Source organism: Acidimicrobiales bacterium (assembly GCA_035533095.1).
GTDB lineage: Bacteria > Actinomycetota > Acidimicrobiia > Acidimicrobiales > Palsa-688 > DATLUM01.
Genome location: DATLUM010000092.1, coordinates 1 through 55,505 on the forward strand (window position 1 = coordinate 1; position 55,505 = coordinate 55,505).

48 protein-coding genes are annotated in these 55,505 nt (G+C 67.2%); 27 read left to right on the top strand and 21 right to left on the bottom strand.

Features of this window, described 5'->3' with window-relative positions; all coding sequences use genetic code 11:
* Positions 1-480, top strand: a 480-nt coding sequence (locus tag VNF71_11225) for a DUF559 domain-containing protein (GenBank protein ID HVA75121.1), incomplete at its 5' end; no start/stop codon positions are given.
* A 4-nt stretch (positions 481-484) separates the two neighbouring features.
* On the opposite strand, the gene VNF71_11230 is transcribed toward VNF71_11225, so the two are convergent.
* Both VNF71_11230 and uvrC read right to left on the bottom strand, forming a co-directional pair.
* Positions 485-1,216: a class I SAM-dependent methyltransferase gene (locus VNF71_11230; protein ID HVA75122.1), complete on the bottom strand. Its 732-nt coding sequence runs from the start codon at positions 1,214-1,216 to the stop codon at positions 485-487.
* A complete protein-coding gene (gene uvrC / locus VNF71_11235) occupies positions 1,213-3,300 on the bottom strand; it encodes an excinuclease ABC subunit UvrC (protein HVA75123.1) in 2,088 nt (695 codons plus the stop codon). Before uvrC ends, VNF71_11230 begins: the two co-directional genes overlap by 4 nt.
* A 194-nt stretch (positions 3,301-3,494) precedes the next feature.
* On the opposite strand from uvrC, the gene nadA reads away from it, so the two are divergent.
* From nadA to VNF71_11250, 3 genes are all read left to right on the top strand, one after another.
* Positions 3,495-4,607, top strand: a complete 1,113-nt coding sequence (gene nadA, locus VNF71_11240) for a quinolinate synthase NadA (protein ID HVA75124.1) — start codon at positions 3,495-3,497, stop codon at positions 4,605-4,607.
* Positions 4,608-4,725: 118 nt separating this feature from the next.
* Positions 4,726-4,959, top strand: a complete 234-nt coding sequence (locus tag VNF71_11245) for a hypothetical protein (GenBank protein HVA75125.1) — start codon at positions 4,726-4,728, stop codon at positions 4,957-4,959.
* Between the two features lie 10 nt (positions 4,960-4,969).
* Complete coding sequence (locus VNF71_11250) at positions 4,970-5,158, top strand: hypothetical protein (protein ID HVA75126.1); 189 nt, start codon at positions 4,970-4,972, stop codon at positions 5,156-5,158.
* A gap of 4 nt (positions 5,159-5,162) precedes the next feature.
* On the opposite strand, the gene uvrA is transcribed toward VNF71_11250, so the two are convergent.
* Positions 5,163-8,009, bottom strand: coding sequence for an excinuclease ABC subunit UvrA (uvrA, locus tag VNF71_11255; protein HVA75127.1), 2,847 nt, complete (start codon positions 8,007-8,009; stop codon positions 5,163-5,165).
* A gap of 83 nt (positions 8,010-8,092) precedes the next feature.
* Positions 8,093-10,123: an excinuclease ABC subunit UvrB gene (uvrB, locus tag VNF71_11260; GenBank protein ID HVA75128.1), complete on the bottom strand. Its 2,031-nt coding sequence runs from the start codon at positions 10,121-10,123 to the stop codon at positions 8,093-8,095.
* A gap of 164 nt (positions 10,124-10,287) precedes the next feature.
* On the opposite strand from uvrB, the gene VNF71_11265 reads away from it, so the two are divergent.
* The 3 genes from VNF71_11265 to VNF71_11275 all read left to right on the top strand — a co-directional run bounded on the left by VNF71_11265 (position 10,288) and on the right by VNF71_11275 (position 12,870).
* Complete coding sequence (locus tag VNF71_11265) at positions 10,288-11,589, top strand: MFS transporter (protein ID HVA75129.1); 1,302 nt, start codon at positions 10,288-10,290, stop codon at positions 11,587-11,589.
* Between the two features lie 269 nt (positions 11,590-11,858).
* On the top strand, positions 11,859-12,476 hold the full coding sequence (gene coaE / locus VNF71_11270; GenBank protein ID HVA75130.1) for a dephospho-CoA kinase: 618 nt from the start codon (positions 11,859-11,861) through the stop codon (positions 12,474-12,476).
* Positions 12,477-12,597: 121 nt separating this feature from the next.
* Positions 12,598-12,870 carry a helix-turn-helix domain-containing protein gene (locus VNF71_11275; GenBank protein HVA75131.1) on the top strand — a complete coding sequence of 91 codons (273 nt, stop codon included), beginning with the start codon at positions 12,598-12,600 and terminating at the stop codon, positions 12,868-12,870.
* An 8-nt stretch (positions 12,871-12,878) separates the two neighbouring features.
* On the opposite strand, the gene ald is transcribed toward VNF71_11275, so the two are convergent.
* A complete protein-coding gene (gene ald, locus VNF71_11280) occupies positions 12,879-13,994 on the bottom strand; it encodes an alanine dehydrogenase (GenBank protein HVA75132.1) in 1,116 nt (371 codons plus the stop codon).
* Positions 13,995-14,012: 18 nt separating this feature from the next.
* Positions 14,013-15,440: a gamma-aminobutyraldehyde dehydrogenase gene (locus tag VNF71_11285; GenBank protein HVA75133.1), complete on the bottom strand. Its 1,428-nt coding sequence runs from the start codon at positions 15,438-15,440 to the stop codon at positions 14,013-14,015.
* Between the two features lie 106 nt (positions 15,441-15,546).
* Between VNF71_11285 and VNF71_11290 the strand changes: the two genes are divergently transcribed.
* Complete coding sequence (locus VNF71_11290) at positions 15,547-16,029, top strand: Lrp/AsnC family transcriptional regulator (protein HVA75134.1); 483 nt, start codon at positions 15,547-15,549, stop codon at positions 16,027-16,029.
* On the top strand, positions 16,014-17,417 hold the full coding sequence (locus tag VNF71_11295; GenBank protein ID HVA75135.1) for an aspartate aminotransferase family protein: 1,404 nt from the start codon (positions 16,014-16,016) through the stop codon (positions 17,415-17,417). The genes VNF71_11290 and VNF71_11295 overlap by 16 nt, the downstream gene beginning before the upstream one ends.
* A gap of 30 nt (positions 17,418-17,447) precedes the next feature.
* Here VNF71_11295 and rpsA read toward each other — a convergent pair whose 3' ends face one another.
* Positions 17,448-18,875: a 30S ribosomal protein S1 gene (gene rpsA, locus VNF71_11300; GenBank protein HVA75136.1), complete on the bottom strand. Its 1,428-nt coding sequence runs from the start codon at positions 18,873-18,875 to the stop codon at positions 17,448-17,450.
* 94 nt (positions 18,876-18,969) lie between these two features.
* Positions 18,970-19,668 carry a class I SAM-dependent methyltransferase gene (locus VNF71_11305; protein HVA75137.1) on the bottom strand — a complete coding sequence of 233 codons (699 nt, stop codon included), beginning with the start codon at positions 19,666-19,668 and terminating at the stop codon, positions 18,970-18,972.
* 51 nt (positions 19,669-19,719) lie between these two features.
* Between VNF71_11305 and VNF71_11310 the strand changes: the two genes are divergently transcribed.
* The 5 genes from VNF71_11310 (at position 19,720) to VNF71_11330 (ending at position 23,226) form a co-directional block, all read left to right on the top strand.
* The gene (locus VNF71_11310; GenBank protein ID HVA75138.1) at positions 19,720-20,637 is read left to right on the top strand and encodes a YihY/virulence factor BrkB family protein; all 918 of its coding nucleotides are present in this window, start codon (positions 19,720-19,722) and stop codon (positions 20,635-20,637) included.
* Between the two features lie 47 nt (positions 20,638-20,684).
* Positions 20,685-20,918 carry a hypothetical protein gene (locus VNF71_11315; GenBank protein HVA75139.1) on the top strand — a complete coding sequence of 78 codons (234 nt, stop codon included), beginning with the start codon at positions 20,685-20,687 and terminating at the stop codon, positions 20,916-20,918.
* 48 nt (positions 20,919-20,966) lie between these two features.
* The gene (locus tag VNF71_11320) at positions 20,967-22,106 is read left to right on the top strand and encodes an SPFH domain-containing protein (GenBank protein ID HVA75140.1); all 1,140 of its coding nucleotides are present in this window, start codon (positions 20,967-20,969) and stop codon (positions 22,104-22,106) included.
* Positions 22,103-22,516: a CoA-binding protein gene (locus tag VNF71_11325; GenBank protein ID HVA75141.1), complete on the top strand. Its 414-nt coding sequence runs from the start codon at positions 22,103-22,105 to the stop codon at positions 22,514-22,516. Before VNF71_11320 ends, VNF71_11325 begins: the two co-directional genes overlap by 4 nt.
* Before the next feature lie 83 nt (positions 22,517-22,599).
* Complete coding sequence (locus VNF71_11330; GenBank protein ID HVA75142.1) at positions 22,600-23,226, top strand: hypothetical protein; 627 nt, start codon at positions 22,600-22,602, stop codon at positions 23,224-23,226.
* Here VNF71_11330 and VNF71_11335 read toward each other — a convergent pair.
* The 3 genes from VNF71_11335 to VNF71_11345 form a co-directional block, all read right to left on the bottom strand.
* Positions 23,223-24,437, bottom strand: a complete 1,215-nt coding sequence (locus tag VNF71_11335) for a hypothetical protein (GenBank protein ID HVA75143.1) — start codon at positions 24,435-24,437, stop codon at positions 23,223-23,225. The genes VNF71_11330 and VNF71_11335 overlap by 4 nt on opposite strands.
* A 79-nt stretch (positions 24,438-24,516) precedes the next feature.
* Positions 24,517-32,925 (bottom strand): RHS repeat-associated core domain-containing protein, encoded by an 8,409-nt coding sequence (locus tag VNF71_11340; protein ID HVA75144.1) that lies wholly within the window; start codon positions 32,923-32,925, stop codon positions 24,517-24,519.
* A gap of 381 nt (positions 32,926-33,306) precedes the next feature.
* Entirely contained in the window at positions 33,307-35,442 is a 2,136-nt protein-coding gene (locus tag VNF71_11345; GenBank protein ID HVA75145.1) for an Ig-like domain-containing protein, read from the bottom strand.
* A 276-nt stretch (positions 35,443-35,718) separates the two neighbouring features.
* Between VNF71_11345 and VNF71_11350 the strand changes: the two genes are divergently transcribed.
* From VNF71_11350 to VNF71_11360, 3 genes are all read left to right on the top strand, one after another.
* Positions 35,719-36,297, top strand: coding sequence for a hypothetical protein (locus VNF71_11350; protein ID HVA75146.1), 579 nt, complete (start codon positions 35,719-35,721; stop codon positions 36,295-36,297).
* Between the two features lie 67 nt (positions 36,298-36,364).
* Positions 36,365-37,732, top strand: a complete 1,368-nt coding sequence (locus VNF71_11355; GenBank protein HVA75147.1) for a hypothetical protein — start codon at positions 36,365-36,367, stop codon at positions 37,730-37,732.
* Between the two features lie 193 nt (positions 37,733-37,925).
* Positions 37,926-38,210 (top strand): hypothetical protein, encoded by a 285-nt coding sequence (locus VNF71_11360; protein HVA75148.1) that lies wholly within the window; start codon positions 37,926-37,928, stop codon positions 38,208-38,210.
* Positions 38,211-38,798: 588 nt separating this feature from the next.
* Here VNF71_11360 and VNF71_11365 read toward each other — a convergent pair.
* Complete coding sequence (locus VNF71_11365) at positions 38,799-40,142, bottom strand: EAL domain-containing protein (protein HVA75149.1); 1,344 nt, start codon at positions 40,140-40,142, stop codon at positions 38,799-38,801.
* 284 nt (positions 40,143-40,426) lie between these two features.
* The gene (locus VNF71_11370; GenBank protein HVA75150.1) at positions 40,427-40,840 is read right to left on the bottom strand and encodes a nuclear transport factor 2 family protein; all 414 of its coding nucleotides are present in this window, start codon (positions 40,838-40,840) and stop codon (positions 40,427-40,429) included.
* Between the two features lie 59 nt (positions 40,841-40,899).
* On the opposite strand from VNF71_11370, the gene VNF71_11375 reads away from it, so the two are divergent.
* Positions 40,900-41,574, top strand: coding sequence for a TetR/AcrR family transcriptional regulator (locus VNF71_11375; protein HVA75151.1), 675 nt, complete (start codon positions 40,900-40,902; stop codon positions 41,572-41,574).
* 68 nt (positions 41,575-41,642) lie between these two features.
* Here the strand turns inward: VNF71_11375 and VNF71_11380 are convergent, their stop codons facing one another.
* Together VNF71_11380 and VNF71_11385 are read right to left on the bottom strand one after the other, a co-directional pair.
* The gene (locus tag VNF71_11380) at positions 41,643-42,824 is read right to left on the bottom strand and encodes an MFS transporter (protein HVA75152.1); all 1,182 of its coding nucleotides are present in this window, start codon (positions 42,822-42,824) and stop codon (positions 41,643-41,645) included.
* A 47-nt stretch (positions 42,825-42,871) separates the two neighbouring features.
* Positions 42,872-43,531, bottom strand: a complete 660-nt coding sequence (locus VNF71_11385) for a class I SAM-dependent methyltransferase (protein HVA75153.1) — start codon at positions 43,529-43,531, stop codon at positions 42,872-42,874.
* 484 nt (positions 43,532-44,015) lie between these two features.
* Between VNF71_11385 and VNF71_11390 the strand changes: the two genes are divergently transcribed.
* The gene (locus VNF71_11390) at positions 44,016-44,924 is read left to right on the top strand and encodes a DMT family transporter (GenBank protein ID HVA75154.1); all 909 of its coding nucleotides are present in this window, start codon (positions 44,016-44,018) and stop codon (positions 44,922-44,924) included.
* A gap of 51 nt (positions 44,925-44,975) precedes the next feature.
* Here the strand turns inward: VNF71_11390 and VNF71_11395 are convergent, their stop codons facing one another.
* The gene (locus VNF71_11395) at positions 44,976-46,298 is read right to left on the bottom strand and encodes a hypothetical protein (protein HVA75155.1); all 1,323 of its coding nucleotides are present in this window, start codon (positions 46,296-46,298) and stop codon (positions 44,976-44,978) included.
* 487 nt (positions 46,299-46,785) lie between these two features.
* On the bottom strand, positions 46,786-47,262 hold the full coding sequence (locus VNF71_11400; protein HVA75156.1) for a hypothetical protein: 477 nt from the start codon (positions 47,260-47,262) through the stop codon (positions 46,786-46,788).
* Between the two features lie 127 nt (positions 47,263-47,389).
* On the opposite strand from VNF71_11400, the gene VNF71_11405 reads away from it, so the two are divergent.
* The 3 genes from VNF71_11405 to VNF71_11415 all read left to right on the top strand — a co-directional run bounded on the left by VNF71_11405 (position 47,390) and on the right by VNF71_11415 (position 48,704).
* Positions 47,390-47,626, top strand: coding sequence for a ribbon-helix-helix protein, CopG family (locus tag VNF71_11405; protein HVA75157.1), 237 nt, complete (start codon positions 47,390-47,392; stop codon positions 47,624-47,626).
* Entirely contained in the window at positions 47,623-48,060 is a 438-nt protein-coding gene (locus VNF71_11410; GenBank protein ID HVA75158.1) for a PIN domain-containing protein, read from the top strand. The genes VNF71_11405 and VNF71_11410 overlap by 4 nt, the downstream gene beginning before the upstream one ends.
* Positions 48,061-48,176: 116 nt before the next feature.
* The gene (locus VNF71_11415; GenBank protein ID HVA75159.1) at positions 48,177-48,704 is read left to right on the top strand and encodes a ferritin-like domain-containing protein; all 528 of its coding nucleotides are present in this window, start codon (positions 48,177-48,179) and stop codon (positions 48,702-48,704) included.
* A gap of 161 nt (positions 48,705-48,865) precedes the next feature.
* On the opposite strand, the gene VNF71_11420 is transcribed toward VNF71_11415, so the two are convergent.
* A complete protein-coding gene (locus tag VNF71_11420; protein ID HVA75160.1) occupies positions 48,866-50,047 on the bottom strand; it encodes an ATP-binding protein in 1,182 nt (393 codons plus the stop codon).
* Positions 50,048-50,222: 175 nt separating this feature from the next.
* Here VNF71_11420 and VNF71_11425 point away from each other — a divergent pair, with 175 nt between their 5' ends.
* The 5 genes from VNF71_11425 (at position 50,223) to VNF71_11445 (ending at position 52,867) form a co-directional block, all read left to right on the top strand.
* Positions 50,223-50,699, top strand: coding sequence for a nitroreductase family deazaflavin-dependent oxidoreductase (locus tag VNF71_11425; protein ID HVA75161.1), 477 nt, complete (start codon positions 50,223-50,225; stop codon positions 50,697-50,699).
* 193 nt (positions 50,700-50,892) lie between these two features.
* A complete protein-coding gene (locus tag VNF71_11430) occupies positions 50,893-51,393 on the top strand; it encodes a hypothetical protein (protein ID HVA75162.1) in 501 nt (166 codons plus the stop codon).
* Positions 51,394-51,503: 110 nt separating this feature from the next.
* Positions 51,504-51,833: a helix-turn-helix transcriptional regulator gene (locus tag VNF71_11435; GenBank protein ID HVA75163.1), complete on the top strand. Its 330-nt coding sequence runs from the start codon at positions 51,504-51,506 to the stop codon at positions 51,831-51,833.
* Positions 51,830-52,378 carry a hypothetical protein gene (locus VNF71_11440; GenBank protein HVA75164.1) on the top strand — a complete coding sequence of 183 codons (549 nt, stop codon included), beginning with the start codon at positions 51,830-51,832 and terminating at the stop codon, positions 52,376-52,378. Before VNF71_11435 ends, VNF71_11440 begins: the two co-directional genes overlap by 4 nt.
* A 123-nt stretch (positions 52,379-52,501) precedes the next feature.
* On the top strand, positions 52,502-52,867 hold the full coding sequence (locus tag VNF71_11445; GenBank protein ID HVA75165.1) for a DUF427 domain-containing protein: 366 nt from the start codon (positions 52,502-52,504) through the stop codon (positions 52,865-52,867).
* A gap of 301 nt (positions 52,868-53,168) precedes the next feature.
* On the opposite strand, the gene VNF71_11450 is transcribed toward VNF71_11445, so the two are convergent.
* The 3 genes from VNF71_11450 to VNF71_11460 all read right to left on the bottom strand — a co-directional run bounded on the left by VNF71_11450 (position 53,169) and on the right by VNF71_11460 (position 55,209).
* The gene (locus VNF71_11450) at positions 53,169-53,624 is read right to left on the bottom strand and encodes a hypothetical protein (protein ID HVA75166.1); all 456 of its coding nucleotides are present in this window, start codon (positions 53,622-53,624) and stop codon (positions 53,169-53,171) included.
* Between the two features lie 94 nt (positions 53,625-53,718).
* Positions 53,719-54,720 (bottom strand): AIR synthase-related protein, encoded by a 1,002-nt coding sequence (locus VNF71_11455; GenBank protein ID HVA75167.1) that lies wholly within the window; start codon positions 54,718-54,720, stop codon positions 53,719-53,721.
* 96 nt (positions 54,721-54,816) lie between these two features.
* Positions 54,817-55,209, bottom strand: a complete 393-nt coding sequence (locus tag VNF71_11460; GenBank protein HVA75168.1) for a hypothetical protein — start codon at positions 55,207-55,209, stop codon at positions 54,817-54,819.
* Between the last annotated feature and the right edge of the window lie 296 nt (positions 55,210-55,505).

A 55,505-nucleotide genomic window follows, 5' to 3' on the forward strand; every position in this document is an offset into this window, starting at 1 on the left:
CCGCACGAGATCGACGACCTGGTCGACCGGGCGCTCGCCCGCCGCCTCGCACGCGTCGACGACCTCGTCCACGCCGTGGAGCGATCAGCGGAGTTCCGGCGGCACCCCGGCCGGGTGACGCTCGCTGCACGCCTAGCCCGCCGCGGGGTCACGGGCGCGCCGGCACCGAGCGTGCTCGAGAGCAGGATGGCACGCCTGCTCGCCGGCGAGGGCCTGCCTGCGCCGAAGGCGGAGTTGGTGTGGGGGCCGCAGCGCCGCTACCGGCTCGACTTCGCCTACCCGGCGCTGAGGCTGGCAATCGAGGTGGACGGCTTCGCGTTCCATTTCACCCCCGAGCAGATGCGTGCGGACAACCACCGTTCCAACACCCTGACCGCGGCAGGGTGGATGATCCTCCGCTACAACTGGTGGGACGTCACCTACGAACCCGAACGCGTGGCCGGGCAGATCGCCGCCGCGTACAGAATGCTGGCCGCCTGACGCCCTACCTCAGCTTCTCGGCCCGCAGCGCGAGCAACCGGGGGATGGTCGCGGCGTCCTGGTACTCCGCGGCGCGGGCGAGGAACCCCGGCGGCGGAGGCGGCTCGTCCATCCGCGTTACCAGCAGCCCGCAGTCGGACAAGGCGTTGACGTAACGGGAGAGCGGGCGATGGATGAACGGGATCCACACGTCCTTCTCCACTTCTTCAAGCGAATCGTCCTCGACCAGATACGGCCCGATCCGCCAGTACTGCTCACCGAGGATGGTGTCGTCGATCCAGCCGGAGCCGGGTGTCTGCAGCAGCGGATGGTTCAGCAGGAACAGGAAGCGACCGCCGTCGCACAGGACGCGGGCCACCTCCGACAGGGCCGCGTCGACGTCGGTGATGTGCTCGAACACCAGGCATGCCACCGCGACGTCGAAGGCACCGTCACGGAAGGGAAGAGCGTCCGCGGACGCCCGACCGACGGCAACCCCTCCCCCCCGCCGGGCGGCCTCGACCACCTGAGCCCATGTCGGGTCCACGCCGGCGACGACCTCGACCCCCGGTAGACGCGACGCGAGCCGCCCGACCTGCCCCTCCCCGCACCCGACGTCCAGCACCCGCCGGGCCCCGGCCAGCTCCGACGCGATCCACGGCTTTATCTGTTCCTCGTACTCGGCGTCCGCGCCCTCGGTGAAGCCTTCCTGCCACCAGCCGGCGTTGGCCTCCCACAGCTCGGCGTCGTCGCTCACGAGCGGGCGCCCGAGCGGGCCGCCGGCGCCGCCGGCGCTGCCGGCCGGTGCAGTTTGTCGTACACGGCGTCGGCCACGGTCGCCGGCAGCCATGAGACGTCGTGCAGCGCCTCGAGTGAAGCTGCCTTGACGGCGCCCACCCCGCCGAACTCCTTCACCAACCTCTTCTTGCGCGCCGGGCCGAGTCCCGCGATGCCGTCGAGGACCGAGGCGGTCATTCTTTTACCCCGGAGGTTCCGGTGGTAGGTGATAGCGAAGCGGTGCGCCTCGTCGCGGATCCGCTGCAGGATGTAGAGAGCCTCCGAGGTGCGCGGGATCCGGACCGGATCGGCCTGGCCGGGCAGGTAGACCTCCTCGAACTGCTTCGCCAGGGCGGCCACCGGGATCTCCTCGTCGAGCCCGAGGTCCTCGAGGACCCGGACCGCCACGCCAAGCTGACCCTTCCCCCCGTCGACGAGCAGCAGCTGCGGCGGGTACGCGAAGCGCCGGCGGCGGTCCTCGACGGGGCGGTCCCGCTCTATCAGGTACGCGCGCAACCTTCGTTCGAGGACCTCGCCCATCGCGGCGAAGTCGTCGTTTTGCTCGACGGTGCGGATCTTGAATCGGCGGTACTCCTGCGGGCGCGGCAGGCCGTCCTCCATCACGACCATGCTGCCGACGTAGTCCGTGCCCTGCAGGTGGCTCATGTCGTAGCACTCGATCCGCAACGGGGCCACGGGAAGGTCCAGCGCGTCCTGGAGGGCGTTCAACGCCTTGGCGCGAGCATTGTGGTCGGACGCTCGCTTCAGCCGGTGCTGGGTGAACTGCTCGCCCGCGTTGCGGGTGACCATCTCCACGAGCGCCTTCTTGTCGCCGCGCTGGGGGACGCGGATCACGACCCGAGCGCTCGACCCGCGAGCCTCCGGGTTGACGCTGCGCTCCACCCGGTAGCGCTGCGAGGCGGCCCACCACTCGCCGGCGCCGACCGCACCCACCGCACCCACCGCACCCACCGCGCCCACCGCACCCACCGCACCCACTGCTCCCACCGCTCCCACCGCTCCCCCAGCGCTCACGCCGGCATCCGCACCGCCGGACCGCAACCTGCCGAGCCACGCCTCCAACGTGTCGCACTCCTCGGGCAGACACGGAACCACGACCAACGGCGGCACACCCAGAGGCGGGTCGTCGTAGTGCTGCTCGATCACCTGCGAGACCAACTGAGCCGGCGAGAGGTCGTCGACCTTGTCGACGATGAAACCTTTGCGCCCGACGACACGACCGCGCCTTACGTAGAAGACCTGTATCGCCGCCTCGAGCTCGTCCTCGACGAAACCGAAGCAGTCCAGGTCCTCGGCCCGCTCGGTCACCATCTGCTGCTTCTCGACCGCCTTGCGCACCGCCGTCAACCTGTCGCGCACGCGCGCTGCGCGCTCGTACTCGAGCGCCGCCGAGGCCTCGCGCATCTCGGACTCCAGCCGCTTGATCACGGGCTGGGTGTCACCGTCGAGGAAGTTCACCAACTCCCCCACCAGCCCGGCGTAGTGCTCCGGCTCCACCGCCTTCACGCACGGGCCGCAGCATTTCTCGATGTGGTAGAGCAGGCACGGGCGACCGAGACGCTCGTGACGGGCGAACTTGTTGTCGCTGCACGTCCGGATCGGGAACGTTCGCAGCAACGAGTCGAGCGTCTCCCGGATCGCATACGCGTGCGCGTACGGCCCGAAGTAGAGGGTGCCCTTCTGCCTCGCCCCGCGACGGACCACGGCGCGGGGCCACTCGTCCGACACGGTGACCGCCAGGAACGGGTAGCTCTTGTCGTCGCGGAGCCGGACGTTGAACCGCGGCTTGTGCTGCTTGATGAGGCTGTACTCGAGCATGAGAGCCTCGACGTCGTTGCGGACCTGGATCCACTCGACGCTCTCCGCCTGCGCCACCATCTGAGCGGTGCGGGGAGGCAGGTTGGCGGGGCTCTGGAAGTAATTGGAGAGGCGGCTTCGCAGCGACTTGGCCTTGCCGACGTAGATGACGCGGCCGTCCCGGTCCCGGAACTGGTACGAACCGGGCGAATCGGGGATGGATCCGGACTGCGGGCGCTGCAGCACTCCAAGAAGTCTGGCCCAGGAACCCTGACCCGCGGGGAGGGTTCAGCGAAGCATTCGTGCGGCCACCGCCGTATGCTGTGTACACGCCGGCCCGGTATCCGGCGACATATCAACCTCGAGGCCGACACCCCCGCGGACGGGCGACCGGGCTGTCCCCGCCGGCCACATCGAGGTTCTCCGCCAGGAGGTCCCCAATGTTTCGGCTCCAGACCCCCCTCCCCGAGGGTTACAGCAACTCGACAGACGACGATCTGGCGCGGCGAATCGCGGCCGCCAAACAGACCCTAGGGCGCCGGCTCATCATCCTCGGCCACCACTACCAGCGTGACGAGGTGATGAGATGGGCGGACGCGAGGGGCGACTCGTTTGGCCTGTCGAGAACCGCGGCAGCGACGACAGAGGCCGAGTACGTGGTGTTCTGCGGCGTCCACTTCATGGCCGAGTCTGCGGACGTGCTCACCTCATCGGCACAGCAGGTGATCCTCCCCGACCTGAACGCCGGCTGCTCCATGGCGGACATGGCGGATCTGGATTCGGTCGAGGAGGCGTGGGACGCGATCGGCTCGATCACCGACATCGAGACCGTCGTGCCGATCACCTACATGAACTCGTCGGCCGCGCTGAAGGCTTTCGTCGGCCGCAACGGCGGAGCGGTGTGCACCTCCTCCAACGCCCGCAAGGTCGTGTCGTGGGCGTTGGACAAGCACGGCGGCCCCGGTGGGCACACGAAGCTGCTCTTCTTCCCGGACCAGCATCTGGGACGGAACACCGCGTTCCAGCTCGGGTTCGAAGCACGCGACATGGCGGTGTGGGATCCGCGCCGCGAGCTGGGTGGCCTCGACGAGGTCACGGTCAAAGAGTCACGCTTCCTTCTCTGGAAGGGCCACTGTTCCGTCCACCAGAGGTTCCGGCCCGAGCAGGTGGCAGCGTTTCGAGCGGAGCACCCTCAGGGGCGCGTGGTCGTGCATCCGGAGTGCGCCCACGAGGTGGTCGAGGTCGCCGACGAAGTCGGCAGCACCGACTACATAATCGCCGCGGTCGACCGCGCCCCCGCTGGAAGCGTCATCGCTGTGGGAACGGAGATCCATCTGGTACAGCGGCTGGCGGCCGAGCATCCGGAGCTGACAGTCGTGTCGCTGGACCCGCTCGTGTGCCCGTGCTCCACGATGTTCCGCATCGACGCGGCGCACCTGTGCTGGGTGCTCGAGGAACTCGTCGCCGGACGGGTCGTGAACCAGATCACGGTCGACGAGGACGTCGCCGCATCGGCGCGCGTGGCGCTTCAGCGGATGCTCGATATCGCCTGACCGGTTCCGGGGCGGGTAGCGCCCCGCCAATTCAAATAGGTGAGGACTGGGGGGTTCCCGGGTAGAAGCCTCTTTGCCGGCGTTGCCGCTGGCGGAGCGGAGAACTCGGAGGACCACCATGATCGCAATCGTGGCAGTGCTGGGCGTGGCGACCTTGGCCTTGCTCGTCGCCTGGGGGCTCAGGGTCATCCACGACATCGAAGATCTCGAGGACCTGTCCGCCCGCGCGGTCGGGCCCGCCCGGGAGATCCGACACGAATGGTTGTCAGCGGGCGACGAGCCCCCGGTCACGGCAGCGCGCAACGTTCGACTTCATCCTGCTGACTCGTCCGTAATCACCAAGGCTTCGTGAGGTCAGATTCATGTCACTCGTGAACCTCATCCTCCTGTCGAGCACACCTATCGTCGGTCTGGGTGTCCTGCTGGGCATCGGCCGGTTCGAGAAGTACGTCCTCGACGAGTCCCCCGCGCACGATGCCAGCGCTCTTGTCGACGGGGACCTGTCAACCGCCCAGGTGCAGGCGGAGCCGGTGCACCGGGCCGCGGCATGACCTTCTAGCGGAGCAGCGGCTCCAGGAACCGGCCGGTGTAGCTCTCGCGGGTCTTGGCGACGGTTTCCGGGGTCCCCTCCACCACCACGGTCCCGCCGCGGTGGCCACCCTCGGGGCCGAGGTCGACGATCCAGTCAGCGGTCTTGATCACGTCGAGGTTGTGCTCGATGACGAGAACCGTGTTGCCCTGATCGACGAGCCGTGACAGCACCGCCAACAGCTTGCGGATGTCCTCGAAGTGCAGCCCGGTGGTCGGCTCGTCGAGGAGATAGATCGTGTGCCCGGTCGACCGCTTCGACAGCTCGCTCGCGAGCTTGATCCGCTGCGCCTCACCACCGGAGAGCGTCGGCGCCGGCTGACCCAGTCGCACGTATCCGAGACCGACGTCGACGAGCGTCTGCATGTGGCGCGCGATGGGAGGCTGGTTCGCGAAGAACTCGAGAGCCTCCTCGCAGGGCATGTCCAGGACGTCGGAGATGTTTTTGCCCTTGAAGGTGATGTCGAGCGTGTCCCGGTTGTAGCGGGCTCCCTTGCACACCTCGCACGGAACGTAGACGTCCGGCAGGAAGTGCATCTCGATCTTGATCGTCCCGTCGCCGGCGCAAGCCTCGCAACGACCGCCCTTGACGTTGAACGAGAACCTTCCCGGAAGGTACCCCCTCACCTTCGCTTCGGTCGTCGCGCTGAACAACCGGCGGATGTGGTCGAACACCCCGGTGTAGGTCGCGGGGTTGGACCTGGGCGTACGGCCGATAGGCGACTGGTCGATGCTGATCACCTTGTCGAGCTGATCGACACCCTCGACCCGGGTGTGCTTACCGGGCACCTCCTTGGACCGGTAGATCTGCTGCATGAGGGCGCGGAGAAGGATGTCGTTGACCAGGGTCGACTTGCCCGAACCCGACACCCCCGTGATCGACACCATGCACCCGAGGGGGAAGTCGACGTCGATGCCCTTGAGGTTGTGCTCCCGCGCGCCCCGGACGGTGAGCATGCCCTTGGGCTCGCGGCGCATCGACGGCACAGGGATCGACCTCTTGCGGGTCAGGTACTGGCCGGTGATCGATTGCTTGGACTTCAGCAGCGCGGGCACGGGTCCGGACACGACGATGGTGCCTCCGTGCTCCCCCGCTCCCGGCCCGATGTCGACTACGTGGTCGGAGACCCTGATGGTGTCCTCGTCGTGTTCGACGACGATCACCGTGTTCCCGAGGTCCCGCAGGCGCAGCAGCGTCTCGATGAGCTTGTGGTTGTCCCGCTGGTGCAGGCCGATCGACGGCTCGTCGAGCACGTACAGCACGCCGACGAGCCCGCTGCCGATCTGCGACGCGAGCCGGATGCGTTGCGCCTCGCCGCCGGCGAGCGTCGCTGCGGAGCGGTTGAGGCTCAGGTAGTCGAGGCCCACGTCGAGGAGGAACTGCATACGCGCCCGGATCTCCTTGAGCACCCGGTCGGCAATGAGGTGGTCGCGCTCGGACAACTCGAGGTCCGCCATGATCGCGGTGGCGTCGCCGAGCGACAGGTCGCAAAGCTCGAAGAGGTTGCGGCCGGCGACGGTCACGGCGAGGCTCTCGGGCTTGAGGCGCGCACCGCCGCAGTCGGGGCAGGGCACCTCGCGCATGTAGCCCTCGACGGTCTCGCGCGCGTAGTCCGACTCCGCCTCGGAGTGCCGGCGGCTCAGCCAGGGCACGACCCCTTCGTAGTGGGTGTCGTAAGCGCGGACCCGTCCGTAGCGGTTGCGGTACTGCACGTGAACCTTGCGGGTGCCGGAGCCGAACAGGATGACCTTCTGCTCCGACTTCTTGAGCTTCTTCCACGGGGTCTTCACGGAAAAAGACCAGGCGTCGGCGACTGCCTCGAGAACGCGGCCGAAGTACTCGCCGCGCGCTCCGGCCCAGGGGGCGATCGCGCCGTCGTCGATCGACAGGTCGGGGTCACGCACGACGAGCTCGGGGTCGACCTCGAAGCGCGTGCCGAGGCCGTCGCACTTCGGGCACGCCCCGTAAGGGGAGTTGAAGCTGAAGCTCCGCGGCGCCAGCTCGTCGAACGACAACCCGCACGTCGGGCACGCCAGGTGCTGGCTGAAGGTCAGCGTCTCCTCCAGCTCCTCCCCCTCGCGCGGGACGAGCTGCACCTCCGCCACGCCCTCCGCCAGCCGCAGCGCGGTCTCGAGGGAGTCGGTCAGCCGGCGCTCGATCCCCTCACGCTTCACCAGGCGGTCGACGACGACCTCGATGGTGTGGATCTCGTAGCGGGCGAGCTTGGGCGGATCGGACAGCTCGTGCACCTCGCCGTCGATGCGTGCACGTGCGAAGCCCTGGCCGGCGAGCTCCTCGAGCAGGCTCTGGTACTCACCCTTGCGGCCCCGCACGACCGGGGCGAGCACCTGGAACCGGGTGCCGTCCGGCAGCTCAAGGATCCGGTCGACGATCTGCTGCGGGGTCTGGCGCTGGACGACCGTCCCGTCGCGGGGGCAGTGAGGGACGCCGACCCGGGCGTACAGAAGCCTCAGGTAGTCGTAGATCTCGGTGATGGTCCCGACGGTCGAGCGCGGGTTCCTGGAAGCGGACTTCTGGTCGATCGAGATCGCCGGGGAGAGCCCCTCGATGAAGTCCACGTCGGGCTTGTCCATCTGGCCGAGGAACTGGCGGGCGTAGCTCGACAGCGACTCGACGTACCTGCGCTGGCCCTCCGCGTAGATCGTGTCGAATGCGAGGGAGCTCTTGCCCGACCCGGACAGGCCGGTGAAGACGATCAGCTTGTCGCGGGGCAGCTCCACTGAGACGTTGCGCAGGTTGTGCTCCCGCGCGCCGCGGACGACGAGCTTTCCGCTGTCCCCTGCTCCGGCCACCCAGCCAGGGTACCAGCGAACAGGTGTTCGTGGCGCGGATGACGTGGCGCTCTCCACCCCTGCCGGGGTCGCGGTCACGGAGCTCAGCGGGGCGCCAGCTCGCGGAGCTCGGCTCGAAGGTCGGCGATCTCGTCGCGGAGCTTGGCGGCGTACTCGAAGCGCAGGTCTGCGGCGGCGTCGCGCATCTCCTCCTCGAGGGTGGAGATGAGGCGTGCCAGCTCCGACGGAGGCAGCTCGGCCAGCTCGCTCCGGGCGCGGTCGCGCCGGCGGCTGCGGCGGTCCTGGCCGGGCACGGGACTGGTCGTGGTCCCGTCGCGCGAGCCGAGAAGGACCAGGATGTCGGTGATCGCCTTGCGGACGGTCTGGGGGTCGATGCCGTGCTCTTCGTTGTACGCCTGCTGGACCGCGCGCCGGCGGTGCGTCTCGGAGATCGCACGCTGCATCGAGTCGGTCATGCGGTCGGCGTACATGATCACCTGGCCGTCGACGTTGCGGGCGGCACGGCCGATGGTCTGGATGAGGGAGGTCTCGCCGCGGAGGAAGCCTTCCTTGTCGGCGTCGAGGATCGCGACGAGCGACACCTCGGGCAGGTCGAGGCCCTCGCGCAGAAGGTTGATGCCTACGAGCACGTCGAACTCGCCCAGGCGGAGGTCTCGGATGATCTCGATGCGCTGGATGGTGTCGATGTTCGAATGCAGGTAGCGGACCTTGAGCCCCATCTCGAGCAGGTAGTCGGTGAGATCCTCCGCCATCTTCTTCGTGAGAGTGGTGACGAGCACCCGGTCGCCGCGTGCGGTGCGGTCCTGGATCTGGCCTATGAGGTCGTCGATCTGGCCCTTCGTCGGCTTGACGATCACCTCCGGGTCGATGAGGCCGGTGGGCCGGACGATCTGCTCGACGACCTGGCTGGACTGCTGGATCTCGTATCGCGACGGCGTGGCGGACAGGAAGATGCACTGGTTGACCCGCTCGTAGAACTCGTCGAAACGCAACGGCCGGTTGTCGGCCGCCGACGGAAGCCGGAAGCCGTGCTCGATCAGTGTCTCCTTGCGGGACCGGTCCCCCTCGTACTGGCCGTGCAGCTGGGGGACGGTCTGGTGCGACTCGTCGATGACCAGCAGGTAGTCCTTGGGGAAGAAGTCGAGGAGCGTGTGCGGCGGCTCGCCGGGCCGGCGCCCGTCGATGTGGCGGCTGTAGTTCTCGATCCCGGAACAGACCCCCACCTCGGCAAGCATCTCGAGGTCGTACGACGTGCGCATGCGGAGACGCTGCGCTTCGAGGAGCTTCCCCTCTTTTTCGAAATAGGCCAACCGCTCCTGCAACTCGGCCTCGATGCCCTTGAGGGCCCCCTGCATCCGCTCGTCGCCGGCGACGTAGTGGGTCGCGGGGAAGATGACGAGCTCGTCCGGCTCGCCTAGCTGCTCGCCGGTGAGCGTGTCGACGGTGGTGATCCGCTCGATCTCGTCGCCGAACAGCTCGATGCGCACCGCGTTCTCCTCGTAGGCGGGGTGCACCTCGATGGTGTCGCCCCGGACGCGGAACTTGCCGCGGACGAGGTTGGCGTCGTTGCGCTCGTACTGCATGTCGACGAGCCGGCGCAGGATGGCCCGCTGGTCGTACTCGGCGCCCCGCTTGATGTGGAGGATCCGCTCGGCGTACTCCTCCGGCGAGCCGAGGCCGTAGATGCAGCTCACCGAGGCGACGACGATCGTGTCCCTCCGCGTCAGGAGGGCCGAGGTGGCGGAGTGGCGGAGCCGGTCGATCTCGTCGTTGATCGAGCTGTCCTTCTCGATGTAGGTGTCGCTCGACGGTAGGTACGCCTCGGGCTGGTAGTAGTCGTAGTAGCTGACGAAGTACTCCACCCGGTTGTTGGGGAAGAACTCGCGCATCTCGTTGGCCAGCTGCGCGGCGAGCGATTTGTTGGGCGCCATGATGAGGGTGGGCCGCTGCACCGCCTCGATGGTCCACGCGATGGTCGCGCTCTTGCCGCTGCCGGTGATGCCGAGGAGGGTCTGGAACCGGTCGCCGCGCGTGACGCCCTCCGTGAGCTGGGCGATGGCGGCGGGCTGGTCGCCGGCCGGGGCGAACTCGGAGACGACCTTGAAGTCCGGCACGGGATCGATGGTACCGGTGGGGTGGGACGGCCCCGGCCCTGTCACCCCCGCGTCGGCTCGGGGGGACATCGGGGTGCCTATGATCCGAGCGTGGGCTCAGGCTGGCCAGGCGGGAGCGTGCGCAGCGGGGTCGCGCGCAGCGGGGTCGTGCGCAGCCCGGTCGCATGACGAGCGACCCGCATCACAACCGCGGTTCCGTCCCGACGATCCACGACGTCGAGCAGGAACCTGGAGCATTTGCGGCGTTTCGGGTACCAGGCTTCTCACGCATCTGGATCAGCCTGTTGAGCGGGAATGCCGGTCGCTTCTCCGTCCTCGTTGTCGCGGCCTGGGAAGCATTTCGCCTCACCCGGTCGGCGTTCTGGCCCAGCGTGATCGCTTTCTGCATCCTCATCCCGGTCGCCCTGGTGGGTCCTGTGGCCGGGACCGTGGCAGACCGTGTCAACCTGGCCAAGCAGATGGCCGTAGGGCAGGGACTCGCCGCGACCTCTGCACTCGTCGCCACCGTTTTCTCCCTGGCTCACGCGCTGACGCTTCCGGTAATCGCCGGCTCCACGATCGGTGTCGGGATCGGCAACGCGATACAGAACCCCGCATGGTCGTCGTTGGTCCCGTCCGTGATCGGCGTCCAGCGGATGGTCAACGGCAGCGCGATGGTCCGCATCGCCCAGCAAGGCGCTGAGTTCGTCGGACCGGTCTTCGCCACGCCCCTCCTTGCGCTCGCCGGCCCATCTGCCGTCTACCTGCTCTGCACGGCCTTGTACCTCACGGGCGCCGGGGTGGCCATCAGCATCGGGCGGTTCGCCCCGCCTCCGCAACCCACCCGTCGAAGGGTCCTGGACTCGCTTGCCGACGCAGTGCGCTACGTGGTCTCGGAACAGCGCAGCGCCGGCATCCTTCTGCTGCTCGTCGGTCTCCATTGCGGGCTCACCATGGCCTATACGGGAATCATCCCGAAGGTCGCGACGGTAAACCTGCACGGCGACAGCGGCGTATACGGCTCGATCCTCACCGCGGTCGGGCTGGGCGCGATCGGCGGAGCCATTGCGGTGATATTGCTGGCCCGCCGCCTGGAGCTCCGATTCCTACTCGTCGTGACCGCTTTCGGAAGTGGTCTCTCGCTAGCCGTTCTCGGGTTCGGTCACGAGATCGCCGTAACCATGACCGGGGCCGTCCTGGTCGGCATGACACAGTCGGCTTTCATGGCGCTGTACCTCGCACTGCTCCAGGGTTCTGTCGCTCCGGAGATGCGCGGCCGGGTTGCGGCCTTCTCGAACATCCTCGTGGGTTCGACGATGTCGTCTGCCGCGCTCGTCTGGGGAGCGCTCGTGCGCTGGATCTCGCCGGACTGGGTGACGGCAGCGCCCGGGCTTCTCTTCGTGATGGCGACCCTTGTCGCGCTGACTCTGTCGGCGTGGTTGCGTCCGCCGAGCGTCGTTCGACTGCAATCGGTTGCTGCGAGCTGACCCGATCGCCACCGGGTTGGGGGCCCACCCCGCTTGGCAGCGCGGCATTGCGGGGCCTCCCGGGGACGGAGAACGAAGGAAGCTCGTGCTCAGCCGTAAACCGTGGCCAAACCGTGGCCACTTACGGCTCAACCGGGGTGTCCTCCGGGGACAGGGAATCGACCGGGACGGCGCCGTGATGCCAACCATGTCCACTTGAGACACACACATACCGGCGTCCGGACGGCGACGGGGCGCCCGGCTGACCACAGGGGCTACCGTGATCCGCCATGCTCGTGGGGCTCACCGGAGGGATCGGTTCTGGGAAGTCGACGGTCGCGGCGGCGCTGGCCGGCCGGGGCGCTGCCGTGGTCGACGCCGACCAGATCGCCCGGGAGGTGGTCGAGCCCGGCGGTGCCGCGTACGCGCAGCTCGTGGAGCGGTTCGGCCCGGGTGTGTTGCGCGCCGACGGGACCCTGGATCGCCAGGCTCTCGCAGACGTCGCCTTCAACGACCCGGCCGCGCTGGAGGATCTCAACGGCATAACCCATCCGGCGATCGGGGCCGTCGTTGCGGAGCGGATCGGCGCGGCGGCGCAGACCCACGACATCGTTGTGCTCGACATACCGCTGCTGTCGATCACCACGAAGGCACGGATCGGATTCGACTTCGTGGTGGTGGTGGACGCACCGGAGGAGGTAGCGGTGCAACGCCTCGTCGAGCAGCGCGGGTTCAAAGAATCCGACGCGCGCGCTCGCATCGCCGCGCAGACCAGCCGGGACGAACGACGCGCCCTCGCCGACTTCGTCGTCGACAACTCAGGCGACCGCTCCGCGCTCGACGCGGAGATCGAACGCCTGTGGAAGTGGCTCCGCGAGAAGAAAACGGGTCGAACCACCCAGGCCTAGTCCGGATGGACGTGAAGATGGCCCGTTCGGGTCATTGCCGCGCAATGCCGCGGCGTGGAGGCTTCACTCCGACGGCGCATCGCCCAATGAGCCACAAAGCCGAGGTAGCGAGGGGACCCTAGTGACCAGCGACGCGCAGCACGATCAGCGCCACCGCCTCCTCGGCGTCTTGTTTGGCAGCGATGTCCCATCCGCGCTCGACGGTCAGCTCCTGCGCACCTCCGACGTGGCATCGCTGTTCCAGGTCTCGGAACGGACCGTTTCCGAATGGGCGAAGCGGGGGCAGATCCCCTGCGTGCGTACACCCGGCGGGCACCGGCGCTACCCGGCCGACGAGATCAAAGCCTTGCTCGAGCGCGACGGCCGCTCGGTCGGCGGCCGGGCGGGGGCCTAGCTGAGGATTTAATCGAGCACCGACGCCAGGGTCACGGCTGACATGCCGTGCGCCTCGGCGACGGACGGGTACACCACGTCGCCGTTGTGGGTGTTGAGGCCGAGCGCGAGCACGGGGTCGGAGCGCAGGGCGTCCCGCCAGCCGCGGTCGGCGATCTCGAGGGCGTAGGGAAGCGTCACGTTGGTGAGCGCGTACGTGGACGTGTGCGGCACCGCGCCGGGCATGTTCGCGACGCAGTAAAAGACCGACCCGTGCACGATGTACACCGGGTCCGTATGTGTGGTCGGGCGCGAATCCTCGAAACAACCACCCTGGTCGATCGCGATGTCGACGAGGACGGAGCCGGGCTTCATGCGCGAGACCAGGTCGTTGCTGACCAGTGTCGGGGCTTTGGCGCCCGGCACCAGTACCGCGCCTATGACGAGGTCGGCGTCGATCACTGCACGCTCGACCTCGTATGCGTTCGACGCGATCGTCTGGCAGTGGCCCTGGTAGATGCGGTCGGCTTCGCGCAGGCGGGCGACGTTCTTGTCGAGCAGGAGGACCTCGGCCTGCATGCCGAGCGCGATGGCCGCTGCGTTCATGCCGGCGACTCCGGCGCCGATGACGACGACCTTGGCCGCGTACACGCCGGAGACACCGCCCATGAGGACGCCGCGGCCGCCGCCGTCTCTTTGGAGGTGGTGGGCGCCCGCCTGAGGCGCCATGCGCCCCGCCACTTCCGACATGGGGGCGAGGAGCGGCAGCGACCCGTCGGGCAGCTGGACCGTCTCGTAGGCGATGGCGGTGGTGCCGGCGTCGAGGAGCGCTCTCGTGCACGGCAGCGACGCGGCGAGGTGGAGGTAGGTGAAGAGGATCAGGTCCTTGCGCAGCCGGTGATGCTCGTCCTCGACCGGCTCCTTGACCTTGAGCACCATGTCGGCCTCCGACCACACGTCGTCGGCCGCCGGGAGCATCCGCGCCCCCGCCTGCACGAAATCGGCGTCAGGTATGGAGGACCCGACTCCCGCTCCAGCCTCGACGAACACCTGATGCCCGTGCCTGACCAGCTCGTGGACGCCGGAGGGGGTGCAGGCGACGCGGTACTCGTTGTTCTTGACTTCTGCTGGGACGCCGATCCTCAAGGCTCGTCTCTCCTCCGCTCAGTCGATGCTGCTCATGACGTGCTTGATGCGGGTGTAGTCCTCGAGACCGTACATCGACAGGTCCTTGCCGTAGCCCGAGTGCTTGAAGCCCCCATGTGGCATCTCCGCGACAAGCGGGATGTGCGTGTTGATCCACACGCACCCGAAGTCGAGCCTCCGGGACACCCGCATGGCCCTGCCGTGGTCGGTGGTCCACACGCTGGACGCCAGCCCGTACTCGACCCCGTTGGCCCACTCGACCGCCTGGTCCTCGTCGTCGAAGCGCTGAACGGTGATCACGGGACCGAAGATCTCGGTCTGCGCCAGCTCGTCGGCCTGCTCCACCCCGGCTATCACCGTCGGCGGGTAGAAGAATCCCGCTCCGCCGGGCGATTCCCCACCGGTTACCACCTTCGCGTGCGCCGGAACCCGGGAGACCATGCCGCTGACTCGCTCCAGTTGGTTGGCGCTGTTGAGCGGACCGAAGGTGACGTCCGGCTGGTCGAGACCGCCGAACGTGGTCTGGCGCGCCTGATCCGCGAGAGCGTCCACCATGTCGCCGTAAACGCGCGGCGATGCGAGGACCCTCGTCGCCGCTGTGCAGTCCTGCCCGGCGTTGAAGTACCCCGCGATCGCGATGGCTTCGGCCGCCTTGGCGACGTCGACGTCGTCGAAGATGATGACCGGCGCCTTGCCGCCGAGCTCGAGGTGGACGCGCTTTAGGTCATGGGCGGCCGCGGCTGCCACCTCGCGCCCCGCACGGACACTCCCGGTGATCGCCACCATCTGCGGTACCGGGTGGCCGACGAGCGTGCGGCCGGTGTCCCGGTCACCGCAGATGACGTTGAGGACACCCGGGGGGAAGATCTCGCCGGCGACCTCTGCCAGCATGAGCGCGGTGACAGGAGTGGTGTCGGACGGCTTCAACACGACCGTGTTGCCCGCGGCGAGCGCCGGGGCGATCTTCCAGACCGCCATCATCATCGGGTAGTTCCACGGCGTCACCTGCGCCACCACGCCGATGGGCTCGCGGCGGATCCACGAGGTGTGCCCGGCCATGTACTCGCCGGCGCTGCGCCCCTCGAGCACGCGCGCTGCGCCGGCGAAGAAACGGATCTGGTCGAGCATCGGAGGTACCTCCTCCGAGCGGGTCAGAGCGAGCGGTTTACCGGTGTTGCGACCCTCCGCCTCGATGAACTCCTCGGCACGCTCTTCGATCGCGCCGGCCAGCTTCCACAGCATCAGGCTGCGATCGGCCGGCGTGGTGTCGCGCCACGACGCAAAGGCCTCCTGCGCCGCCCGGCACGCGGCGTCGACGTCCTCAGGCCCCGACAGTGGAGCCTCGGCGTAGGCCTCACCGGTGCTCGGGTCGACGACATTGGTCGTCGAGCCGGCGGCTGAGTCGACGTGCTGTCCGTTGACGAAGTTGTGCAGACGCTCGGGCATGGCGGGTCCCCCCGGGTTCCAGGTTCCTCCAATCATTACCGCCTTGCCGCCCGCCGTGCAAGGAATCCGTTGTAAGGCGGCGGGATCGACATTAGAATCGGTTGTCGTGGCCGATTTTGACGCCTCTATCCGCGACGGCGGAGGACGTCTCGAACCGATCACCAAGGCGATCATCGAGCAGCTGCAGGAGGACGGCCGGCGCTCCTACGCCGCCATCGCACGGGCTGTGGGGCTTTCCGAAGGCGCCACCCGCCAGCGGGTGCAGAAGCTGATCGACGAAGGCATAGTCCAGATCGCCGCTGTGACTGACGCGGCCGCCATCGGCTTCCACCGGATGGCGCTGCTCGGCATCAAGGTCGAGGGCGACATCCGCCAGGTCGCCGAGAAGCTGTCGGGGCTCGACGAAGCCGAATACGTCGTCATCTGCGCTGGGCAGTTCGACCTGCTCGTCGAGCTCATCTGCGAGGACGACGAGCACCTGATGCGCACCATCGACGAGTCCGTGCGGACCGTCCCCGGGGTCCGCACCACCGAGACATTCGTGTACCTCAAAGTCGTGAAGGAGAACTACCAGTGGGGGACCAGATGAACGACACCGGCGCGTTCAACGCCGAGGACCACGCGCAATTGCAGGACGCGGCGCGAAAACACCTGTGGATGCACTTCACCCGGATGAGCTCCTACGGGGAGCACGAGGTGCCCGTGATGGTGCGCGGCGAAGGCCCCTGGGTGTGGGACAGCAAGGGTCGCAGGTACCTCGACGGGCTGTCGGGGCTGTTCGTCGTGCAAGCAGGTCACGGCCGGCGCGAGCTGGCCGAGGCGGCGGCGCGCCAGGCGTCGGAGCTGGCGTACTTCCCGTTGTGGAGCTACGCGCACCCGAACGCGATCGAGCTGTCGCAAAGGCTGGCGTCCCTGGCACCGGGGAACCTCAACCGGGTGTTCTTCACGACGGGCGGCGGTGAGGCGGTCGAGTCCGCGTGGAAGCTCGCGCGGCAGTACTTCCGGGCGACCGGCCAGCCCGACCGCTACAAGGTCATCTCGCGCAACATCGCCTACCACGGCACGACGATGGGCGCACTGTCGATCACCGGTCTGCCTTCGATCAAGGCGCCGTTCGAGCCGCTGGTCCCTGGCTCCGTGCGGGTGACGAACACCAACTTCTACCGCGCGCCCGAACACGGCGACGACATCGAGGCGTTCGGGATATGGGCGGCGGACGACATCGAGCGGCACATCCTGATGGAAGGACCCGAGTCGGTCGCAGCTGTAGTCCTGGAGCCGGTCCAGAACTCGGGTGGCTGCTTCCCTCCCCCACCGGGATACTTCCAGCGTGTCCGCGAGATCTGCGACCGCCACGGGGTGCTGCTGGTCTCGGACGAGGTGATCTGCGCGTTCGGACGTCTGGGCGCCTGGTTCGGGGCCGAGCGTTACGGCTACCAGCCCGACATGATCACCTGTGCCAAGGGCATGACCAGCGGCTACTCCCCACTTGGCGCGCTCCTCGTCGACGATCGCCTAATGGAGCCGTTCCTGGACGGGACCGCGACCTTCTACCACGGCTACACCTTCGGCGGTCATCCGGTGTCCACGGCAGTCGCCCTGGCGAACCTCGATCTGTTCGAGAAGGAGGGCCTGGTGGCCGGAGTCGCCGCTCGTTCGGCCGCATTCCGCGCGGTGCTCGACGGGCTGCGGGATCTTCCGATCGTGGGCGACGTCCGCGGCGACGGCTACTTCTTCGGGATCGAACTGGTCAAGGACAAGGACACCCGCCTGAGCTTCGACGACGACGAGTCCGAACGCCTGCTTCGCGGTTTCCTGTCCGGGGCCCTCTTCGACGCCGGCCTCATCTGCCGTGCCGACGATCGCGGCGACCCCGTGGTGCAGCTGGCACCACCGCTGATCTGCGAGCAGGAACACTTCGATCTCATCGGCGATGTCCTGCGCTCGGTCCTGAGCGAAGCCTGGACGAAGATCTGAGAGCGGCCCCGGTTGGGGGCCGCTCCCGGATTACTCCCCTGCTTCCGGCGCGTCCTCGGTGGCTGCGGCCGGCGCAGCAGCCGGCGCGTCCTCGGTCGGCGCGGCCGGCGCAGCGGCCGGGGCGTCCTCCGCGGATTCCGCCGAGCCCTCGGGCGGCAGGGACCCGCCGCTCTCGAGGTACTCAGCCCACGCGGCCTGCGCCTCGGACTCCGGCTCGAAGTCGGCGTACGCACCTATGTAATTGCCCTGCTCGTCGTAGGCGTGCTCGCCGAACGCCTCCCGGTACTCGGCTGCGACCTCGCCGCCCTCGGCGGCCTGCTTGATCGACAGGCTGATCCGCCGGCGCTGCAGGTCGATCTCGATGATCTTGACCCACAGCTCCTCGCCGGGGGTGACAACCTGCTCGGGCAGATCGACGTGGTGGTTGGCCATCTCCGAGATGTGCACCAGGCCTTCGATCCCCTCGCCCACCTGTACGAACGAACCGAACGGCACGAGCTTGGTGACACGCCCGTAGACCAGCTCGCCGACCCGGTGCGCGTTCGCGAACTCCTGCCAGGGGTCGGACTGGGTGGCCTTGAGGGAGAGGCTGATCCTCTCGCGGTCGAGGTCGACGTCCAGGACACGCACTTCCACCTCGTCGCCGACCGCAACGACCTGCGACGGATGATCAACGTGCTTCCACGACAGTTCCGACACGTGGATCAGACCGTCCATGCCGCCGAGGTCCACGAAGGCGCCGAAGTTGACGACCGACGACACCACGCCGTGGCGGACCTCACCGGGCTTGAGGTTGGTGAGGAACTCGTCGCGCTGCTCCTTCTGCGTCTCCTCGAGCCAGGCCCGCCGGGACAGCACGACGTTGTTGCGGTTCTTGTCGAGCTCGATGATCTTGGCGTCGAGGCTGCGGCCGACGTAGGGCTGCAAGTCGCGCACCCGGCGCAGCTCGACGAGCGAAGCGGGAAGGAAGCCGCGCAGCCCGATGTCGATGATGAGACCGCCCTTGACGACCTCGATGACCGGACCCGACACGACGCCGTCGCGCTCCTTGATGGCCTCGATCGTCCCCCACGCCCGCTCGTACTGCGCGCGCTTCTTGGAGAGGATGAGGCGTCCTTCCTTGTCCTCCTTCTGGAGAACCAGGGCCTCGATCTTCTCGCCCATGCTGACGATCTCGCCGGGGTCGACGTCGTGGCGGATGGACAGCTCGCGAGCCGGTATCACGCCCTCGGACTTGAAGCCGATGTCGAGGAGAACCTCGTCCTTGTCGACCTTGACGACCGTGCCATGGACGATGTCGCCGTCCTCGAACTCGACGATCGTGCCCGCGATGGCATCCTCGAGCGACGTGCTGCCCAGGTCGTCAGCCACGACCTGCCGCGGCGTGTACTCACCCGCCTCGTCGAAAGTCCCCATCTCCGCGCCTGCGGGCGTGCTGCTGATCGTGGTATCGGACATCTACTCGTCGCCTTCTTTCCGGACAAAGACCTCCCCCGGTGAAACGGTCAGGGGGCCAGGTGCACAGCGAGCCCTTCGCTGCGGAGACAGGAGTCTACACTGCTGCTACCAGCAGGAACTCCGGGTGGTCGAGGTCGGGCGGGCGCGTCCGGTAGTCGCCGGGGGCGACCGACCAGATCGACTCGACCGTGAGACCGGCGGCTGCTGCCATGAGCCTCAGCTCGCGCGGTGTGAAGCAGGTCGTCCAGAGGTCGAACGTCGCGGGGGTGCCTGACGGGTCGCGCACCTCCGCGAGTTCGTGGTGTACACCCGAGCCGGCGTCGAATGTGTCGCCCTGCTCGAGGTGGCGGACGGCGAAGTACGCGGAGAAGGCGGACACCGCGACACGGCCGCCGTCTTTCACACATTCGGAGATCTGCGAGAGAACGCCGGCGTCGTCGTACCCGCCGAGCAGCCCGAAGCCTCCCTGGCACAGCGATATGGCCGCGTCGAAGCTCTTCGGAGAAAGAGGAAGCCGTCGCGCGTCGGCGCGCACCCAGTGCCCTTCACCCGCCGCGCGGAGGAACGCCAGGGAGATGTCGACTCCCACGACGTCAACGCCGAGGGCGCGAAGCGCGTGCGCGTGCCGACCGGGACCGCACCCGACGTCGAGAACCCTCATGCCCGCCCGCAGCCCGAGCACGCCGACGAGGAAACGGACCTCCTGCGCGGTGCCCTTGGTAAACGAGTAGCGCAGGTAGGCCTCGCCCGCGTGCTCCGCGACGGCCTCGAACTCCCTTCCGCTTACTTCCACATCGGGCTCCGCACGCCACAATATTGGCGGGGAGCGTGGGAGGATCGGGAAGTGGTTGCCGATCCAGCCGACGTACCCGATGGGGCGGATACCCCGGCGTTGGACGCCGCCGGCGGGGCGGAGCACTCGAGGCGGCGGGCCGGCCCTGTCCTGCGGCGGATGTGGCCGAGGCTGTTCCAGGACCGGATCCTGGGTCTCGCCTCCGAGGTCGGATTCTGGGCGATCGTGTCGTTGCCCTCGCTGGCGCTCACGCTGCTCGGCGCCGTCGGGTACCTCAGGGGTGTCATCGGCGCGGACAGCGTCAAGGACATACACGACTCTGTGCTGCGCCTGGCACGCGACCTGTTCCCCTCGGGCACGGTGGACAGGGACATCGCCCCGCTGGTGGACCAGATGCTCGCCCGCGGCCACCTGGATGTGTTGTCGGTCGGTTTCGTGATCTCGCTCTGGTCGGGTTCGACGGCGATGAGCGCCTACGTGAACACGATCACCGTCGCCTACGACATGCGCGGCGTGCGCGGCTCGGTACGCAGCCGCGTGGTCGCCACGGGACTGTACCTGTGCTTCGTCGTGGTCGGGTTGGTCCTGTTGCCGGCACTGGCGCTCGGGCCCGGCCTGATCACCCACCTGACTCCCGGCCCGGTCACACCCGAGGTGTCGACGGCTGTCCACATCCTGTACTGGCCTGTCGTCGTGGTGCTGTCGGTGTCGCTGATCGCCGGGCTGTACAAGGGGGCGCTCCCGGTTCGCGTGCCGTGGCGGCGGTGCCTCCCCGGCGCGGTCTTTGCGATGGGTCTGTGGCTGTTGGGAAGCCTGGGCTTGAGGGCGTACCTGCAGTCGAGCTTGAGGAGCCACTCGGTGTACGGATCGCTGGGGGCGCCGATCGCTGCGCTTCTGTTCTTCTACGTCACCGGGCTCGCCGTGCTCATCGGGGCGGAGCTCAACTCGAGCATCGACGCGGTTCGTTGAGGGGGGCGGCGTCAGTAGGGGCCTGGCGGCGATAGCGTCGGAGAAGCATGCACGACGAGGAAGTCACAGGCCGGCCGGGCATGGTGACGACGCGGATCCGCGGGGGCGCCCTGCCAGGTGAGGTCAAGGTGGCGATACGCGGAGGCACCGAGAGCTTCATCGCCTACGCCGACCACGAGATCAAGAAGGGCGAATCCATCCTCGTGTACCGGAGCAGAGGTGACCGCAGCGTCGACGTCGTGGAGTTCGTTGAGACGGGGCTCTCAGCCGACGAGTTCTGACAAGACCACCGGGCGCCGATCGGCGACGCCCTGAACAAGGAGCGATGCATGTTCGGATACCGCATACCCAACCCCGACGAGGCCATGATCATCAGCGGCGCGAAGGCCCGAGGTGAGGACGGCCTGCCGTTCCGCATCGTCACCGGGCACGGGAAGTTCGTGAACCCGCTGCGCTCGAAGGTGTCGTTTCTGTCGCTGTCGATGCAGGAGGCGGAGGTTCAGGAGCCGTGCGTCACCCAGCAAGGGATAACCCTGATGGTCAAGGCGGTGATCGCGTTCAAGGTGGGTGACGACGCCGCGTCGATCGTGAACGCCGCGCGCCGCTTCCTCGCGGACGAGGACCAGATGCCCCGCCTGACCGGCCGCATCTTCGCGGGCCACCTGCGTTCCATCGTCGGCTCGATGACCGTCGAGGATCTCATCCGGGAACGCCAGAAGCTGGCCGAGGAGATCCTCGACGCGTCGAAACCGGAGATGGCCAAGCTGGGGCTGGTCGTGGACTCCCTCCAGATCGAGAGCATCGACGACCAGGGTTCGGGGTACATCGTGGCGCTCTCCCAGCCGCACGTCGCCGCGGTCAACCAGGCAGCACAGATCGCGCAGGCGCAGGCCGACCAGGCCGCTGCCGAGGCCCGCCAGAAGAGCGAGCGCAACCAGGCCGACTACGTCCGCCAGACCTCCGTCGCGCAGGCACAGTACAAAGCGGAGGTCGACCAGGCGCAGGCCAAGTCCGCGCAGGCCGGTCCGTTGGCCTCTGCCCAGGCGCAGCAGGAAGTCCTGGCCGAACAAGCGAAGGTGGCGGAGAAGAACGCTGAGCTGCGCAGGCAGCAGCTCGTCGCCGAGGTCGGCGCGCCGGCCGAGGCGGAGGCGGACCGGATCCGCACGATCGCCAAGGCGAACGCCGACTCCACCAACTTCGGCGCGGAGGCCGCCGCGGCGAACGGAAGGGTTGCTCTCGACCAGCAGCTGATCTCGATGTTGCCCCAGATCACCCAGAACCTCGCCGGCGGGCTCGCCAATGCCAATGTCACGATCCTCGACGGGGCCTCCGGTTACAACCAACTGGTCGCCGACCTGGGAGCGCAGGCGGCGGCGGTCCTCGCCGCAATCCGCAGCGCCGCCAACACCGCCGCCACCACCACGAACGGTTCCTCCACGAACGGCCCCGCCACGACCCCTGGGCAGTGACCGATTCCGCGATCGAGCGCATCCTTCTCAGCTACGGCACCATCACCGTCGTCGGCGCCAGCAACGACCCCCGCAAGGCCGCCCACTACGTCCCCGCCCACATGCAAAGCCACGGCTGGCGGATCATCCCGGTCAACCCTCACGAGGACCACATCCTGGGCGAGCCGGTCTACCGCCACGTGAGCGACGTGCCCGAACCGGTGGGCCTGGTCAACGTGTTCCGCCCCTCGCGCTACACACCTGACGTGGTGCGCGAGGCGGTGGCGGCCGGGGCGCCGGCCGTGTGGCTGCAGCTCGGCATCGCATCCGAGGAGTCGCGCCGGATCGCCGAGGAGGCCAACCTGCTCTACGTCGAGGATCGGTGCCTGCTCGTCGAGCAACGCCGGCTGGCGCTGGAAGCTCCCCGCTGACAATCGGCTAGACGAGGCCGCTCCTTCCGACGGATGGGTATGGTCGGCGGACCGTGACCGACCCAGGCAGCGACTCGCCGAGCATCCAACGGGTGCTGTTCGTCTGCACCGGCAACCAGTGCCGCTCCCCCATGGCCGAGGCATTGCTCCGCTCCAAGCTTCCGGCCGCCTGCGGAATAGAGGTCGATTCCGCCGGGACCATAGGCGACGGCACTCCCCCGCCGGACAACGCCGTCAAGGTCATGGAAGATGCCGGTCTCGACATCTCCGAGCGGCCCAGCCGGCCGCTGGACCCGCGCACCCTCGAAGCCGCAGACCTGGTGGTGACCATGTCCCGCCAGCATCTCGTCGACGTCGTCACCACTCACCCGCCCGTGCTGGAAAGAGCCTTCACCTTTGCCGATCTCCTCGACCGCGCGGCCACAGCCGGGCCCCGGAGACCGGACGAAACGGTGGCGGCCTGGGCGCGACGGCTCTCGGCGGGCCGCACGACCGTGTCGATCCTCCAGCTCCCCTCTGCAGCCGACATCGAGGACCCCATAGGCGGGGGGATCGGCGTCTTCGAGCAGACCCGCATCCTCCTCGACCGCCTGACCTCGGACCTGGCGGCGCTGCTGACGGGAGAACCTGGCGGGGCTGGAGAGGCCGGAGAGGCCGAAGGGGCCGGAGGAATCATGCGCCGCCGGCGCCCCTGGTGGAGGTCCGGTTAGAAGGCGCCTGTGCCGTTGGGTGTGCCGAGCCCGGTCGGGCCGTCCCACCCGGCAACCGCTGTGCACAGGTCGGAGCCGCCGCAGGACCCGTTGCTGCCGGAGGTCACGTCGTTGAGCGAACTGCTGTGGCTGTAAGGGTAGGACCCATAGTTGACGCTGCTGGCGTTGCCGGCCAGGGCGTACACCGACGCGATTACCGGAGAGGCCACGCTGGTACCGCCGAACACCAGCCAACCCTTGTACCCCTGGTAGGCGTAGCTGTCGTAGACGGCGACACCGGTGTTGGGGTCTGCGTCGGCGGAGACGTCGGCCTCCGCCCGGTTCTTGGGGCAGGTCGAGGAGATGTTCGTAACCGATCCCTGCCACGAAGGTTGGGCCTCGTAGGCGGAGCAACCCGACCCTGCGCGCCCCCACGCCGTCTCTGCCCAACCCCGGGTATTCGACGCTTTGGTGAGCGTGGTTCCCCCGACGGCGGTCACGTACTGGCTAGCAGCGGGGTACTCGACGCCGTAGCCGCTGTCGCCCGAACTGGCGGTGACGGCGATCCCCGGATGGTTGTAGTAGGAGTCCAACGAGCTGTCGGCGCTGGAGTCGCCGCCGCCGTAGCTGTTGCTGATCTCGTTGGCTCCAAGCTTGGCCGCCTCGTTGACCGCCGCGCCGAGGTTTGCGTAGGTGGCAGAGGAAGCCTCGACCAGCAGGATGTGGCAGTTGGGGCAGACCGCGGAGACCATGTCGAGATCGAGGGAGATCTCCTCCGACCAGCTGGCGTTGTTCCTTGGATAGCTGGTCCCGCCGCTCTGGTTCACCTTACGGAAGCAACCGTTTTTCGTGGTGCAAGCCGGCAGCCCGAACTGCGAACGGTAGACGCCGAGATCGGATTCGGCGTAGGGGTCGTTGTAGGCGTCGACGATAGCCACGGTCTGACCGCTGCCCGCCGTGGACGACGGCAGGGCGTAAGCGGACTGCAGATCGGAGGGGCCGTACCCGTTAGGCGTGGTCGCCGGCGCAGGCCCCGGCTTTCCGGCTGGGGCAGTGTTCAAGATCGCGTCACAAGCGGCGGTACCAGCCGTGGATGGTGGGCAGGAACGCAGGAAATGGGCGTTGGAGTTCGCCAAAGAAGCCGCCTGAGGCGCAGGCGTCGCGTACGACGTCGCCGGGCCGGCCGCCATACCGCCCACCAAAGCAGCGGCCGCTACCAGTTGCTTCAACATTCGTTGCACCCCTTCCACTGCCGTTGCCGAAACGGCTTTGGTGGAACGTTACACCTGCCCAATCCCAGATGACGATCGGTCAGCCGAGCGGACCGGTCGTGGCGCAGGTTCCCTGGGTGATCGCGGCCTGGGCGGTCCGGCCCGTCTGCAGAACCTGCACCAGGAACCCGGCCATGAACCCGAAGAAGTCGTATCCCGTGGGTGCCGCGAGCTCTAGTGGATCGCCGGTGAGCCCGGCGCCCGATGCCAGGGCGGAGGGGAGGTTGCCGACAAGGCTGTAGCCGCCCCCGTTGTAGGCCTGGCACCCGATCGTGCTGGACCCAGCCGGCAGGACGCTCTCGTCGAGCGCCTCGAGCGAGCCGGCCATGGCGCCGTCGAACAGAGCATGGACACCGTAGGCGGCGGCGTTCGGGAGCGCGAGGCCGATGAGGTTGTCGGCGCCGGCCTGGATCTCGCCGTACAGGATGCTCGCGTCGAGGAAGCCCTGCGAGCACGCGACACCGGGCTTGGAGTCGGCGGGTGACAGCTCGGCCGCCGCGCAGGTCGACGCGTAGTTGAGGATTCCGTTGACGAGACCGACGAGGTCGTTGGCCTCGTTCTGGACGTACTGGAAGAGGAATGCCATCTCGACGGCGTCCGCTCCGGTCGGGTCCGAGAAGTTGACCGGGCTGTTGTTGGCGTACTCGTAGGGGTTGGACGATCCGAGCGGGTCGGGGCTCAGGAAACGACCCGACGTCGGGTCGTAATAGCGCGCGTGGTCGTAGTAGAGCCCCGTGGAGGAGTCGTACTGCTGGCCCCCGTAGGTGAGCGGGTTGGCCGTCGAGCCTGAAGGACTCTGGGTGCCGTAGGGGCTGTAGGCGTAGGTCTCGACCGTGGAACCGGCGGAGTTGGTGAGGGCGTTGACGTTGCCGAGCGTGTCGGAGAGGTAGTAGTCCTTCGCCCCTCCCGGCTGTACGAGCTCCAGCGGATCGTTGAGTGTCGGGCCGTTCACGTAGGACTGGGTCCCGCCGCCCGGCGGGTACTGGGCGATGAGGTTGCTGCCGTCGTACGCCGATGCGGTGGTGCCGGCGGCGGTCGTTACGGTGGTGCGCCGGCCGAGGGGGTCGTAGCCCATGGTGGTGGTGCCGCCGGGTCCGGTCACGCCGAGCAGCTGCCCGGGGGCGCCCCAGGTGTACGACGTTGTCGCGTTGGTGCCCGTGTTCTTCGCGGTGATCAGGTCCCCGGACGCGTCGTAGGTGTAGGTCATGCCGGGGGAAGCGGTGAGCTGGTTGTCCGCGTTGTAGGTCAAAGACCCCGCCGGCGCGCCGGGCCTCGACGTGATGTTGCCAGCCGGGTCGTAGGTCCAGCCAAGGGCCGGCCCGCTGCTCGGCGTCGCACTGGTCAGCCGCCCGATGGCGTCGTAGCCGAAGGTCGTGGTGCCGGCTGCGTTTGTCGCGCTCTGCTGCCTGCCATCGCCGTCGTAGGTGTAGGAGACCTGGTTTACCACGGAGGTCCCCAGGCTCGAAACAATGCTCGCCGGGTTGCCGTCCCCCCCATACGTGATCGTGTCGTCGACGCCGTTCGGCCGGGTAAGGCCCGTGAGCTGCCCGGCCGGGTTGTACAGGTAGGCGAAGTGGCCTCCTGAGGGGTCGACCACGCCGGTCGGATGACCGAGAGAGTCGAAGGTGTATGCGGTCGTGCCCGCCGGGCCGGTCAGCGCGGTGCGGTTGCCGTCGGCGTCGTATGCGTAGTGAAGGGTGACGGTCGGCTCCCCGGGCCCGGATGAGGTCTGGGCGGTGATCCGGCTGTCCGCGTCGTAGGTGTTGGTGACCGTGTCGCCGGCGGTGTTGGTGGCGGTCACGAGGCGGCCGAACGCGTCGTATGTGTAGGTGTCGGTGCCGGCACCGCCAGGAAGGCTGACCGAGGTCACCCTGCCGTCCGCGTCGTAGGTGTAAGCGGTCCGCCCGCTCCCGTCGGTGGCCGACTCGATCTGACCGGTCGGGTAGTAGGCGGCCGTGATGGTGTTGCCGAGCGCGTCGGTCTCGCTCTGGATCCGGCCGTACGCGTCCGTGACCGATTGGCTGGTCCCGGCAGGGGTGGTGACCGACGTCAGTGCACCGGAGCTGGCGTAGCCGAACGTCTCGGATTCACCGAGCGCGTCGGTGACCGACAGGACCTTGCCGCTGGCGTCGACGCTGACGTTCGTGGTCTTGCCCGTCGGGTCGGTCTCGCTGGCAAGGTGGCCGTTGGAGTCGTAGCCGATCGTCGACGTGCCGCCGGGCCCCTGGAGGGAGGTGAGCTTGCCCGCCGCGTTGTCGCCCATGTTGAACGAGTACAGGCCACTCTCGACGACGGTCGCGGGGTTGCCGCCCGCGGTGTATGTCGCCGCCTCCGCGGTGGCGCCGGTCGGGTCGATGTCGACTATCGGCTCGCCGAGGGTGTTGTAGGTGAGGTTGGTCTGGAACCCGTTGGCGTCGGTGACGCTCGCGAGGCGCCCGTAGCTGTCGTAGGTGTAGCTGCGCAGGTTGCCGAGGGGGTCGGTCTCGGTGAGGGTGCGCCCCGCGGAGTCGTAGGTGAACGACGTGGTCAGCGACTGCCCGCCCCCCGTCTGGGTGGAGCTGAGGATGTCCCCGAGCGCGTCGAAGGTCTCGAGGGACGTGAGCTTGCCGGTCTGGTCGGTGAGGATCTGCTGGCGCGAGCCGACGGTGGTGGAGATCGTCACCGTGTTGCCGCTCGCGTCGGTGATCGAGTCGACCCGGCCGTCGGGGCCGTACCCGATCGTCTGGATCGGTTTGGAGTCCGGTCCGGTGCTCCCGGTCATGTCATGGTTCGCGTCGTAGGAGAACGTGGTCGTGGCGCCGGCGGTGTCGACGAAGTCAGCGAGGTCGCCGGCCGCGCTGTAGCCGTAGTGCAGTTTCTGGCCGGTCGGCCCGGTGGCGTCGGTGATGCGCCCGGTCACGTCGCGGGTCCAGGTGAGGCTCTCACCGTTAGAGGCGTGCAGGCCGGTCGAGTCGACGGTGAGGGTGTTGCCGTTGGTGTCGGCCTCCGAGACCAGGCCCTTGGTGGTGTCGAGCACGAACGTCTCACCGGACGCTGTGGTGAGGGTGAACTGCGTCGGGTCGTACGGGTTCCCCGAGTCGTCGACGAGGTCCCCGTCGGCGGTCATGCCGGCGATGCCCTCGGACGCGGTCAGCGTGGAGGTGGTGTCGGTTCCCGGGTGGGCGCTGAACGCCGGCGAGATGGTCGGGAACAGGACACTGCCACCCTGGGGGGTGAAGTCGAACTCCTCCTGGCGACCGTTGGGCCAGGTGACGGTCACGAAGTGAGGAGCGGACGACTGGTACGCGGTCAGGCACAGAGCCCCGAAGCAGGTCGGGTCGTACTGGGACCAGCCGCCGGCGCCAAGTGCACGGTTCGAGGAGACCTGGAAGTTGGAGACGGAAACGTGCCAGCCGACCCCGAAGTCGCCGACGGTCTTGTCGGTCGAGTCGTAGGTGCGATCGAGCGACATCTGGAACCCGTCCACCGGCACCGACAGGTCCTGGTAGGTGGTCGTGTAGCGGCCGAGCTTGAGCTGTCCCGACACCGCTACGTCGGTCGACGACGATCCGGTCCCGCCGCCGGACGCGTCGCAGACCACCGTCAGGGTGTAGGTGCCGTTGGTGAGAAGCGTCGGGTCGAACGTTGTCAGCGCGGCTGGCGGGCTTCCCGATCCCGAGGCGAGCGTCGTCGTGGTGCCGCCGCCGGCGTCGGGCCTGAGGGTCACGCTCCAACCGCTGATGGTCTGCCCCGACGGCGCGCTGCAGCTGCCGGTCACTGGGGTGGGTGCGGTGATGGTGGACCCGTCCGCAGGCGTTGTGGGCCCCATCACGGGCGGCGGTGGAGGCGGCGCGGTGTTGGCCGACACGGTGACGGTTGCCGACCCGGTGCCCCCGCCGCTGGAGGTGGCGGAGACGGTGATGTCGTACTGGCCGGGGGCGAGGTCGGTCGGGTCGAAGGTCGCGAGCGTCGGCGGTGGGTAACCGCTGCCGCTGGCGAGCGTGGTGGGGGTTGCGGTCCCGTGGGGCCGCCAAGTCGCGGTCCACGAGGTCACCGTCTGGCCGGATGCGACTGTGACGGCGGCGTCCACGGCGGCAGGTGCGTTCACCGTCTCGCCGGCGCTAGGGGTGAGGATCTGCACCGAGGGCGCGCTGCTACCCGATGAGGTCGAAGTCGGTGGTGGAGCGGACGGCTGGGGCGCGAACCAATTGACCTGGACGACATTCGACACCGCCACTGGGCTCGTTGCAGTCGCGGTCAGCGTGTCGAGCCCGTCGCTCGTACCCGTGTAGGAGAACGACGCGAGCCCGTTGACGTCAGTCGCCGCGGTGAGGGTGCGGTTGTTGGCTCCCTGGACGTTGAGGGTGATCGTCTGGCCGGTTTCGGGCTGGCCGGTCTGGTCGACGGCCTGGGTTTCAATGGTCAGGGTGTTGCCGACGACCTGGTCCGGTTCGAGCCGTGGGCTGAGCGTGAGGCTGGTGGACGGCGGCAGCGGCGTGGCGGCTCCGCCCACCGCTGTCCACGGCTGCGACTCGTCGGTCCCTCCGCAGTTGTCCGGGTCGGTGCCGCCGTCGGTGAGGACCTTGCCGGTATCGGCGTATGCGGTCGTCTGGCCGTTGATGGTGACGTTGATCTGCGGGACGGCGGTCGCCGGGATACACGTGGGGACCGGCGGCACTCCGGGCAGCCCTGCCGGGGCGAAGGCCGTTCCCTCCCACTGGGAAGCGTTGGTGCTCAAGAGGTCGGTCGTGTCGAACAGGCCCTTGGTGGGGTTCCAGCTCGCGTCGACGAGACGCCCCGGGAACTCGGTCGCGACGACCACATCACCGGCGATCCCGGCGAACTGCGATGCGGGCACACCGCGCAGGGTCCCCGAGCCGTAGTCGACCCCGAAGAAGTTCTGGTTCGGGAGCACGAGGTGGATGGCCTCGGCCGAACCCACCCCGTTGCCGTCCATGTTCCCGCTCCCGACGCTCCAGGTCGTGTGGGCACCGGTGTTCGGGTCCACCGACTGGACGCAGCCGCAGTTCTCCGAGGCGACGAGGATCTGGCCGGCCCAAGGTCCGTACCTCGGGTCGTTCGGAACCGTCGTCGGCCCCTCGAGGTTGTCGCCGACGCCCGTCGCGAGCTCGGTGGCGACGCCCGCTGCTGTGACCTTCCACACGTCGCCGGCGTTGGTCGTGACGACCAGGTCACCGCCCGCCACGCAGTAGACGTCCTGGAAGACGCCGCCGCGAAGCAGCCCGCCTTCGCCGGGAAGGGTGACCCACGGGTTGGTAAGAACCGTGCCGTTGTCCGAGAGTCTCGCTATCACCCCGCTCGTGCCGGTTCCGAAGTAGAGGTCGCCGGGCTTGAAGCCGGCTTCGCAGGAGCTGGTGCGTATCGCCGACATGTACACCTCGTCGGTGAGCCCGCTCACGCTGCTGAACTGGGAGTAGTTGCCCGACGAGTCGACGAGATCGAAGTTGTTCGGCTGACCGCCGCCGTAGTTGACCGATACCACGACTTGGTTGGTCGGCTGGTAGTAGTCGATCCCGATCGGGGAGGGAAAGCCGGCGGCGATCTGGCTGAGGGTGACCGACCCGGCAACGGGCGCGCCGCCCGATCCGCCGGACTGCGAGCTGTCCGCTGTCTCCGCCGCGTCGGACGTGTCGAAGTTCGACTGGCCTACCTGCAGGCCGCGCTCGGTGAGGCTGATGATGTTCCCGGAGGGGTCGTAGTCGACCGGGCTGAGCCCGCCGGAGGAAGTGAAGATGTTGTGCGAGGCGTTGCCGTTGATGTCCGACGTCGTGAGGCCCATCGCGAGCCCGGTGGAGCTGAGGGTGTAGCCGCTCTCTCCCTGGTTCAGCGCCGCGCTGCTCACGATCGACGGCAGGAAGCCGAACCGGTCGTGGGTAGTGCCGGTCCCGTTCCCCCGGCATCCGCACTCCGCGAGCGCGACCAGCCCGCCACCGTTGTTCACGAAGGAGATCAGGCCGGCCGACCGCGCGTTCAGGATGTCGAGCTCGGACTGGCTCAGCCAGCCGCCGTAGTCGGACGCGACGACGATCACGTCGTAGTTGGAGAAGTCGACGGTGCGAAGATCGAGTGCTGTGCCCGACGAGCCGTCGTCGGCGACGTCGTAGCTGAACCCCGCCGCGGTGAGCCCGAGCCGCGGGTCCGACTCGTCGCCTCCTGGGTTGGTCACGTCGGTGACCAGCAGCATGCGGGGCGCGGCCTTCCCGTAGGTGACCCAGCTCACCGCCCGCTGCAGGATGTGCTGCGCGCCGGTGGCGTTGTTGCCGCCGGCGTAGGCGTGGTAGTCGGGGTCGTGACCGGTTATGTAGATCCCGCCCGTGCCGGTCTGCAGCCCTGAGGTGAGCTGTCCCGTCCCGGTGAGGATCGTCGTGCCGTGCGGCGGAACGACGACGTTGGTGAATCCCGGGTCGAAGTGAGTCGAGCCGACATCCACCGTCACGTGGTCCAGGGTCACCGGCGAGCCGGTGGGATTGTCGAGGCGCAGCGCGCCGCTGTCCCACGTGCCGTCGGCGCGCGGGCTTCCGACGAAGTTGACGCCGGTGGACCCCTGCCAGGGTGAGGGGAAGTTGGGACTCGTGCCGTCGCCGTACGCGTAGCCGAGCGACAGGTTCAGGCCCGAGGCGGTCCCAGTACCGACCTCCAGTGCGAGGGTCATAGGGTCGCCGCCGGCAGGACTGCCCGGTGCCGGCCGCTGCAGGTAGTCGAGTTCGAAGGGATAGGTGCCGGCCGACGGGAAGCTGACCGTGATGATGTCGGGCCCGAGGTTGGTGCCGTTGGTCTGGTTGTCCGCCGCGACGACGGCGTAGCCCTGGAAGGGAGTCGTGCCTGCCGCGGGGGCGTTGACATCCGGGTTGCCGGAGCTGCCCGAGGCGCCGTTGCCTATGCCGAGGATGTACCCGTCATTGCGGAACAGGGTGAAGACCTGGGTGCCCGCCTTGGTGACGTTGAAGCTTCCCCGCATCTCCGCGTCGAAAGACGCCATCGGGCCTACGCCGGCCTGGTAGCCGTTGCCCTCGGCCGCGCTGTAGGAGCTGAAGTCCCCGAGCAAGTCGGTGACGATGTCGGTGAACGGACGCGTGGTGGGGGTGATCCCCGAGGTGTCGTGGGGGATGGTGCCTGCTGGCGGGTTGAACTCGATGTCGGGGAAGGTCTGCCCGAACACCGGCGTGTCGGCGGGCTGCGCCGTGAACGCGGTCGTCGTGGAGGGCTCCTGGTAGAAGTTTCCGACTACCGGGCTGATCGAGACCGGGCTCACTGAACCTGAGACCGCCCAGGTGATCGTCGCCTGGTTCGAGATAACGGTGCCCGCGCCGACCGTGAAGGTGGCCGTCGCGCTGTCCGAGCCGACGTTGATACCCGTGTAGCTGAAGTGCGCGTTGCCGTTCTTGTCGGTGCCGGCGGTGCGGGTCGCGCCGTTGGCCCCGGTCACCGTGAGGCTCACGATCTGGTTGGCGAGCGGGTTGCCGTTGTTGTCGGTGAGCGTCGCCACGAGCGCCTGGGAGGTGTGCGGCGTGTCGGGCCCCGCCGCCGATGGTGAGAGGGTGAGGCGCGAGCCGTCGTAAGGCGACGGCAGCGTGCAACTGGGTGGTAGCCCGGTGACGGAGACGTTTCCGTTGCCCTTGACCGTCAGGTGGCCGGTCGCGATCTGGCTGTGGAGGCGGAAGACGCTCCCGTTCCCCAAGAGGGTGAGGGTCCCGGACCTCGCGTATATGCCGCCCGACACGTTGTCGACACCGTTGCCCGTGATGGTCAACGGGGAGACGTTCGCGGGATCCGAGTACACCGCGAGGGGGGTGCATGCCGGTACGGGGGCGCTCAGGCTCAGTGCTCCTTGGCCCGCGAGGTTGAGGATGGCGCCCTGCTGCCCGGAGGAGCACGGCGTCGGGTACGAGCCGCAGGCCAGGTAGATGGTCACGCCGCTCGCCGTAACGCTCGCTTGGCCGGAGGTGGCGAAGCTGTGCAGCACCACGTAGGTCCCGGGCTGCAGCGTCAGCTTGGACCGGCCGCTGAGGATGATGTCCTGGTACACGCCGGGTTGGATGGTCGCTGCGGTCGTGCCGCTCAGGACCTCTGACGGGACCGGGCTCGGTCTGGCCAGCGAGGGTTCGGTCACCGCGGCGAAGGGATCGGCAGCGGCCTGCACGCCGGTGGTCAGGTTCTGGATCGACCCCTTGCCCCCGTAGGACACCGTCCCGACGACGCCGACCTGTGGGGCGATGATGCTCCCGTTCGAGGTGATGGTCGCGGCGGGCTTCCCGTCGGAGTTCACCCGGACGCCTACGGTCGTCACGTCGAGGTTGCCTTTGCCGGTCACCGCCAGGGATGTGCCCGACGGCGAAAGCACGCACACGGAGCAGCTCGGCGCCGGTGGGGCGCCGGCGGCAGCCTTCGAGAGCGGAGGAGCGACCGCGGTCGCGAACGCTGCGAGCAGCGCGACCGAAACGGCTCCCACCCACACCCTCGATGAGATCCCGAGCACCTTCGGGCGTCGGCGGCTCGGCCCCAACGCCCCCCTGCCAGGAGCAACCCCTTGCACCGCCGCCCCCTTTCCGCGGCTAGGGCCAGAGTCTCTCTCCCTGACGGGAGGAACACAAGGGTCTTGTGACTTTCGGACAACATGGCTCGAAAGGCCCGTGGCTGGGTGGCGGCTGCCATTGCCAGTCGCCCGGCCCGCCCGACAGGGCCGTCTTTTGCATCTCCGTCGGGTGCCGCCCCACGCGCACCAATACTGGTTGGCCCTCCTCTTTCCCAAAGGCTGGGCCTGGCGTAGAACCGGGCCGGGGATACACCCCCGGCCCGATCCACACAGCTATTCAGTCTGTAAAGGGGGCGGCTACCCCACGGCCATGCCGACAACCGGCTTGTTCAGCGGCCTGTTGCCCATGGAGCCCTGGTACGGGGCGTTGAAGTTGAAGATGCCGCCGTCGGAGGCAACCACCCAGTAGCCACCGGTGTAGCTGTCCACCGCCATGCCCACGACCGGAGCGTTGAGGTGCTTGCTGCCTTCCGAACCCTGGAAGTGCGCGCTCGGACCGAAGTTGAAGATGCCTCCGTCCTTGGCAACGAGGTAGTAGCCCTGCCCGTCGAGAGCGGCCGCGATGCCGACGATCGGCTGGTTGAGCGCCTTGTTGCCCATGGAGCCGTAGAACGGAGCGTCGAAGTTGAAGACGCCACCATCGGAGGCAACCAACCAGTAGCCACCGGTCGCGGGGTCGACTGCCATGCCAACGATCGGCTGGTTGAGCGGCTTGTTGCCCATGGAGCCATCGAACGTGGCGCCCGAGCCGAAGTTGAACACGCCCCCGTCGCTTGCGACGAGGTAGTAACTCTTCCCATCGGTCGCCATGGCCCCGCCGACGATCGGCTTGTTGAGCGGCTTCGAGGCCATAGAGCCGTTGAACGGCAATCCGCCGAGATTGAAGACTCCTCCATCAGAAGCGAACAGGTCGTAGCCGGGACCTGCCGGGGTTGCGGACGCCGCGCCGACGTCGACCGTGGTGCCGCCGGTCGAAGGAGCGAGGTCGTTGGATCCGTCCGGTACGAATGTGGCGCCGATCCCGTTCTGGCCCGCTGATCCGAATGTGGCGTCGCACGTCGCCTGACCGTTGGTCAACGGCTGGCTGGAGCAGCCTGGGATCACGTCGTTGCCGTAGTTCTCGCGGAACTCCACGGTGCCCGAGGGGGTTCCCGACGCCGAGGTGACCGTCGCGGTGAGCAGGTCGGCCTGGTTCACCTGGGGCGAGGCAGATGCGGCGCTAATGGTTGTCGTGGTCGGCTGCAGGACCTTCAGGGTGAGAGTCGTCGACGTCTCGCTGACGCCGTAGTCGACCTGCGAGGTGCCGTCGCACGACGGCAGCGACATCACGTCGCCGTTGCCGTAGGTGGCTCCCTGCGAGTCGCTGAACTTGCCGGTGAGGCTCCCGGCGGTGACGAGCGTGTAGCTCGTGCCCGGCGCGGGATCGGTGCAGTTGCTGGCGATGCTGTTGAGGACCAGCTGTGCGCCGCCGAGGTCGATCGCCCCAGTGGAGGTGAGCTGGGAGTAGTCAGTGCCGGCGCTCGGGCTTGCGACACTCCCGTCGAAGTCGAAGCTGAGCTGGCTGTTCGAGTCGAAGTTCGCCGAGGCAGTCGACAATGTCGTAGGTGCGCTCATGTTGTCGAGGTTCACGGAACCGCCCGTGACGCTCAGAGCACCTACCGAGCCATCCCCGCTGAGGGCGGCGTCGGTCAAGTTGAGCGGATTGCCGTTCGTGCCGTTGAGGTCGGTGCCACTCAGCTGGACGTAACCGTTGCTGCCGGCGTTCTGTCCCGTCTGGGTGCTGTCGCCACCGGTGATAGCGAAGGATGACGCCTGGACACTGTTCGCTGTGGATCCATCACCCAGATTGAGGCTGGCCGAGTTGCTGAGGGCCGTTGTGACAGCCGTGCCCGCTCCAGTGACGTTGCCGTCGAGCTCGAGACTCGAGCCGGGGAGCGACCAGGTCGAGCCGGTGCCGGTGAGGGTCAAATTGTTCGCTACAACAGCCGGGTAGTGGGTGGCGTTGGCGCCCGTTACGGTGATCCCGCCGGAAAGGACCAGGCCATTGCCGCTGATCTGGTACGAGGTCTGGGGGGAGGTCGCTATGTCGAGAGTCCCTACCGAGACGCCCGTCAGGTCATTCGACGACCAGTAGCAGTTCTCGACAGTGCTTCCGCTGGCTGCGAGCTCGCTGTCGCAGGATGAGAGGTCGGGGAAGCTCAGTGTGGTGATGATCGAGCCGTTCGACGGTGCTTGGTCGGGCGATGTCGACGACCAGTTCCCCGCGTCGCTCCAGCTGGGAGGCGCAGTGGAGCCTCCAGTCCATGTGGACGTGATCGGTATCGGGGTCGCGGACGCCGCTGGTGCTGCTGCCAACTCGTATCCCGCGAAGCCGCCCGAAGACAGCAAGGTAGCCACACCCGCGACAGAGCGCGCGAGTCTTGATCGTTTCATTTTGCCGGTTCTCCTCTTCTGGGCGTGGTCCCGCCAAGCCCTTTGTGTGTGGTCACCCTGCCACACCTCGTGGTGGCATCGGCCGGATATGGGCCTAGTTGTTGGGAATGTGGGTTCGGCAGATCCCATTCGAGGGAGTGTCCGGTCGTGAGTCGTTGAGGTGTCCGCCGGCCCCGCCTATCTTTCTTCGCAAGGCCAGCTGGGGGCGGCTCGAGCCGAAGGGGGCGTCAGTGTGGATGCAGCCATTGACAACGCGGTGAACGAAGCCGGCTTTCCATGACTCGCGACGCCGCGCGGCTCCGGCACCAAGGCGATCGTGAGCTCGGCCAGCGCGGCAAGTCCGCCGAGGCGACGGGTCACACGATACTGAATCTCCAACGACAGGCCGGCAACGGTGCCGTCACCGCTCTCCTCCGCCCCGCCCCGGGGCCCGCAGTGAACAAGACCGGCCGCCTCAGCTCCATCCTGCGCGAGGCGGCGGGAAGCACCCCGGCGCCGTCCGGGCCCGTGGTCTCGGGTGATCGCCGGGCAGAGTTCGAGGCCGACCAAGTCGCCAACCGGGCGGTCAGCGTCCTCGGCGGCCCGCTCGGCGGCCCCGTCGTCTCAGCGGGGCGGCTCAATCCCGACCTTCAACGGGCGATGGCGTTGGCCGAACCCGGGCTGAAAGGACTCGATCGAGTGTCCTTCCGGACAGATCCCGCGTCGGCTGGCGAGGCCGACCGTCTCGGGGCTCGTGCCTTCGCCCGGGAGACCGCCCTGTGGTGCACGCGAAAATGCGCGGCGTTCACAGCGCGCTCCGCAACCAAGGTGGCACGGAAACGTCGGGCGGGTTGCGCAAGAAGCTCGGCAAGCTGACCAACTGGGACCGGATCCTGAAGGGCGTCCAGGCTTACGAAGCCATGGGCAAGCCATCGTCATGCTCATGTCGCGGCTGGGATCCGAAATCGCGGACTTGAGGGCGGGACGTTGGTCGGGGACGCTCGGGCTGTCCGATCAGCAGGTGAAGGGCACCGGAAAACAGGACGAAGGCCAGAAAAACAAGGTGCAGGAGCTGCACTACGTCACCGAGAGCGGCGAGTTCTCCGGCTACTTCAAAGAGGACAAGGGCTTCAATCCCACGCCGGAGCACCACGAGAAGACGGCCGGAATCAACCAGACCGACCCGAACTACGGGGCTCGCTCCGTGGCCTCGTACCGTATCGACCAACTGTTCAACGCCGGGGTCACCGCTCGCGCCGAGTTCGCCGTGCACAACGGAATGCTCGGCACGGTCCTCGAGACCGCGAAGGGCGTCCCGATCTCAGAGGTCATCGCCAAGGGTTCCGCGGAGGCCAAAGAGCAGCCGGGGGCGAAGACCGTGGACTTCAAGGACCCGGTTCTGCAGCGGTCGCTCAACAAACTGCAGCTTCTCGACGTCATCTGCGGTCAACTCGACCGCCACCAGGGCAACTTCCGGATCAACACCGATCAGCAGGGAAAGGTCACCGGGGTTACCGGCATCGACCTCGACATGGCCTTCGGCAAGGAGCACAAGGACGTCGACGAGCTCAAGGTCAAGGCGATGAACTACGCGGGTATGCCCGAGGTCATCGACGCTGAGTTCGGCGAGACCATTCTCCGGGTGACCGAGGACGACATCCGCAACGCGCTGAAGGGACTGCTTCCCGCCGGCGAGATCGAGGCGACATGCACGCGCTTGCGGACGGTCCAGGACATCGTCGCCCAGCAGAAGAGCAAAGGCCAACTGGTCGACAAATGGGATGAGTCCACGATCAACCGCACTCGCGATTACGCGAAACGGTGGAACTACGACGGCGCGGGCAATTACATGGCGCAGGTCACCTCTTCGCAGGTGAAAGGTGCCCACTTCGCGATCAGGGAGACTCTCAACAAGTGGGCCAACAGCAACCCGCAGTTGCCTCGTTCTCCGTTCCGTGACGACATCCGGGCGCGCCTTGCCGACGAACCTCGTGAAATCCGGGCCGGGTTCGGCAAGGCCATGTTCGGTCTGCTCATACAGCAGGGCAGCAACCTCGTGGAGGGGAAGATCACTGACGGGACGATCCCTTGGCAGAAGGGCGTCGAGTTCGCCTACGAGTTGATGAACGAGACGCTTGCCGACGACAGCGTCTTCGCTCGGGCGATCGTTGCATGCCAGGAAGCCTCGGGCGTCGATATGGACACCCTCAGCGGCGCTATTGGGACGGTGCTCGGACCGCGACTCACCGAGATATACCCGGGCGTCCTCATGCGGTATGCCGTGAGGGTCCTCGACATGTCCGGCGTCTAGGAGGAGCGCGGACTGGCGACCTCGTCGTGGACTTCGCCAGCCATCCCACCACCGAGAAGTGCTCGCCGTCACGGGGTCCGTGCGCGCAGCCAGCCACACCCTGCCGAAACTCTGAGGGTCTTGCCGAACCGCCTGCAGCGGGCTAGACCTTCCATCGCCGCAACGCGCGGCGAAGATCAACCACGGTGGGGAGATGTTCATGCCGTTCGCGGTCAAGTTCGAGGTGACCCTGCCAGAGAGCACGCCGGAAGAGGCTCAGAAGATGCTCGACGAGGGGATCGTTCCCAGAGCCAAGGCGCAGCCCGGCTTCATGAACGGCGTTTGGATGCGCAAGGTGTCCTCATCCAGAGAAGGTGTCGGGGTCGTCGTGTTCGGGTCTGAGCAGCAAGCCAGGGACGCCTCCGAGGCGCTGCGGCCACCGCCCGGCGGTCCCGATGTTCGAGGCGTGGACATCTACGAGGTCGGCGCCATCGCATAGGGCGGACAGACGCTGAGACTCCCAGCCATTATTCCTTGATGATGTCAAGGGTTATGGTAGGATGGTCTGGCGTACGAAGGGCACCCTGATGGACAAATGGACTTGCACTGTGGAAGCGGTAAATGACACCTACACGGGCGATGTCGAGGACTTGTCCGAGAGGGTTCTCGATCGGCTCGCCAATCATCAGGCGTCGGTCGTCTTCGGCGACCGACGCATTGTGGCCAGGTTCGCGGTCACCGCACGCCTAGTTCTACAGGCAACCGAGACAGCCCGAAAGGCGTGGAACAAGGCTCTAGATGACGAGTTGGCGTGGTCCATCGTGTCATTGTCGGCGCGGCGCGCTGATCAGCCCGATGACCTCCCGGGGCTACCAGATCTGCTTGGCGTAGCGGAAGTGGCGAAACGGTTGGACGTCTCCAAGCAGCGCGCGGCGGAACTGGCCCGCACCCATCGACTGTTCCCAGCACCGCTAGCGGAGTTGGCGTCCGGGCCGGTGTGGACCGCGTGGCAGATCGGTTCATTCGAACGATCTTGGACTCGTAAACCGGGCAGACCTCCTGGGTGGACCGCCCTAGGGAGTGAATCTCAACCGATGGATTGATCGGCCCAGATCGCCGGCAAGACCCGCTTTGTTCGTTGCCGGGGTGATCGAGACCGACTCCCGCTATGTCCGCCCAGCAGGCTGGTTGGGCGACCGAGGTGGTACCCCTGTGCGTAGTGGGCGCCGAGGCGGCTTAGGACCTCGAGTTCGTCTTCGGTTTCTACTCCCTCGGCGATGATCTGTGCGCCGGTGTCGGACGCGAAACTGAGTAGCGACGCTGCCAGGGCTCGGCGGACCGGGTCGACGTCGATCCCGCTGACGAGTTCGCGGTCGAGCTTGATGAAGTCCGGGGCGAGCTTGAGGATGTGGGCCAGGCTTGAATAGCCCGATCCGGTGTCATCGATGGCGAGACGGGCTCCTTTGTACCGCAGGTCTTGCAGGATGGCGATCAGTCCGGGGTAGTCATCGACACTGGCGTGTTCGGTGAGCTCGAGAATGAGACGTTCATACGGCGCCTGGTTGAGGACCTCTTTGAACCGCGCGCTGGCGACGACCCTGGGATCAACATTTATCGTGAGGGCGACCCCGGCGGGCAGCCTCGGTAACTGGACCAGCGCCCGCGTGATCGCCAAGAGTTCGAGCTCGACGCCAAGGTCGACCTGGTGGGCCTCGGCGAACCATAGGTCAGGCGGACGATAGGGCGAGACGTCGAAGCGGGCCAGCGCCTCGACAGCAGCCACTTTGCGGGAGGCGACGTCGACGATGGGCTGGAACACCACCGACAGAGCTCGTGGATCGTCGAGGACCGCCCGAATCCGCTCCCCCGAGTCGATCCGGGTGACACTGTCGGGATTCAGAATGTTCATTACATACCGGCTGGCGGTGTCCGCCGGGTCCCTGTGTTGGCTGAGTTCAAGCAGCTGTCTGCTCGCTCTGGACAGCTCACACGCCGAGCCGATCGCGACGCTCAAGAAATCGCCCAGCTGGGTCAGGGTGGCCGCGTCGCCGTCGGAGAAAGCGCCAGCCCGTCTGGCGTTGACCGCGAGCACCCCGAGAGTCTCACCTGTGCGCAACAACGGCACACACAGCAAAGACGCGACCGACAATCGACGACACGCGTCCGCGTCGACCCGCGGATCGGCAGCGGTGTCATCAGAACGCTGAACCATCCCGCGGCGCACCGCCAGCCCGGTCAAGCTCGAGTCAAGCCCGACCCGCGTACCCAGATGCGAGATCTGATGGCCGGCGCCGCAGACGTAGGTAACGCCGTCATCATCGACCAGACCAACCATCACGCCATCGGCAGCCTCGATCAACTCCAAGGTTCGGTCGGTGACCCGCTGCATCAACACCAGCGGATCCAACGCCTCTCCCACGGAGTCGATCAATGACGCCGGCATCGTCCTACAGGTCTGCCGGCGGCCCGGTGCGCAAACGCAGCCCGGATCCGATATTCAGCGCCCAAGAGACAAACCACGCCGGTATATCGACCACGCGACATGGCGACTTGAGAACGGCGTCACGACGGCGACCGCCGAAGAACCTATTCGCTCAAAGAGAGCCCCGCCCAGGACAGTTGGAGCGTGACCTTCGCCCCGTAGGCCCGATCGGCGTTCCCAAATCGCTCCGTTGACCTGGGCGCGTCGTCGTTGTGCGTGGCCGCGACTTGGCTTCAGGCGGCGGTGAGCTGGGCGACGATGGCGCCGCTGTCGATCCACACCTGCTCGCGGCTGATCAATCCGTCGCCGAAGCCGAAGACGTGGAGGATGCGGAAACTGACTCGACGTCCGTTGCCGGGGATGCCGAGCATCTCCCCGATGACCGCGCCCGTCATGTTCTGCTCGAGGATCATTGTGTCGCCGTCGAAGAACCTGTTCAGCGGTTCCTCTCCCTCGGTGCGGAAGTTGGCGGTCAGGAACCGGTAGAACTCCCGGGCCGCGTCCTTGCCGGTACGGGGAGAGCCCGGAAACCCCACCGCGTCGTGGACGACGTCGTCGGTGTACACCGCAACCGCTCCCTCGACGTCTCCGGCCCCCTCTGCCTTCAGGTGCTGCTCGACCAAGGCGATCATCTCGTGCTGGTCCATCATTCTCCCCTTCCGGTTGGTGCAAGCCTCTGGCGTTGCGTCACTGCTATTATTGTGAGATGGCTCTCTCACGTCAAGAGGCGTCTCGTATAAATAGCGGGCGGGCGAATCAGAAGGCCCGAACGCGGACCGCGCTGCTCACGGCGGCAGCCGAGCTGGTCCGAGAGGGCAGGCCGCCGTCCATACCCGAAGCCGCCGACCGTGCGCTGGTCTCGGTCGCCACCGCGTACCGCTACTTCTCCTCGGCAGAGGAGCTGTGGTGGGAAGCGTCGAACTCGGCCTTCGGCGACCAGGGGACCGTGGCGCAAGCCGAGCGGAGAATCGAAGCGGCGGGCGGCGACCCACAGGCGCGCCTCGAAGCACTCATCCGCAGCATCGGCTTCCAGATCCTCGACGACCAGGTGCCCTACCGGCGGATAGCCAAGAGCGCCCTGGAACAATGGTTCCGCCAGGCCGATGCTCCCGACAGCCAGCGGGTGCCGATCCGCCAAGGAAGGCGCAACGAGCAGATCAGAAAGGTCATCGCCCCCCTACACGGCCGACTTTCCAAGAAAGACATCGACCGCATCGCCCACGCTCTGGGGCTCCTCATCGGCTCTGAAGCCATGATCTCCCTCACCGACGCCGTCGGGCTCGAGGTGCCCGCAGCCAAGAGGACCCTCCTGGACGCCGGTCGATGGCTCCTCGCAGGAGCACTCGCCGAGCTCGCCGAGCTCGCCGACGAACAGAGCTAGCGAGGTTCCCTCTACAGGGCTGCCGGTTGTCGTCCTTGCCTCGAGTCCTGCGATGGCCGCGGCGGTCGTCAAGCGGAATGGTTTTCCGGGGACGCGGGCTGTCTCCAAAGTGGGAGGAACAGCACCAGGGCGACCGCTTGGATGACGACGGTGAAGGTGATAGCCGCGTCGCTGGAAATGTCGTAGAGGGCACCGATGATGGCGGCGCCGGCTAGCCAGGCGAGGCCGTAGACCGCGGTGAAGGTTCCGTATCCGACGCCGCGCCGCGCTCGTGGTACCAGGTCGGCGACGGCCGCCCTCATGGTTGACTCGTGTACGCCCATGACCGCACCCCACAGCGCCGCGCCAGCCCATACCAGGAGGACCGACGTGGAGAACGACAGGAACGGGATGACCGCACCGAGCAGGGGCAGCAGGACCAGGCCCCGTAGACCCATCCGGTCATAGACCTTCCCAGAGGCGAGCGCGGCTAGGGCGGCTGCGCCCATGGCTACCGCGTAGAGCACCGGGATGGTGGCGGTGGAGACAACATGGCGATGCGCCAAGTGGTAGGCGAGGACGGCGAAGGTGGCGAAGCCGGCCAACGTGGCGGCACTGAAGGCCGCGTACTGCCAGTAACGCCGGGAGAAGCCCCGCAGTGCCACAGGGCGGGTCTGGGTGACCTGGACCGTGGGGTCGTAGGCGGCTGGGCGCGGTACCTGTCGGCGGAGGTATCCGAGGACGAGCATCGCCGCTACGCCGGGGATGGCGAGGAGCGCGAACGCCGCTCGGTATCCGTGGTGGGTGGCCAGCACAGCGGCCACCACGAGGGGGCCGATCAGCGCTCCGGACTGGTCGAGGGACTCGTGGACGGCGAAAGCGTGACCCCGGCCCATATCGACGCTGGCCTCGGCCAGCATCGTGTCTCGGGCGGGGGTTCGTACCGCCTTGCCGAAACGCTCCGCGATGATCAACAGGCACGCCAGGCCGAGGGGTCCGCCGACTCCGAGGAGTGGTACGGACACGATCGTGATGGCGTAACCGGTGATCGATATGGCCCAGTGTCGCCCCGTGCGGTCTGACCAGCGCCCGGTCGCCATACGGAACACCAGCGCCACCGCTTCGCCGAAGCCGGTGACCAGCCCGACTACGGCAGCCGAAGCGCCGAAGGTGGCCAGGTAGGGGCCGACGATGCTGCGGGCGCCCTCATAGACGAAATCAGCCAGCCCGCTGACCACGCCGAAGACCAGCACGAACCGCAACGGCGACATTCGGTTCGGCTCCATTGGGCGGCTATCGCCCGGCCGGGAATGCGGGTTCACCTGATTCGTCGGGCAACTACCACCTCGGATGGGACCCCATAGCGGACGATCACCTCGGCGTGATCAAGGTGCCACTCGGGTCCAGTGATCAGACCGCGTAGCTCGATCGGTCGGCAGCCACCGACCATAGCGGGCCATCGAGTTGCGACTGCATTCCAGCCAGCGGCGATGATCCGACTCGCGGGTGTCGTGCCGTGGGTCAGCGAAACCAGGGCAAGCAGTCCGCCCGGGGCGAGGAGCCGGACTGCCTCGCCCATCAGAGCATGAGCGTCGTCGGAAGAGAGGAGGTCGAAGACGTATGCCGCGAGGAAACGGTCGAAGGCTGCGTCCTCTCCGGGCAGCTCAACAGCTGGAGGCTTCAGCAACTCGATCTTTGCTCGTTCGGACCACCGGGCGAGCCGTGCCGTGGCCAGCCCGACCATGGTCGGGCTGACGTCAACCCCGAGGTACCTGGCTGACGGTGGTAGCACCGAGGTCAACAGCTTGGAGGCCAACCGACCGGTTCCACAGCCAAGCTCGAACACGGACACGCTTCGCTCGAGGTCCGCGAGTTCCACGAGCCGTTGGACGGCGGCGTCTTCATAGACGCGTTGTGTGTCCTGGAACCGACCGAAGCGATCGTAGAAGCGCCGAGACCCTGCAGCATCCAGCGGCATGATTGCACTGTACGCGTAGCCCCTCGTAGACGAGCCTGCCAACGTGGCCAAGGTCGGGAAGACCCTGCAGATCGCGCCATCAAGGGGCGTGTAGACGTACCGCCTGCTCCCGGAACTCGTTGTCGAAGGCTTGCGTCATGCGCTCGACGCTGGCAGAAGAGAGTGCGAGGGCGTTTTCAACTGGTTGGTATCAACCGCTTCTCAGCGCATCAGGAACGAACTGCTGGGCGCGGCTCTCGACCGCTGGGAGGACGAAGAAGAACCCTTCAGCGACAAGGAACTCGACGCCGCCGCCGCCCGCGGGACGTCCCGCCGGCGAGGCGCCGCTAGAGAGCGGTTCTTGACGCTGGTGCACTGGTGGCCGTTGACAGGCGGGACCGCAGGGTCGGCGCAACGCCACGATCATCCGAGTGTGAGGCATCCGGACCGGGCTCCGACGTCCCGGGCATCCCGGTAGCGTGAAGCTCGTCCAGGAGTGTCATCCATGCAGTTCAGCGCATCTATCCTCGCCGCTCTGGGAGCGGCCGTCGCCTTCGCTTTCGCCGCTGTCCTCCAGCAGGAATCCTCCCAGGCGGCGCCCGAGGACAAGTCGCTGTCGGTCGGTCTTCTCACCGACCTTTTCCGCCGCCCGAAATGGCTCGCCGGAGGGGCCTTCCTGCTGACGGGTTTCGGGCTGCAGGCACTCGCCTTGGCGTATGGCCCGGTGGCGCTGGTCCAGCCGATCGTGGTCACCGAACTTGCTTTCGCCATCCCCTTCGGCATCGTTCGCCGCCACCGCCGGGCGGGCCGGCGAGAGTGGATCGGTATCGCCTGCATCATGACCGGAGTCTCGCTGTTCCTGCTCATCGCCTCTCCGACCAAAGGGATCGACGAGCCCTCCGGCGTCGCGTGGGTCACGTCTTTGGTACCGGTGGGTGTCATCGCCGCGGGCGCCTTGGTGCTGGGCCGCAGCTACAAGGGGCCCAGGCGCGCGATGTTCCTCGGCGCGACGGCCGGCTTGTCATTCGGTGTGCTCTCGGTGCTCACCAAGTCGATCACCCACCTTCTCAGCCGCGACGTCGCACTGGCGTTCGTCACCTGGCAGGTCTACGCGGCGATCGGCGTAGGAATGGCCGCCCTCATCGTTTCCCAGAGCGCGTACCAGGCGGGTCCCCTCGCCTACTCGATGCCGATGGTCGGGCTGCTCGAGCCGGTCGTCGCCGTCGTCATCGGGGACACGGTTCTCGGCGAGCAGGTACACCTCTCCGGCGCCACGGTGGTGCTCGAGCTGATCGCCGCCGGGGTCGCGTGCGTGGGGATCACGCTGTTGACCACATCGCAAACCGTGCTCAGCATCTACGAGGAACGCCACCCTCACGGGGATCACCCGACCCATGCCGGCGGGGTCGCGTGACCCGGACCGACCCGCCGATTGGCCTGACCGGCGCTCAGAACAACGTCGGGGCTACCAGCGGTGAGGGAGGCTGCCGTACAGCTCGGACCAGACGTTGTCGCGGTGCGTGGACAGCCATCCGGCCAGGTTCGGCGAGGTCTCCCGGTCGCCCCAGGAGGTCGGGTCGTACCAGTGGCTGCCTCCCTCGGTCTCGATCTCGTCTTTTTCACCGGCCTGGAGCAGCTCTCGGTTGGCGACGAAGAAGTCCTCGACGTCATCGGTCATCTTGGGCTTCATGTCGTTGACCAACCGGTACATGTAGTCGAAGACGGGCTGGCCGCCGAGGAAGTTTCCGAGGTTCTCCTTCGGGATCTTGGGCACCTCGCCTTTGGAGGGGGCCAGCTGCCAGTCGGCCCAGGCCAGCTGGCGGTTCTCCTCGTCGGCGTAGCGGGCCAGGACCTTGATGCCCTTCAGGCATGCGTCGGTCATGGGCATGTAGTACTTGCTCCAGAGGTCGCCGAGCAGAGGCACGGCTTTCACGAAGCTCATGCCGACGCTTATGGCGTCCATGGCGGTACCGAACTCGTCGACGGTGCGGTCGATGGAGCCGGCTCGCTCCTGGCCGATGGCTGAGATGTCGGCGATCACCCGCGCCGCTCCCAGAACTTGGTTTACGTGTTCCAGTCCCTCCGCGAGGCTGTTCTTGCCCTGGAGGAGTTCGCCGATCTCTTCAGGCGCCTTCCACGCCTCCTCGCTTTCACCGCCGCTGAAGAGCTGGACGACACCACGGACCCGGTTGGCCCACTGCACGACCTTGGTGGCCTTCTCCGAGTACTGCTTGATACCTTCCAGCGCTTCTTTGACCGATTCGACTCCCTCGGCGTCGCCGACCCGGAACCGGTCGTGCAGTTCCTCGGCCATCTGGTCCTCGTCGCCTTCGGTCGACTTGGCCTTGATCGGTTCGATGGCTTCGAGGACCTTGTTGGCGATCTTCTCGCCCTGCTCCTTGTAGGACGCTTCGGCGAGGGAACCCATGACTATCAGGTCGGTGAGATCTTGGTCGCTGATCGGCTGGTCGGGACCGGACCCCCGCACCTTGGCTACTTCGGGCGACAGCGATCGAATCACGCTGTCGCAGGCGGCCTGCACCTCGGGGAACCCGGTGAACGACCTCAGGTTCCGGAACCGGTCAATGATCTGCTCCAAGCCAAGTGCGGCTTCCTCGTTGACGGTTGCCGAGCCAAAGCCGAACGGCATGTTCCACACCCGGGCAGTCGGGCTGGTATCGGTGGGCAGCTGCGGTTGGCGCTGTAGCGGTACCGACCGCGCCGCGGCGGCGGGAGCCATCAATCGGGAGGTCGCCCCGTTGCCGGCCGAGCGTTGCAGGCCGATCATCAGCTGCGGGCTCAGCGGCCCCGGCCGGGGCCCTTCGGCCGCGGTACGGGCCGGGCCGTTTTGAGAAGGGCGGGTCTGATCTGGTTCAGCCCTCTCCTTGATCGACAACGAGCTTCCCGCTCCTCCCTCGAGTGTCGGCGTACCAGGATCGCGCACGCCGCTCGCACCTGTAAATGGCAAGATCTTTGGAGGAACCGGCTCACCTTGTGCGCCGGTGCATCGAATGGGCGAAGGAACAAGTTGTACGTGTAGGTGATCCCGGCGGCCATCCCCTTGACGGCGCTGAGAACCGACATCGCCGAGCCCGGTCCGCCTGGCCCGAACGGGTCGGAGGTAAACCAACCCCGGTCTCCGAACGCCGCGGTCGCGACAGGCATGGCCAGCAGGAACACGACCAGGGCCCGCGGTAGCCGCCATATCCGCCGTCGCCGGATGCTTCGCCCTTACGCGAGGAAATAGGCCGAACCTTGCGTAACGCGGATCTCGATCACTCTGTCGCGTTCGAGGCGAGCGGCGCCCGGCGGCCGATCCCGGAAACGCCTGCTCCAACCCGCCTGACGAGTTCCTCAAGGACGTGTCGAGCGTCCGCGACGGGAGAAGGTGAAAGAACAATGAGCAACAATTCAGTCAATGGGGGGGTCCCCGATTCGACGCGAATGATTCGGAGCTCCGCCGGCTCCCACTTAGCAGGCGACGACGGGTTAGCCCACTGCACGGCCACTGAGGCGACGGTGCTCGAGATCGGATTAAGCCGACCCGTGATCGAGACCAGCGGGACGCCCTTGTGTGCGGCGAGCTCGTTGGCGCCCGAGAGTCGGGGAGCCCCGCTGTCACCCATCCCCCGCTCGGCGAAGCCCTCGAGGACATGGCACACGTCATCGAACGTGGCCGTCAGATACTCGCTAGCGAACATGGCGATCACCACCTGAGCAGTGACACTGGCTCCATAGTCAACAGTCAGCATTGATCAGATCATGCTCAGACCTGGTGTGACTAGGTGCGAACGACTCTTTGGTTGAAGCCGTAAAGCCGCCGGCCAGGATCTGCACCGGCCGGCCGGCCGGGGCAACAACAGACTATATAACTGAGGTATGTCCAAGATCATGGTGTCGCTCCCCGAGGACCTGGTCCGACGCCTCGACCAAGAGGCGCGCAAGCGTGCAACGAGCCGAAGCGCCCTGATCGCCGTCGCAGCCCGGCGCGAGCTCGCCCGCCGCGACCCTGAGGCAGTCGCAGCCGCGATAGCACGCTCAGAAGAACGCTTCCGGGCGGCCGGCGCCTTCGAGGCGGCCGAACTGGTACGCGGGGACCGCGACAGCCGCCGTTGACGATACTGCTGGTCGACACCTCGGTCCTCATCAAGTGGTTCCACAGCGAGGGAGAGACATCGCTCGCGGAGGCTCGGGCAATTCGCGACGCCAATGAACGCGGCGACCTCGATGCACGTGTAATCGACCTGGCGGTGTACGAGATGGGGAACCTGCTTCTCCGATCGCTTCACTGGTCCGCTGCCGATGTCGCCGACCAGCTCGATGACCTCATCGCCATATGCGGTACTCCGCTAGTGATGGAGCCGGGGTGGCTGCACGAGGCGGCGTCGCTCGGATCGAGGCACGAGTTGACGTTTTACGATGCGGCCTGGGCGGCCGCGGCACGAGGTCTCGGTGTCTCCCTGGTCAGCTCGGACCCGCAACTTCTGACCGCACGCCTCGCAGAATCACCCGCCGCTGCCGCCAAGCGCCTCCGCTTGCGGCTCGCCTAGATCGCGGTTGACCTTCTAATAGCGTTGTAGCCCTGGTGTGGCGGCCTGGTGTGGCGGCCTGGTGTGGCGGCCTGGAACCGGCCGGCAAGGCAAGCAGCCATCCGTATAGTGGACCGGTGAACGAGTTCTTGAGCGACATCAAAACCCTCCGGGCGCGCGCCCGCCAGCAGATCGAGGAGGGACCGATCACCGCGGCCTACGGCGCGGACCGCGAGCGAGTGATCAGCGTGCTCAACGAGGCGCTCGCCACCGAGCTCGTGTGCGTACTCCGCTACAAGCGGCACTACTTCATGGCGCAGGGAATCAACGCGTCGAATGCCGCAACGGAGTTCTTGCAGCACGCTACCGACGAGCAGGGCCACGCGGATCGCATCGCAACCCGCATCGTGCAGCTGCAGGGCGAACCGAATTTCGATCCGGACGGCCTCGCCAGCCGAAGCCACGCCGAGTACGTCGCGGGCAGCGATCTCGTCGACATGATCAAAGAGGACCTCGTCGCCGAGCGGATCGCGATTGACTCCTACAACGAGATCATCCGCTGGCTGGCCGACAAGGACGTCACCACCCGGCGGCTCATCGAGGACATCCTCGCCGTCGAAGAAGAGCACGCCGACGACCTCTTGACGTTGCTGCAGTCCCAGTAGGTCGCGGTTCCAGCACTGACCCTTGGGCTTCGGCTCTAGCGGCCGAGTACGAGAGGTCGCGTCGCTGGTTCAAGCCCGGGGGATGGTGGGTCGTAGACTTACAAGAGTCTAACACTCATGTTAGAGCCTTGGCTGTCTAGCTCCCCGATGGCGTGGCCCTCCTACGTGGGTCCGTCGCCGGCGAAGTACCGGCGCAGGTAGTCCGCGAAACCGGGGACGGCGAATTCGACGACGTTGTACGCGGGGGCGTAAACGATGCCTTTGGCGATGAGGCGATCCCTTATCGGCGACGCCTGCTTAGGCGTCCGTCCCAGCCGGCGGGCCACGTCCCCGGAGGGGATCCGGCTGTCGCCGATCTCGGCCATTGCCCGCAGATACCCCTGCTCGCCGGCGGACGCCTTCTCCAGACGGATCCGGTAGAGCCCCTCGTCGAGGCGCCGGCGTGCCGGTGGCAGGGCCCGGCGCACCGCTGACGCGTCGATGATCGTCCCGGGGCGGTCGGAGGGAGCATCTGCAGCCCACCAGGTCTCCTCGGCGAAAAGCTGGACGAAATACGGGTAGGACTGGGCGGCCTCGCGCAGCAAAGCGAGCGCCCCTTCGCTGTAGTCGACGTCGAACTCCCTCGCCGGGCCGCGGATGGCCTCGTCGACGTCCGCGTCGGACAACCAGTCCACCCGGTCGTAGTAGAGGCGCTCCGAATAGGTACCTGACGCGGCCAGGTGCCCCGGCAGGTCCGGCAGGCCAGCGCCGACGAAGGCGACGGGAAGGCCCTCCACCGCCTGGGCCGCGTGCAGGAGAGCGGAGAGGTCCCGGCGGTCGATGAGCTGCATCTCGTCGAAGAGGAACACCGCGCCGACGCCGGCTTCGGCCGCCGCCTCGCCGAGGCGCACGAACAGGGCGTCGAGGGCGTCTTCGGGCAGTGTGCGATCGGCTCGGGGCTGCAGACCCAGATTCACGGTCACCTCTCCTATCGAGGCGGCGACCGAAGCCGAGCCGACCAGCTCCTTGAGCCAGTCGAGCGTCTTGGCGACCCTTCCCCGTCCGAGCACGGCCTGGCCCTGCACCAAGATGCTCGCCACCGATGCACCTATACCGGCACCCTTGCGTGCCTCGTGGTACCCGGCCAGCCATCCCTGGTCGCGGAAGTGGTCGAGTGCCGTCTGCAGGAGGACGGTCTTGCCCATCCCGCGCAACCCGGTCCACACGATGTTCTCCGCGCCCCGCCGCCCCTGGAACTGGCCGATGAGCCGGTCGATCATGGCCAGCTGGCGGCCCCGACCTGCCAGAACTCCTGGGCGAGTGCCGGCGCCGGCGCAGTAGGGGTTGACGACGGTACTTACCAAGACTCCGAAGAGTCTAGCATCAACCATAGACTCATGAACCCCACACCCCGGCGGTCCGATATGGATCTACCCTGCTGATGAAACGCCCGTATACATCTGAATAGAACGCTTGCCATATAGCCCGATGGTGTGCTGCGGATGGCATGCCGTTTCGCATGGGTGGCACGATCGGAAGGTGCTCGACCGGGAGAGCCCCTGGGTGCGACGGCTCTTCAAGGCCCCGATACGCCTGTATCACTGGCGCCTCGGCTCCCTGCTCGGGCACCGGTTCGTTCTGCTCGAGCATCGTGGGCGACGCAGCGGCACCAGATATGAGACTGCGCTCGAGGTCGTCAAGTGGGATCCCGAGGGGGAAGTTGTCGTGGTGTCGGGTTGGGGCCCAGCCGCTGACTGGTACCGCAACGTCACTGCTGGAGGCGACGTCCGGATAACTGTCGGCAGCCGAAGCTTCTCCGCAACCCACCGGGTGCTGCCCCACGACGAGGCGGCCGAGGTACTGGCCGACTACGAGCACCGCAACCGCTATGTCCGCCCCGTCATCAACCGGATGCTCGGCTATCTGGCCGGATGGCACTACGACGGCTCCGTGGAGGCCCGACGCCGCTTGGTCGAACAGCTACCGATGGTCGCTTTCCGCCCCACCGTGCCATGACGATCTCCGGGGACTGCCTCGAAGACGGGCCCTTGTCCGGCCGGCGCGGGCGGTTCCGGGCAAACCGGGTCTCGCACCGATAGCGCCGTCTTTTGCATCTCCGTCGGGTGCCTACCCAGGTGCACCACCCCACCGTGAACCCGAAACAGAGAGGCAGGTGGGCTCCTCGCCCCCGTCGGGTACGTTCTGTTCGATGCGAAGTCACCGGCTCGTGCGTGCGGCCGCCGCCGTGGCCGTGGCGCTGACAGCCGGAGCGTGTGGGGCAGCGCAGGGACCACCGGCAACACCGCCCAGCGCTGTGCCGCCCACAATCAAGGCCTCCTACATGAGGCAGTTCAAGGCCGATGTGATCACCGACAGCGCTGGCTTCGCTCTTTATGTCTTCCAGCCCGACCATGGCCAGCGGGTGACCTGCAAGAACTCCTGCGCGGTGATATGGCCGCCCGTCTTCATGTCTCCCAACCAGCGCGCCGCGGCCGGCCCAGGTGTCCAGCCTTCCCTGCTCGGGAGCGACCTCTATTCGAGCGGCAGATCCGTAGTCACCTATAACGGCTGGCCGCTCTACACCTACGTGAGTGACACCACGGCGGGCGTCGCGGCCGGCCAGGGCCTCAATCTCAACGGCGGCTACTGGTACGTAATTCGACCCGACGGCACAGTCATCGTGCCTCCTGGAGACCCGCCCGCAACCTGAACCAAATACGACTACCCAGCACGGCTGGGATGACCACGCGCCGAGGACGTCGACGAGTTCACTACCCGTCCTGGTATCTAATCTGATACCGCTGTGGTAATGTAGCTGGAATGGACGCTGCCAGCACGCTCCGTCGAGCTCGGCTGAACGCCCGGCTGTCTCTACGGGCTCTCGCCGAGCGCGCCGACACTTCACATGCGACCCTGGCCGCCTACGAGGCCGGGCGAACGATTCCACGCGTCGACACCCTCGACCGCATCCTGCGAGCCGCAGGCTACGCCTCGGACATCACCATCTCGGGTCGACCCGATGCGACCGACGCTGAGCGCTACGCCAAGGGTCGAGAGCTCCTCCAGGTCCTCGATCTTGCCGCCCAGTTCCCCGCTCGCCACGATCCCGTGATCACTTTCCCCCGGTTCCCGACCGATACCCGCGCATGAGCCTCGACCCGACGGGCCTTCCGTACAAGATGATGGCCATCCACGAGAGCCTGGCTGCCGCTCAGATCAGCCACGCCTTTGGTGGCGCGCTCGCCTTGGCCTGGTGCACACAACAGGCGCGGGGCACGATCGACCTCGACATCAACGTGTTCGTCAGTCCCGAGCGCACCGCCTCGGCCCTCGCGGCCCTTCCACCCGAGATTGTCGCGACGGAGGATGACCGCGCCCTCCTCGAACGAGACGGGCAGGCACGGCTGTGGTGGGAGAACACTCCAGTCGACGTCTTCCTCAACACGACCGAGTTCCACGAACAGGTCGCAACTCGGGTCCACCTGGAGCCGTTCGTCGGCGAGCAGCTGCCGTTCCTTGCCTGTCATGACCTCGCCGTCTTCAAGGCGTTCTTCAACCGCACCAGAGACTGGGCCGACCTCGAAGCCATGGTGGCGGCCGGGTCGCTCGAGGTGTCCGCTGTCGCTGGAGTGCTCGCGGGCTTCCTGAGAGCCGACGACGACCGCGTCGAGCACCTGCTGTCGCTCGCTCGATGATCGCCGAGCCCTTCGACGCCGCCATTAGGTACCGCATCATTGTGGAGGCGTACTCTTGGGACCGGCCGAAGCTGAGGGTCGTCTCACGGAATAGCGCTGATCAGTACCGTCGTTGAACCGGTCATGAGCGTCGGCCACACCATCAACATCGTCCCGAGCAAGGCCCACGTCGAGGTCCGCTTGGATGGCAACCTGCTCGCTTCCACCGACCGCGCCATGCGCCTGGAAGAAACCGGTCTCCCGCCCCGGTACTACCTCCCGCGCGACGACGTGCGTATGGACCTGCTCCGCAGTACGTCATTCCATACCACCTGCCCGTTCAAAGGCGAGGCCTCCTACTTCTCTGTGGAGATCGACGGACGAACCCACGACGGCATCGTGTGGAGTTACGAGACACCGAAGCCCGAGGCCTCTGATATCGGCGGGATGCTGTCCTTCTATCCAGACCGGACTGAAATCACTCTTGATGGCGAATTGCTAAATGCCTGAGTGACTGCCGGGGCGGCTCAGTTTCTCCCGAGGACGTCGACGAGTTCGCCTTGCGGGCCGAGCAGGGTTTGACGCCATTCAGCGATGAGTGCCGTGGTATCCCGGTCGGTCGGGTGGAACCCGCGTCGGGGTCACGCAACAACGAGAGTTGCCCCGCCCGGACTCGGTGGGCGGGCGGTATCGGGACTGAGCCGGCGCGCCACCGCCGCGACGATTTCGTCACGATCACTCGGCCAGGGTCCGCGACCTCACGGGACAGCGCTTCAGGGAAATCCACTCACCCACCGCGCCAGTGAACCGATCAGATCTTGATGGCTGCCACGACGGCGCCCATCATGGCGGCGAACAACACAGCCATGACGCTCATCACCGACACCAGCAGCGAGCGGAACTCACGGAATGTCTCGTCGAAGCGCCGATTGACTTCAGCGAATCCGGATCGCATCTGAACGTCCAGGGTGTCGAGCCGGCGGTCGACCTCGGTGAATCGCTCGTCGATGCGCCCGAATTGCTCGTCGATGCGCCCGAATTGCTCGTCGATGCGTGCGAACCGGTCGTCGATGCGCGCGAACCGGTCGTCGATGCGGTCGAACCGCATATCCACGCGGGTCTCCAGAGCGTCCAGGTCGCGTTTGGTGGCCACGTCCGCCCAGCCGACCGGCGGCAGGTGCTCCATCAGCACCGTGGCCTCCTTGGGGCCCAACACTTGCTCCAGCCGCTGGTAGAGATGGTGGCGACTCTCCTCGCTGATAGCCACGAAAGCCTCCTCGGTGAATCGGGTCAGAGAGAACTCGTCCCGTTCTCCGAGGGGCTTTTCCCAGTGTACGCACGGTCTGCGACACCAACGGCCGTCAATCCATCAAACGGCTGATCTCGTCACGCTCAGGCCAGGCAACCGGCTCGCCGCTCGTTTCGAGCACCCCTTCGCCCGCCTCCGCCACCGCGATCACCGCTGCTCGATGTCCGGCCTGTGCAAACGCGTTCGCGGCGGTGTCGGCCACCGAGGCGTCGAAGGCTGCCAGCAGCGAACCAGAAGCGAGGGTCGCCCACGGATCGACGCCGACGGCCCGGCAGACCTCGAGCGCCGGCTCCCACCACAACACCTGGTCGCGATCCACCCGTAGGCGGACTTTCGAAGCTGCCGCCATCTCGTGCAGACCCGCCGCCAGACCGCCCTCGGTCGGGTCGTGCATCGCCGTCGCTCCCAGATCGGCTGCCAGCAGCGCTGCGTCCACGACGGAGATGCCCGGCCTATCCAACGCCGCCTCCACGGCCTCGAGCACCTCCGGGTCGAGCCCGCCCAGCTTCGTGGAGAACCCCGACGCCAGCACGGCCGCCCCCTCCACAGGCGCAACACCGACTTGGAAGACAACCTGGCCTTCGCGCACACCACCGGTCGTCACGAAACGACGGTCCTCCGCGAATCCGATCATCTGCCCCACGACCACAACCTGGCGGACGGCAGCCGTCACCTCGCTATGACCGCCCACCAAAGCGACACCGCACCCGGCCAGTGCCTCACCCAGCTGCGCGAACAGCGCCGCCGTCTCCGGCTCGGTGGACCCCGGTGGCAGCAGCACCGTGGCCAGGAACCAGCGCGGCCTGACGCCGGTGACGGCTACGTCGTTGGCGTTGACCGTAACGGCGTAACGGCCGAGGTCCCGCCCGACAAGAGTGACCGGATCGGTGGACACGACCAGGACACCGCCTGGCAGGTCGATGGCGCAGGCGTCCTCACCCACCGCCGGCCCGAGCAGGACATCAGCGGTGCGAGAGCCCTCTGCAGCAGCCAGCAGACGGCCGAGCAGCAAAACCGGCAGCTTGCCGATTCCCAGCGTCCGTGCGGCACACATGACTCGAGCATCGTATGGCCCAACAGGGAAAAGACCGCCCGGTCGCGAGCTGAACGCCGGGCTTCGGGTCCACGCCCCCGGCAGTTCTCTGGTCGATCAGATCTTGATGGCTGCCACGACGGCACCCATCATGGCAGCGAACAGCACCGCCATGACGCTCATCACCGAGACCAGCAGCGAGCGAAACTCCCGGAACGTCTCGTCAAAGCGCCGATTGACTTCAGCGAATCCAGATCGCATCTGAACGTCCAGGGTTTCGAGCCGGCGGTCGACCTCGGTGAAACGCTCGTCGATGCGCGCGAATCGCTCGTCCACCCGGTCGAACCGCATATCCACTCGGGCTTCCAGGGCGTCCAGGGCGCGCTTGGTGGCCACGTCCGCCCAGCCCACCGGCGGCAGGTGCTCCATCAGCACCGCGGCCTCCTTGGGGCCCAACACCTGCTCCAGCCGCTGGTAGATATGGTGGCGACTCTCCTCGCTGATAGCCACGACGATTTCCCTCGATCGATCGAATCAGCTCGAGAGAGAGCTGCCCCGTGCTCCGCGGGCACACCCAGTGTAAGCCCCTGCCTGCGACGACGAAGGCTGGAGGGCTCTCGCGACCGAGGGTCGCGTCGCTCAGCCGGGACGGCGGAGAATCGCGGCGAGGACGCGCCCGCCCTCGCCGCGAAGGGCACAGATCAGTGGGAGGTCGCCCGCAAGCGGTCGACCGCTTCACCGACTGTGCCCGTCTCGTCGGCCTCCAGGCTCGGGTTGCGCGACGCGAGCAGGATGCTGACGACGAG

Bases quoted from the DNA above. Each gene is read 5' to 3' on its own strand.
- VNF71_11380 (HVA75152.1), bottom strand. From the start codon at position 42,824: ATGTCGCCGTTGCGGTTCGTGCTGGTCTTCGGCGTGGTCAGCGGGCTG.
- VNF71_11435 (HVA75163.1), top strand. From the start codon at position 51,504: ATGGACGCTGCCAGCACGCTCCGTCGAGCTCGGCTGAACGCCCGGCTG.
- VNF71_11335 (HVA75143.1), bottom strand. From the start codon at position 24,437: ATGTTGAAGCAACTGGTAGCGGCCGCTGCTTTGGTGGGCGGTATGGCG.
- VNF71_11355 (HVA75147.1), top strand. From the start codon at position 36,365: ATGTCGCGGCTGGGATCCGAAATCGCGGACTTGAGGGCGGGACGTTGG.
- VNF71_11265 (HVA75129.1), top strand. From the start codon at position 10,288: ATGACGAGCGACCCGCATCACAACCGCGGTTCCGTCCCGACGATCCAC.
- VNF71_11245 (HVA75125.1), top strand. From the start codon at position 4,726: ATGATCGCAATCGTGGCAGTGCTGGGCGTGGCGACCTTGGCCTTGCTC.
- VNF71_11400 (HVA75156.1), bottom strand. From the start codon at position 47,262: ATGCTGACTGTTGACTATGGAGCCAGTGTCACTGCTCAGGTGGTGATC.
- VNF71_11320 (HVA75140.1), top strand. From the start codon at position 20,967: ATGTTCGGATACCGCATACCCAACCCCGACGAGGCCATGATCATCAGC.
- VNF71_11360 (HVA75148.1), top strand. From the start codon at position 37,926: ATGTTCATGCCGTTCGCGGTCAAGTTCGAGGTGACCCTGCCAGAGAGC.
- rpsA (HVA75136.1), bottom strand. From the start codon at position 18,875: ATGTCCGATACCACGATCAGCAGCACGCCCGCAGGCGCGGAGATGGGG.
- VNF71_11315 (HVA75139.1), top strand. From the start codon at position 20,685: ATGCACGACGAGGAAGTCACAGGCCGGCCGGGCATGGTGACGACGCGG.
- VNF71_11285 (HVA75133.1), bottom strand. From the start codon at position 15,440: ATGCCCGAGCGTCTGCACAACTTCGTCAACGGACAGCACGTCGACTCA.
- VNF71_11345 (HVA75145.1), bottom strand. From the start codon at position 35,442: ATGAAACGATCAAGACTCGCGCGCTCTGTCGCGGGTGTGGCTACCTTG.
- VNF71_11440 (HVA75164.1), top strand. From the start codon at position 51,830: ATGAGCCTCGACCCGACGGGCCTTCCGTACAAGATGATGGCCATCCAC.
- VNF71_11250 (HVA75126.1), top strand. From the start codon at position 4,970: ATGTCACTCGTGAACCTCATCCTCCTGTCGAGCACACCTATCGTCGGT.
- VNF71_11385 (HVA75153.1), bottom strand. From the start codon at position 43,531: ATGCCGCTGGATGCTGCAGGGTCTCGGCGCTTCTACGATCGCTTCGGT.
- VNF71_11370 (HVA75150.1), bottom strand. From the start codon at position 40,840: ATGGACCAGCACGAGATGATCGCCTTGGTCGAGCAGCACCTGAAGGCA.
- VNF71_11390 (HVA75154.1), top strand. From the start codon at position 44,016: ATGCAGTTCAGCGCATCTATCCTCGCCGCTCTGGGAGCGGCCGTCGCC.
- VNF71_11455 (HVA75167.1), bottom strand. From the start codon at position 54,720: ATGTGTGCCGCACGGACGCTGGGAATCGGCAAGCTGCCGGTTTTGCTG.
- VNF71_11395 (HVA75155.1), bottom strand. From the start codon at position 46,298: ATGATCGGCCTGCAACGCTCGGCCGGCAACGGGGCGACCTCCCGATTG.
- VNF71_11350 (HVA75146.1), top strand. From the start codon at position 35,719: ATGACTCGCGACGCCGCGCGGCTCCGGCACCAAGGCGATCGTGAGCTC.
- VNF71_11430 (HVA75162.1), top strand. From the start codon at position 50,893: ATGCGAAGTCACCGGCTCGTGCGTGCGGCCGCCGCCGTGGCCGTGGCG.
- VNF71_11445 (HVA75165.1), top strand. From the start codon at position 52,502: ATGAGCGTCGGCCACACCATCAACATCGTCCCGAGCAAGGCCCACGTC.
- coaE (HVA75130.1), top strand. From the start codon at position 11,859: ATGCTCGTGGGGCTCACCGGAGGGATCGGTTCTGGGAAGTCGACGGTC.
- VNF71_11405 (HVA75157.1), top strand. From the start codon at position 47,390: ATGTCCAAGATCATGGTGTCGCTCCCCGAGGACCTGGTCCGACGCCTC.
- nadA (HVA75124.1), top strand. From the start codon at position 3,495: ATGTTTCGGCTCCAGACCCCCCTCCCCGAGGGTTACAGCAACTCGACA.
- VNF71_11375 (HVA75151.1), top strand. From the start codon at position 40,900: ATGGCTCTCTCACGTCAAGAGGCGTCTCGTATAAATAGCGGGCGGGCG.